The sequence below is a fragment of the Pseudoalteromonas sp. S2893 genome, assembly GCF_005887105.1.
In the GTDB taxonomy this organism is placed as follows: Bacteria; Pseudomonadota; Gammaproteobacteria; order Enterobacterales; family Alteromonadaceae; genus Pseudoalteromonas; species Pseudoalteromonas atlantica.
The window spans coordinates 1-57,671 of record NZ_PNCY01000005.1 but is presented as its reverse complement, the minus strand read 5'-3'; the positions used below and the strand labels follow the sequence as shown (position 1 = coordinate 57,671).

The following is a 57,671-nucleotide window of genomic DNA, read 5'->3' as shown; positions in this document are numbered from 1 at the left end:
TGTTTGGCGATGCTGCCGATATATTTATAGATAACGACGGCGACTACCGTATGGATGATATAAACAACGACGGCAAGCACTCTATTGGCGATGCACAAGCTATGGCTGGTATAGTGGAGTCGCTCGCTAAGCGAGAGTCATTTAAAGGCTTACTTGGCGGTTTAGGTGTTTACGGGCCAAAATCGCATCGCGGTGCATTTATACATGTTGATACGCGTGGTTTTAAAGCGCGCTGGGTGAGTAAATAACCACATAGCTTTTTTGTGTTGGTAAAAAATGATGCGAGTAAAAAGCCAAACTCTTTTCCACGTTAAATTTGGCTAGTGTTGCTCTTAACTTAAAATATTGATCACTTACATGTGATCAATATTTTCTCGCTCTGCTATAAGTTTAATAACTCGCTTCTCTTTCATCATAGCACTACTTTCTTCAAGTAATACATCGCTAAAGGCTGGGTCAAATATTTTAGGCTTGTTGAAGTTGCGTAGCATAGAGACAACCCAAGTAGATGATGTATCACAATAATTTTCTTCTGAAGCTTTTATCTCCAAATTTTTTAAAAGTTTATAAACTTCAATTGCACGCTCCGGATACGTGTAATCATCAACTGCTATCCAAGCTTCACGCAACTCTTGAAGTGAATAATTTAAATAATTAATTTCCATAATATATTCCATTAAATATAGAGAAACTCAGTACGTTTTCAGTCACGTAAAAGAAGACGACTTTTATACCGCTTTTATAATATATTATTGCAGCATAAAAGTTTCGTACTCAAGCTCTTCAAATTGTTTTGATAGCCAATACAGACCAATTACAGATGTAATTATGGTCGAGAGCGCAAAACCGTAACCATAAAACTGTGGCCCTAATGCAATTGAGGTAATCGTAAATACGATATTGATAAACAAAAACAGCCCAGATAAAAATAATACGGTGGCACGCTTATCTAAGTAAAATAAAATATTTAAAATAGACAAAAATATAACCTGTACACCTACACCCACCACATCAATAAACAGTAATGTTTTATAGTTAGGGTCTATGCCTATAAAGGTCAGTATTTGCTCGCCCCACAGTAATAAGCACGCAACGGTTATACCTTGGATTTTAAATATATCGTAAAGGCCGCCTTGCGCTGTTTGCACCATTTTATCTTTTAGGTAAAAAATTTCTTCAAGCGATGAGCCACCTCTAATAGCGGTATAAAAACGGTCGTATTGTTCTACAAAGTCGGTTTCCATTCTGACTAAAAATACCGCCATTCCTGGAATAATGGTTAAATAGGCTAAAAATATAGGCAAGTCGTAAATAGGGCTTGCTCTTAATGTGCCTATAATTTGAATAGAGGTAGCGGGGGAGTACCAAAAAATAATTTTATCGGCCCACACGCCTATGTTGTAAAAAAGCCCACAAAAAAATAGGCTGTAATACACTTTTTTGTTGTTTAAAAAATCAAAACTAATGAGTTTACCGCCAGGGTAGCGACGAATAATCATAAACAAAAAGCTAAAAAAGAGCAGCGCTTCACCGGCAAAAAAAGCAAAAAACAACCCGTCTATTTGCCAGTCGCGCAGTAAAAATGCCAGTAACACCATAAAGCTGTAACCGCTTAACATGGTCACTAAAATAAGCCGGTACTCCTTCATTCCCGACAAAAATATAGCGCCAAGCCATTGGTTACATAAGCTTACAAACGCCCCTAATATTATTATTTTAGTCACAACAGGTAGCGGTAGTATTGGCCATACAGCTAAGCCAATCAGTAATGCGGCAAGGGTGGTAACTAGCTGCGCGCCAAGTAAATTAGGCAGTACCTGCTCATCCTTTTTTTGAAAAAACAGATCGGCAACAAAACGCGTTAATAATAGCTGCAGACCGCCGGTTAATATAAGGGACGCTGCCATCATATACGTAATAAGCGTTAAAAACTGAATAATTAATACTTTTGGCAGCACGACACCTAGGCTTAAAATACCAATTAGCATGAGCGCAATGATAGAAAGCAGCCAAGGGCCTGAGCCTATTAATCCCGCATAACCGTATGCTTCAAAAACAGAGAGTAGGGTGTTTTTTTTGAGAATTTTACGTATCTCAAAACCTATTCCGGCCATGCGATTGTATCCTTGTAAAGTTTATCGTAGCGGGCAAACATATGGCTCTCGTCGTAGTATGTTTTAACACGGTTGAGGCCGTTTTGTTGGTACTGATACCATGTTTGCTCATTTTCCAATAGGGTGATTATTTGCTGTGCGGTTTCGCTGGGTGAGGCAATAGAAACTACTTCGCCAGCTTTACCAAGGGCCCTATCTTCCTCGCTTGCCCCTTCTATTATTTCTCGGCACGAGCCCACGTCACTTGCAAGTACAGGTACGCCTGCTGCCATTGCTTCAAGCAGCACTAATGGTTGAGCTTCAGAAATTGAAGTCAACGCAACAATACCTAGCTTTGGGAGTATTTCGACGATGTTTTTCATGCCGGTAAACGTAATGTTTTTGTCTAAATCTAGGCTGCTTACTAGTAGCTGGCACTCTTTGTAATACTGTGGGTCTTCCTCAAAAGGGCCTATGATCCAGCCTTCTATCTCTGGCAGTTCGGCTTGGACCTCTTTAATGGCACGAATAAAGGTTTTAATATCTTTAATTGGCACTACACGGCCAATTAACCCAACCACCATAGGGACCGATTTAGGTCTTGCGTTAAGCGCATCAACAAAGCGTTTTGTTTTTATACCATTAGGCACTACCGAGGCTTTACTTTCGCTGGCACCATCTTTAATTTGCCTTTGTCTATTCCCCTCATAAAGCGAGATGATTTTGTCGGCTTGGTTATAAGTAGTGCGGCCAATTTGCTCAAAAAAGCTGATCCACATTCGGCGAATAAAGCCCATTTCAGTATTTAGGTTTTTACCTAGGCTTTGTTCAGACTCTTTTATCCAGCTGGCCTGTATTAAATCTATTTTACGCTCTTTAGTATAAATACCGTGCTCGGTAAGCAAAAATGGCGTGTTGTGTATAACGCTTGCACCTGCGCCCAATATGCCAGCATAGCCTGTCGAAATAGAATGAATAAGTTTAACATCGGGGAGTGAACGGGCTATTTCGGCTATTTTAAACAGTGGTTTATACAAATTTCTGTACGACCAAAAAAAGTCGATAAATGACGATTCATCGCAATAGGTTAAATAATAGTTTGCCAGCACCTGCCACGACGACTCGCTGTATAAAAAATCGGCTTCGTTGATACCGTCTTTTTTAGCTAGATTTTCAAAGGCAAACTTTACCAACTCCGTCGGTATTGGGTCTTTACAGTCACGGAAATACCCTTGCAATTGCTGCCAAAAATCAAACAGTTCTTTTTTATATTTAACGCCATGTTTCGCTTTTATTTTTGTACTGTGTTGCGTAACTAAATAATGCACATGCAGCTTAGTCACATTACTCGGTAGCGTGTACTGAATGTCGCCGTAGTGTTCGGGTGCGCCACCGACAAACACTAATTCAAAGTTATAGTGAGGCAGGCCTTCTATAATTTGGTGTACCCAACTCGATACGCCGCCCCGTACATAGGGGTAAGTGCCTTCAAGTAAGAGTAAAATATCGGCTTTTTTTTCACTCATGCCAATACTCCTGTAAATGGCGTAACTCAGAGCCTTTAGGCTGTAGTGCTAGCTCTTCAAGATAGCGCTGACAGTCTGTGTAATTGTGTAATCCAAAGGCGACTTCGGCTTTATAAGGTAGTACGTGGCGTCTGGCCATGCCTAATTGCGTGGCTAAATTTAAGCTTTGCTGCGCCTCATTTAATTTACCGAGCGCAAGTTGAATTCGCCCTAAAAACACATAGCTAGCTGGCTGCGGGTTAAACTTTATACTTGTTAAGGTTAGTGCTTCTGCTTTTTCTAGTACGTACTTTTTTAGTGCGCCTTGTGCTAAGCCTAAGTAACTCAGCTCCCAATAAAGCTCGGCTTGTTGGCGTTGTAGATTGCTTAATTTAGGTTGTTGCGTGGTATTGGCTATAGCGTGCTGGCATTGGCTTATTTTTTCGTTCAGTTTAGTTTCTTTACTATCAAGAGTTGAATAGGCAAGTAAGCGAATATCATCTTCTAAGTCTTTTAATGCCAGTTTGAGTATAGGAATAGCTTGGGCATCGCTCATGTGCCGTGCAGCCATTACTGCACTTAGGCGTTTATTTGGCTCACTGGCGTGTTTTAAAATAGCTTTTAGTCCACCCATAGAGTAAATAGGCGTTGCTGAAACACTTCTTGCTTCAAAGGGCAGGGCAGGAACCTTGTGCTCTACAATATCAATGTCGTTGTTTTTAAGCGGTTTACTAAGGGCAAAAGTAATGGCAAATACCACCCCTAAAATACCAAATACAGGCAAGGTAAATAGCAGCAAAAATAACAGTGCTGAGCCACTTTTTAAGGTGGTTTTGTATTTGTTAGGAATAAAAGCATGGCTTACAAAGGTAAAGCACAGGCTAGCAATGCCATGTAATAAAACAATTAACAGCCAGTTAGGCGCATCTAAAATATGCGCAAAAGCAAAGTATTCACATAAACAGCCAATAAAAGTGGCAACGATAATTTTAATCATGGGATGCAACTAACTTAGCGATGTGTTCGCTGCTTATAGGCAATGCCATTTGTTCTTCTATTTTAATTTGCAGTTGCTCAACGGTTTTACCAAAGTGCTCGATACACCAAGTATTAATACGCGATATAAAGCCACTTTTGTCCAGTTCACTTGCCATTGGCATAAGCAGTAAAAGTGTGTGGTTTTGACTATCGTAAAGATAAATATCTAAACCTCTGCGAGCTTCACTTAAATACTCTAATAATTGGCGCGACTCTTCACTTGTTTGCATTGCTTTGAGTTTAAGCAGCTGCGAGGGAATATTATAGCGTTTAGCTTCTTTGTTCGCCCTGCGTAGTTGCCTTACAAAATAAGGGGTTTCTTGTGGGGTCATTACCGGGTTGGTAATTTCATGACGCAGCAAATCGCCAATGTTACCGGCCATAACAGCTAGCAAAGTAAGTGTGGTGTTTTTAAGGGCAAAAAATTGAATGCTTTGTACTAAAATCACCCCGTAAATAGTGTTATTAATATCAACCAGTGGGATAGCAATATGGTATTGGCTAAATTTATTTTTAACCTCTTTAACAGAAACCAGCTCGCGCTCTTCAAACATGGCTTTAATAAGGGGGTCTTCCCTATTTAGCTCACCCATAGCACCTATGCTTGCTAATGACTGCTCTATTATGGTGTGGTTTTCTACTTTATAAAGCGCTGCTTTTTCAAGTGAGCCATATTCAACAAATAAGTTTAAAATGCTATTTGCCGCACTGTCTAAGCGTCTTTGTGTTAGTTGCCCTATAACGGCCCGTACCGCTTGGAGCGATTCGCGCAGGCTAAGAGTATGACCTGCTAACATTTGCTCAATCCGGTCGTGGGATGAGTTTATTAAATGGTATTGGCGGGTAAAGGTTTCTAATCGGTTAGTTACATACTCAAGCTCAATACTTTGCTGCTGATTAGTGCGCTCCCATACATCTCTGAATTCGCCAGCAATCATAATTACAATTAAATAACCAATCATGGCGTTAATATTAAATTCGTTAGGTTGCGCTAATACTTCGCTTTTGCTTAACAGCAATTGCCCGGCTAATAAACATAATATGCTTATAAAGCCTTTTGAAAAACCATAGCGCAAAGCCACTAACAGCGGCCCAAGTACCGGCCACGAAAACCCATTTTCCGTCCAAAAGGGGTCTTCGGCTTTAAATATAACCGGCAGCACAATTGCAAGCGCGGTAAATACAATTACCTCAGCCCAAATTTGTAGCTCAGGGACCTCTCTTGGTCGAAAAAAATGTGTTTTCACTCACTAACCTCAATGTACGAAATTAAATCGGCGATGACATCTTGTGCCGTCGCGGCAATACTGTCGCGTCCCCAGCCACTTTTTGCGATAGTGCCCGTCCAAAGTGGTGTTGTTTGACCTTTGGCCGTTAAGCTAAGTGTAAGTGCGACTACCGGCTCGCCGTCTAGACCCGCTTTATAACGCCATTCTTCTATGCTACCTGATAACACATAGTCTGTTTGCTGTGTGCTTAACCACTGCATGGCGTTATCAAGACGGTATTGATCGTCAAGTGGCGGAAGGTCTTTAGTGTTACTGCGCGGTGCACGTAATAACGTAGGAAGCTTATTTTGCTGCCAAATACTTGCAAGTATATCTTCTGCACGTTCACCGGCTAAGGGGGTTTGCGCATGATTTACCAAAGGCATTAAAGCCACGGTAGTTGATGGTCCTAGCTCTACATCATCAGCCACACGGCTGGTGGTACATGCACTGAGCACTAATACCAAACACGGTATGATTAAACGAAACATATTCTCTCCTAACATTAAAAATGTACGTAATAGCCTAATTGTAATTGTGTATCTGAGTTACCCACTTTATTACTACTTTGATAACCCAGCTGTAATTTAAATAAATCATCCCCTAGCACTGACCAGCCCGCACCACTTGATACTGAAATGTCGAGGGTGTCGTTTAACGTTTGATAACCCGTACTTATGTCGAATAACCACGAGGGGCTTTCGCCTAAATATGGGGGGGCTAAGTTTGAGTTTGACGAAAGCGAAGTGCCCAGAGCAAAGCGCCTAAAAGGTTGTATATCAATAAGCAGCGGTCGGGCTCTTTGATCTATGCCTAAAGGGGCTAATGTGCGTTCAAAGTCTTGCCATTGAGCACTAAAATAAGTACTCCAAATAGGGCGGTCTTTTAAAATAGTGTATTGATAACGGGCGTTATATTCTTGCCCGCTGACAAGCGTTGAGCTATCACTGCGGCGCTTAAATGCCATGGCGGCTGCAGAGAACTGCACGTTTTGACGCCCATCAATAGCGTAATTTATATAAGCCGTGGTTTTATTTAATTTGGCAAAACTTAATAAGGTTTCTGATTGGCGGTTTTCAACGTTGTGCTCAAGTTTTACACCTACCTGCGTGCGCGAGTCCCACTGGTAACGCGCATCTAGGCTCAAGCCTTGGCGGCTCATTAAATTGCCCTGATGAGAGTCTACTTTTGCATCAAAGTACCAACGACCCCATGTCATTTTATCTTCTATGGCAAACAGTAACCCGTTGTTATTTAAGTTTTGTTGATTGCTAATGCTAAGTTTCCATTGCCCTTTAGCATACGGAAAATAAACATTTACATCGTACTGGCTGGTATTTAAACCGGCCTCAGGGGATAGGTTAATCTCTAATGCTCTAAAGTAGCTGGTGCGGGCATTACGTAATAAAGACGTTTCGGCTTGTGTTGGCTCTTGTGTTAACTCCTCATACCAACGCTGCATAGTTGCATAAGGCTGCCTTAAATAGAGCAAAGCACTTAGCTCATCTATTTTGCCTAGCGTTTGCGTATTTACCAGTGCCTTTACTTTATTAAACTCGCCGTTGCTCATAGCCAATTGTAGCTTTTGCCATGGCTCAAGCTTTTGTGCTGCGCGTCTGGCTAACCACCAGTTGGCGGTTGCGTTGTTTATAGCCTCAGGCGCTATGTCATCTAAGCTGCTAAATTGGCGTAAGTGGGGCACGGCCATTGCGCCGGCCCATTGGATCATTAAACCTCGGTATGCGTATTTGTCTTTTGGTAAATGGTTTAATAAATAATGTTTAAGTTCGCTGGCATTAGCGTAGTAGCCTAACTGGTTCATAACATCGGCTAAATTTACTAAAGTAGTTAAATCTCGAGGGTTACTAATGGCTAATTGGCGCAGATAAAAATAAGCACTATTAAAGGCTTTTTGATGAATAGATAAACTCGCCAATAATTGTGCCCACTCTCGGCTGGGTTCATTGCGTGAGTAGTTAGCTAAAATACGCTTAATCATAATGGTGTCGTGCATTTGCAATGCAAGCCAGCCTTGCGCTAGTACCACATCGGGATTGTATTCACTTAGTTTTGCTGCGCGGTTAAGTGTTGTGTATGCGTAATTTAAGTCACTTTGATTTTGGTACCAGTTTGATAATATTAGCCATGCAGGGTAAAGCGCTTTATTATAACGTTGTTTTTCAAGAGCCTGATGAGCACGAGTAACGTGTTCTTCATCGCCAATTTGCGTGCTTAATAAAGTAATTTGGATTAACTGTCTATCAGTGAGTGCTGTTTGTTGCCATAGGTAATTTAATAACCCTTGTGGGTTGTCGGCAAATTTTAGCTGCTGATAATGCAGCATATCACCTACACTCAGTGGGCTAATGTTTTTTAATTGCTCTAAAGCGTACAGCTCTTCTTTTTTATCATTTACACGCAAAGCCATATCAACGCGGGCACCCCAAAACTCATCATCGTTACTACGTGCTTTTTGCTTTAAAATGGCCAAAGCGGTTGTAAAGTCATCGTTTAACCAATGCGCTCTTGCAAGCCAGAGTAAGTCTTCTTCGTTTTTTGGCCCTGCGTAGTGAGGCCACAAGGCTCTCAGCCCAGCTAAATTACCGGTATCGTGTAACACCTTGGCTTTCCAATATTGTGAAAGAGGTGTTTTTCCGTTTATTTGCTCATAGCGCTCAATATGATTAAGCTCTTGTTTTGCATTACCAATAAATTCGTTGGTTTGCATCCAATTTGCAAATCCGTTGCCTTTAAGCTGTCGGTTTTGCGCTTTATATTCGTAAATGTCGTTGGCATCTTGATATAAGTACAAGGCATTCGCATCATTAATGCTGTCGGTCAGCATAGCTACATCAACGGCTTTATGGGCCATTAACCATTTAAATTCTTTAAGCGCCTGTTTAGGCTTATTTTGCCAGCGCATAATTTTCCAATTTAAAAGCCTCAGGGCTTTATCATTGGGTGTTTTAAGTAATAACTTTGCGATTAATTGTTCAGCTGCGTTTGCATTGCCATTGGCTAAGTTTAAATGCATGGCTTTGGTTAAATATTCGCTGTTATTAGGCTGAGTTTTTAATAATGTTTCTACTGCTTTTAAAGCTTCTTTATTATCACCCGCTAAGCTTGCAAAATATAATGTACGCTCGGTATTAGCGGTATCACCGTATTTTTTCCACCATGTGTAAGCTTGTTTTGGATTGTTAGCACCCAGTGCGGTTTCAATGGCTTTTTGGGCTACATCGGCATTAATGTGGGTTTTATAAATAGCGAGCGCTTTGCCAGGCTCACCTGCGCCTAACCAAAAATCAGCGGCTAATAATGGCTGCGCGTGTTGCTCATAATATTGTGCTACGTTTGCATTGAGCCCCGTGGCTTTAGCTATATTTAATAACTGGCTATCCCAGTGTTTAAATGCCGCAAGTTTAAGTGTTAGTTCTTCAAAACGGTCATCTTTATTTGCGCCGCTATCAACCCACAATGCGTATAAAAGTTTTATTTCTAATTCAGTTTTTGTATCGCTTTTAGGGAGTTTTTCAAGCTCGTTAGTCGCTTGCGAATACTCATTTAAGCTCAGGTGAATGGCTATTTTTTTGGCGCGTAGTTTTTCATTATTAGGGTCGCTACTTAATGCGGCATTTAAGTAGGTTTTTTCAAAGGTATAATCTTGCGATAGCGAGTCATCTTCAAAAAATAAGGTGTGCGGAAACAGCGCGTAAAGTGAAAAGCAACTTACCGCTAATATAATTAAAATGGTTTTAACTGATACTAAGTGAGGGCGCTTTTTGTTATTCATTATTGAGCCCTTCTAGCGCAGTTTAAATAGCCATAAAATTCGCCAGCAGGTAATGAAAACTGCGTTGTATTGCCAAAAGTTTTTCCGCTAAAGCGCTTTCCCATATGCGAAATGAAATGACAACTGCGAGCATTTTTAAGCTCAATTTTAGCTTCAATCCACGCTTTAAAGCTGACAGGGCCGTTTATCTGCCAATTACTAAACGCGACATTAGCGGAGAGCAAATAAGGTTGGTTATCTGGCGTTGTATGATCAAAGTTAATTGTGGCTATTTCATCGCCCACGTGAATATAGTTTCCTTGCGCGGTTACCCCTAAAATACCGTGGCTGTTAGTCATATTGGGCACATCAAAAATAACAGGCAAGCGCAGCGTTTTTATATATTTAGAACTAAATAGCCATTCGCCGCGCGTATTTTTAGCAAGCGCAGAAAAATAAAAGTCTTTGGCAATGCGTGCATATTGACTTAAATGCACCGGGGTATTTTCTCTGGCTAATACGTAATCAATATTGTAATGCAGCGCATCAAGCCCTGCTGGCACTTCGCCAGAGTAAAAATGAAAGTAAATTGTGTAAGGCTTTAATCTGTATGGTTTCTCGGTTATTTCAAATGTTTCTACTAAGCGTTTAAAACCATAGTAAGGGCCGTGCCATAAATTGGTGTAAACATTTTCGTTTAAAATGGGGGCGTATATTTGATACAGCAAATCTCGCTCAGGACGGCCAATAGGTGATATATGCGACAAGCTTGGATTGTCGGCATTTACGTCGGTATTTCCTCCATTAACGTTAATTACACCGGCATCGCGCGCAAGTTCTAGGGCTTTTGGGCCTGGGGTTGCATCACCCGACCATAGCATCATCACTGTTTTTTTATTTTTTGGTGCGAGCCGCTCATTAATGTAATTTATTGAGCCGGTTATTTCTTTATTTAAATCGATGGCGTCATATCCGGGTACATCTAAATGAAACCCGTAGTCGGTGTCGTCTTTATTTATTTCTTTTCTACCTGATAAGGCTGTCCAAAAATAGGGGTGGCTGTATGTGTGTGATGCCACTTCGACATAAGGAAGCGCAAAAATTTCTTTGGCTATTTTTTCAAGCTTTGGGCTGTCAGCGCCATGCAATCCGTTAGGCTCAATATCGGCTTGGATAATTGAGGAGGTAAGTGGTAGCTTGTATTTTTTTATAACTTCATCGCGCACAACTTCTGCTGCGTAAGGTTTACCTGCAAAGTGTGCAATGCTCGTAAAGCCGTCGCCATCAATATGAAGGGTTAGCATACGCCGCCCGCTTAATGTAGTTGTATCTGGGGCTAGTATAGGCGCAAGCCCCATTGCCTTAGTTAACACGGCTTTGGGGTCTACAACCCAGTTACTGCCCTCCATAGGCAATGTATCTATAAGCCAAGGTGCAGCGATAAGTGCGCCGTACTTAGTTTTACTTCCTTGGGTTAGGGTGGTGCCATCTTCAGCGTGTATTGATATTAATGATTGCGCATTCTCTGCAAGTGTTAATAAATAGGGCTTTACAATAGCGGGCGCAGTAGTTGACTCACCCTTGAGCCAAGGTGCCATAGCCGCGAGTTTATAAGGCCCATTTGAAGGCAAATTAAAAGGCTCTACTCCTAAGCTTTCAAGTAACTTATTAGAAGGAGGGAGCTCGCCAAGTACCAGTTGCGGTACCACGCCTAAGTTACTTTCGAGCCACTTAATAACCTGTGCATTATAAAATTGATCGCTCGTCGTCCAAGAGATAATGCCAGCATGGAGGCTGGTATCTACTTTAGGTAAAGGCGTGTTAGCCATGTCTATGTAATCAGGTATGTAGCCTAAATACTCAATCATTGTGGCAAGCTTTAAGTGAACCGTGGTGTATATAAGTGGCTTTACATTACTGTTGTATGGAATAAGTATGCGCCTAGGCACTGGCTGTATATTTGATGTCCCCCAAGTTTGAAGGTGCCCATCAGTAACCCAAGGAGCATAACCTTGGGCAATAATTTGTTTAGCCATCGCAAGGCGCTGCTGTGGTTTAGCGTAATCAATTACCTGTACGTTAAAGCCCAGTGATTGTGCTTTATGGAGCTTTTCATTTAACCAAGCTTGATCGTTCTCAGTAGTAAGTTTGTAGCTGTTATCTACTGGATTAAAGTGGCTAAATAGCCCCTCTGCAACTAAATCAGAGGCGTAATCGTTAAGCTGTGGCAGTAGCTCAAACCCTCTGTTTAAAATTAAATGTTTATTAAATGTACTCGACAAACCTTTAATTATATTCACAAGCCCCACTTGTTGAGCCGCTTTATCGTAATCGGGTTTTAATAATTGGTAGCTGTCGAGCGTATCTAAAAATAAACCGTTAAAGCCTCGTTGTTGTAATTCACGTGCTTGTTTTTGCAGGTGTTGTTGCCAATGCTCAGCGGTTAAATCAGCAATATGGCTATTCCAGTGTGGATTTTTTGCTACTGAGGATTCATTTTCAGTAAACGATTCTCCCACACTTAAATAAGCGTATACGCTAATGTTGCGCTCTTTAAGCCAATTAAGTTCGTGTGGAGTGATGCTTTGCGGCTGCACAACAACCCGTGAATAAAAGGTCATTTCGGCCAATGGCATGGGGGATGAGTAATAAAAGGCGATGCTCTTGTTAGCAGGTTGAGCGCACACGTTTAAACAAATCAACAACGTTAGATATAAGAAGTACTTCATTATTATTTTTAAAAACCACAGCCTAAGTTAACGTTGAACATTGTCCCGCTTTTTGTGTAAGTATTTATTATTAGAATTGTGGTGATTATATGTTAAATAAAAATGCCTGGCTACCTTAATGTGAGATGAATCGTGGTGGGATTGCTTGAGGGTTAACTAAGTAAAAGGTAATGAAAACGCCTTACTGCACAGTGTTTTCGATAAAAAATTGCGACTAATGTCGAGTGATAATGTATATCTAAAGCGCTGTAATCTAATTATAATGCGCCCACCTTGCCAGCCCTTGGCAACCCCCTGCGCTATTTATAAATTGATATAAATAGTGACATATTAAATGCTTACTTTATTGCGTTAATTACTGCAAAGCAGACAGTGATAACGTGCATACCCTATTTGTGGAGATTTAATGAGTAACTTAAGCTTGAGAAATAAACTTTTATTACTGGCTATTTTACCGTTGAGCTTGTTATTAATTAGCTTAATGGCCAGCTCGTACTATTTAGAATCGCAAAACCAGCAACAAAATTTTGAAACAATTAAATCTAAACTTATTAAAGACAAACACACGCTACTTGCCACTGAAGTGGAAATAGCAAGCAAGTTGGTACGCCATCAGTTGGATAACGGATCAACACAAAGTGTTAAAAATGTCCTTAGGGAGCTTACTTTTGGTGACGACGGTTACTTTTTTATTTACGACACACGTGGCGTTAGCGTGTTTCATGCCCTGTTAGGAAGTGCTATTGAAGGGCAAAATAAAATTGGGATGACAGACCCAAATGGTAAAAAAATAATTGTTGGATTATTAGAGCAAGCACGTAAAGGTGGCGGGGCATTTAATTACCATTTTCAAAAGCCAAATACCAACGGGTTAGTAGAGAAAATAGGGTATGCCGTAATGATACCAGGTACCGATTGGATGATTGGTACGGGTGCCTATATGGATGATATACAAACAGAGCTTGCAAATTATAAACAGACTATGCAATCACATACTCGCGAAAAAATAACCACCTTGTTATTAATTGCCTTATTTTGGGTTGTGGTTAGCGTAGTGGGCGCACTTTTAGCGTCTAACGCTATGGTTAAACCTATCCAAATAATGGGCCAAAGCTTAGATGATATTGCTAAAGGTGAAGGCGACTTAACAAAACGCCTAGCTATACATACACACGATGAAATAGGGCAGTTGGGCGAATCGTTTAATGTGTTTGTTAGCAAGCTGCAAAGCATTATAAGTAATGTGGCTGATGTTACTAATGATGTAAAAAATGCCTCAAGCGATATTAATTCGCAAACAAAACTGTTTGAAAATAAACTGCTCAATCATAACCACGAAACAGACCTAGTTGCCACAGCGATTACCGAAATGTCGGCCACCTCTCACGAAGTGGCTAAAAATACCACGCAAGTTGCTGAGTCTACTCATACGGCAACGCTAGAAGTGGCAAAAGCGCAAGAGTGCGTAGATATATCACTAAGTGAAGTTTCCAACCTTATGGGCGAGATTAACCTAGCTGCTGATCAGGTAAATTCTTTAAGTGAGCAATCTAAAAAAATAGACAGTGTACTTAGTGTAATAGGTGGCATTGCCGAGCAAACTAATTTGCTTGCACTTAACGCCGCTATAGAAGCCGCACGTGCGGGCGAGCAGGGTAGGGGTTTTGCCGTGGTGGCTGATGAAGTAAGAAGCTTAGCGAGTCGTACGCAACTTAGTACCCATGAAATTAGTGAAATGCTAAGTGAATTGCATAACTTAGTGGGCGCCGCGGTAAATGCCATGCAGGCGAGCCAAGCAAGTTGTAATCGCTCAGTTGAGTCATCGCGCGATATATCGCAAAGTTTAGGTGCTGTGACTACGTCGGTTACCACCATTAACGACATGAGTACGCAAATTGCAACCGCTGCAACAGAGCAAAGTTCAGTGACAGAAGAGATAAACCGTAATGTGTTTGCCATTCAAGAAATTGTTAATGAACTAACCCAAGCAAGTAAGGCCACCTCTGAGGTTAGCCAGCATTTAGCAGGGCGCGGTGAAAACCTAGGACAATTAATAGGGCAGTTTAAGGTTTAAAACGTCATTGCATAAATCACTACTAGCCGCAACTTATGTTGCGGCTTTTTATTTTAAATACAAAATGGTTTAGAGGCTGTTTACTTTTTGAGGTGAATTTTTAGCAAGGTACTTTTATTTGGTAAAGCTGTGCTTATATTTTAAGGTTGCTGCAAAGGCATAGGCGTATTAACGCCCAACATGTCAGACCCTAGGTAGAACAAATTTTTATTTTTGAAAGTTCGCTAACCCTAGGGAATTTTATTAATTATGTGTAGTCTATTACACGCATTTTGAATAAACAGAGTAACCCTTATATGCAACAAAGTATGCCTTCAGTACAAAACGCCGACCCCGAAACGCTCGTAGCAGAGCAAGACCTAGGCCGGTTGATATCGTTTTTACGTTCAAAAATTGCTACACACATTGATGCCCAACTCGATTGTATGGACTTAACCTCTGCGCAATATATTGTGGTAGTGCTATTAGCGCGTGGCTCAGTAAACACATTAGCCGGACTGAGCGATCATATGGTGTACGATAAAGGCGCGATGAGCCGTTTGTTAAAGCGTTTAGAAGAAAAAGATTTAATTGAAAAAACACAATGTGAGTTTGATAAGCGCTCTACACTTTTAAGTTTAAGTGATAAAGGCAAAGCGCTTTATCCTCAAATAATGCCCTTAGTAAATCAAGTGTACGAAAAAGCACTTAGCGGCTTTTCTGAAAATGAAAAACACAGCGTTATGGACTTACTAAACCGAGCAATAAACAACCTAGATACACCTTCATAAATCTCTAAAAAAGATTATCAACATTTTAGCGATACTGTTTCAATAAAAACTTAGCCTGCTAAGTACTAGATCTAATTGTGCGGCAAATCTAACTTTGCTAATATAGTTGCCTAGGCAATTAAAGTTATCATCTTGTTAGGTTTGTTATGATTGAAAATAAGTTGTTATCACAATTACAGCAGCAGTTTCCTGAACATGTATTTATGCAACAGTATTTAAGTGTTGTTCATAAAGGGCGTTTTGCGAACGCAATTGTATACAGGTACAAAGATGATACGTTTGACTTAATAGTAAAAGACTTTAGCCAAAGCCCGTGGTTTATTCGTAAAACCTTTGCCAAGCTTTCTGTAAATCAAGAATTTAAAGGATTGAGCCGCTTAGCACAGCTTGATGCAGTTGCTAATCGGTTTAGCCGTTTATCGCCGATAGCGGTGGCGTATGACTACATAGAAGGCACGCCGCTTAGAAGCTTAATACACCAGGGGGAGACGTTGCCTGTTGAATTTTTTATTGAGCTTGAACGCCAAGTTGCAAAAATGCACCGCCTAGGCATTGTGCATTTAGATTTACGTAATATGGGCAATATATTATGTGGTAGCGATGGCAAGCCTTATATCATTGATTTTCAGTCAACCATTAGCTTTTCACGCTTTTCGCGTTGGTTGCAACGTTTTATGCGCGGTTCTGACATGTCGGGCGTATATAAAGCGTGGGATAAGCTAAGTAGTACACCTTTGCCGCGTGCTAAGCAGCAGTATTTGCAGCGTTTTAACCATGTTCGTAAACGCTGGATATTTAAAGGCTACCCAATACAACGTGCATATGCATGGGGTGCAGCAATGGTCACGCAGTTTGTGGACTCTGACCTAATACGAAACTTAACCGATAGATTTTAATTCCCCTTTTTCATTGTGTGACTTTGCCCATAACAGCTTAGCGTTATGGGCTTTTTTTTGGTTAAAAATAAGGCCAATAATTTCTTTTTTAATTTTTAAAATAAACAGTAGTATCGCTGGTGTTTTTACCCCTACAATGCGCAAAAATAATGAGCGCAGTTTCAACCATCAAAGCTTAAAACGTCTTAATAAGTTTAGGTTTTTTCTGCAATTTTTTATTGTTCAAGTAAACTATAAGCAATGTGCATTTTTAAATTTAAGGTTTCAAGATGATTGAGTATCCAGGCGACCAACTACCGCAGCTAATAAACGATTTATTACAATGCGAAACACACACGCAAAAAAGTCAGCTTTTAGCCGATGCACAGCTTAATTTATCTACTGAGCACCTATCGCTACTTTTTGAAGCCATCCCAAAAGAACAGCGTCTAGAAATTTGGCAGCTATTAGATAAAGACACGCAGCATGAAATATTCGTCACCCTGAGCGATGACAGCTGCTTATGGTTACTACAAACCTTAGATGATAGCGAGGCATACGCACTATTAGATGAAGTGAATGTTGAAGAATTACTTGAGCTTGAAGAGGTTATTCCTGAGCGCTTTGTTGATTATGCTAAAAAGCAACTCGATGAAGCACAAACGAAACAATACGATCTTGCTCAGCAGTATCCGCCTGAGCAATTAGGTCACTGGGTTGGTTTCGACTTTCTAAAAATAACTGAAAAAGCAACAATTGCAGGCGTTAAAAAATTACTGCACAAAGGTTTGCCGCAATACAGCGAAGTTGTGTATTTAGTTAGCCGCCAAGGCAGCCTAATAGGTGAACTTGCAGTAAATGATTTAATAAAAGCCGATGAAGGCGATAACCTATTGGCGCTGGCAAACTATGATTTTTCATCATTGCATGCTGATGATGATTTATACGAAGCGGCAGAAGTGGTTATTCACAGTGAAAAAATGGCCATGCCGGTGGTTAATACTGATAACAAATTAGTCGGGCGTTTAACCATTAGCTCGGCATACGAACTACGCCAAGAAATTGCCGACGAAGCTGCGGCCAAAGCTGGTGGTTTACGCGAAGATGAAGACCTGTTTGCCAGTGTAAGAAAAAGTGCTAAAAACCGGGGGATTTGGCTGGGTATAAATTTAGCCACTGCGTTTTTAGCATCTTGGTTTATTGGCTTATTTGGCGCAACAATAGAGCAGGTTGTAGCACTGGCGGTACTTATGCCTGTGGTGGCCTCTATGGGCGGAATCGCCGGGAGTCAAACTTTAACGGTAATAGTGCGCGGTTTAGCGCTTGGTCAGGTAACCGACTCTAACCGCAATGCACTTTTAAAAAAGGAGTTACGGGTAGGGGCGGTGAACGGCTTAGTGTGGGCATTAGTGATTGGCGCGCTCACCTTTGTTTGGTATAGCGACATAATGCTAAGCATTACAATTACCGTTGCTATATTGCTTAACTTAGTGGCTGCGTCGTTAGCTGGGGTTGTTATACCGTCTATTTTAGACAAAATGAAAATAGACCCTGCGCTTTCTGGCTCGGTAATATTAACCACGGTTACTGATATAGTTGGGTTTGTGACCTTTTTAGGGTTAGGCAGTTTATTACTGCTTTAAGCTAAAAAATAATAAAGCCGCATTAAGCGGCTTTGTTTTTTATTAAGAAAGGTCGCGTTCTTTAATAGTAACCACCCGCTGCGGAAAGGGTATTTCTATCTCAGCGCTATTAATGGCTTTATAAACGCCTGCGTTAATAGCAAGCTTGGTTTCTATTATTTTGGTTGTAGGCACCCAATAGCGATAACTAATGGTTACGCCGCTATCGGCAAAGCGCTCTATGCCTACTTGAGAAATAGGGTTTTGAGCCACCTGGTCATGAGCCTTTAACACTTCTTCAATAAGGCTAACAGCGGTATCAGCGCATGCAGTATAGGCTATATCTATTTCTCCTTTAACTAACGAGTAGCTAAACGAGTTGTGAATTATTTCACCCACTATGTGCTTGTTAGGAATAGTGATTTCTACTTTTTCTTCATCAATTAAAATGGTGTAACCCAGCTCAATTGTTTTTACTTGACCGCTGACCCCTTTTACTTCAATGGTATCGCCTACCACAAAAGGGCGCGTGGCAATAATAGCAAGGCCAGCGCCATAGTTTGAAAGCATTCCTTGTAAGGCTAAACCCGCACCTAGAGAGGCAGCACCTATAGCCGCTACAAAGGGGGTAACACTAATGCCTATTTTGCCAAGTGCTATCACGACAACCATCACAATAAGCAATACTTTTACCACGTTACTGACAAAGCTGGTAAGCGTAATATCGACATTATGACGAGCCATCAATTTAGCGACTAAATTTGAGAGTTTTTTAGCCACCCACAAACCCAGTATAAGAATAAAAACGGCACCCACAATTTGCATGCTGTAGGTAACTAAATACTCAGTGAGCATGGTGTAGTATTTTTCAAATTGTTCTATTTCAGAACTGATCATAGTGGGCTCTTTATATTGCGTAATTATTTTTTGCTAACTATAGCAAAGTGTTGACTAAAAAAGGATATAGCACAGGGACTATTATGGCGGTTAATAATGCGCTTAAAGCCATCGCAACCGAGGAAAACGCGCCTATTTTTGGGTGCTCGTCCAGTGCTGCTGCGGTGCCTATAGCATGGCACGCAGTTCCCATTGCTATTCCTTGAGCTTGGTGGTTATTAACACCTATCCACTTAATGAGCATTAACCCAAAGAGCGCACCTAGTAAGCCAATAAATATAACTAATGCTGCGGCAAGAGAGCTAATCCCCCCTAAAGACTCAGTAACTATTAATGAAATAGGCGTAGTTACACTTAATGCAGCTACGGAGGCGCTTAAATTGGCGGGTACATCAAATAAAATACTTAAAATAAAAGCCACCACTGTGGCGTTAATAATGCCTAAGCTACAGGTGCTTACTATTAACAGTAGATTTTTTCTGACATGTATAAACTGCTGATACAAAGGTAAGGCCAGTGCCACTATAGCAGGCTCTAATAGCCAACTAAGTAGTTGGCTATGCGTGGAAAAATCAGCATAAGGTAATTTTAAATTAACAAGTACTAAGGCAATAATCGCAATACTTAAAAACACTGGGTTGGTGAGCGATTTTACTATGCTGTGCTGCCAGTGTTTATTAAACGCTCTTAATAATAAAAACAGCAAAATAATAGCGGGAGTTGTTAAGTACCATAGCGTAAGGTGCAGCTCAGTCATTGCTATTTTTACCTTTAACATAGCCAACAACGCTGCTTACCAGTAAAAGCGTACTGGCAGGGACGAGCAAAATAACCAAAACCAAATAGGGCCAATGCAGCTTAATAAGTGCAATGTGCTCGATAAATCCTACCCCCGCGGGTATAAAAAATATTGGCATAATATTTAAAATAGGGGAGGCCGAGGGTTTAATATGGTGCTCTTTCACTACACCTAACAGTAATAAACTCAGTAAAATAACCATGCCAAGGAGCGGTGCAGGGAAGCTGCCATCAATTAAGTGCATTATTAATTTAGCACACCCTAAGCACAGTAAAATAATTGCACTGCTAAGTAAGTACTTCATGATAATGGCTCATTAATATAGAAAGAAATTAACGTTAGCAAATACGCACTATTATTAAATGCTAATTTAGTCTTACCAGCGTTTTGAATTTGCATAGCTTATATCTGTTTTCCCTTTTGCTTTGGCAATTGCTTTTTTAGTATTAGGATTGAGTAATAAGCGAATTTGGCTAAACGTTTCTTTAGCTAAAATTTGTCGTTGGTTTGTTGTGTAGCTTTGTTGAGTAACGCGCTTTATCGCTGCCAGTGTATCGGGGGAGCGTTCACGTAATATATTTAACATGCGCTGTGTGGCCTGTTCGGTATTGTCTGTAAGCTCTGTGACTAACCCCAGCTCGTAGGCCGTGTGTGCACTAATCGGGTTGGCGTGGCTTGCCAGCCACAGCGCTTGGTCGCGCTTTAATAAACCAGCAAGCACTACATTAGCGCCCATATCGGGGCATAGCCCCCAACGCGCTTCCATAATGGCTAGTTTTGCGTGGGTATCAACAATTCTATAGTCGGCGCCCAATGCTATTTGTAGCCCACCCCCTAAACAATTTCCGTTTATTTGCGCAATCACAGGTACGCTTAACGACTGCCAGCCCAGTACCACTTTTTGCGCTAGGTTTTGATTGCCAGGTAGCCATTTTAGCAACAGCCTAACAATGTTTAATGGTGAGGCCATCACTGCAGCCACATCAAGCCCAGAGCAAAAATGCTCACCATCACCTTTTATCACTACGGCGCGAACACTTTTATCTTTTTTTATACGTTTAATAGTACTGTTTAATTGCAAGAACATATCAAAGCTAAGTGCATTTTGTTTTTCTGCGCGGCTTAAAATAACGTTAGCAATGCCTTGTTGTATTTCTAGTTTTATCATTGCGCTCTCCTATTATTATGTGTTTGAGCTTATGATGTACGCCGTACTAAGTAAAGTAACGGTTTGTTTTATAATAAAAAATAAATTGAATTATTTTTAACTTTTTTAGTCAAAGCACTTTGAATCTTATTTAAGCTTAACTGCGCATGAGCTGGTAACAAAAAAGTCATTATTTTTAGCTGTTTTTTCTCAAAACACAGATGAGTTTTGATATTATGTGCGCACTTAAAATGCATTGAGGTTTTACCCATGTCAGGCCCACGTTTATATAGCGAAGAAGAAGTTACCCATCAAGCGTACGATATTTTTTTAGAGCTGGCGCCAAATAATCTTAGCGAACAAGATGTTGAAGACTTTAACGAATACCGAGAAGAGCTTGGGTTTATTGAAGAGGGCGAGCCTGATGAGCAATGGCAAGACTTTGTAGCACTTGAAATAGAGCCGGAGTTATTTGTGCAAGTGCTAGTGGGGTTAGAGTTTGAAAACGAAGATGTGTTATTTGCAAAAATTTTAATTAGCCGTGATAAAGACGCGCCGTTTTGTCATATTTTGTGGAAAGAAACAGAGCACGCTGAGTAAGCAGTTTTGTTTGTATGTGCAAGAGAGTTTACCGTGCATAAGTATTTACTATTCGTGTTTTTAATAATGAGCAGCCGCTGTTGGGCTGTTGATCCATTTGAAGACTTTCATGAATATGGACAACTCTCTGATGAAGAAATACACGAGCTACATAAAGGCGAAATGCTCTATGGCGATACTGAATTTGGCTTAATTTTAAGTAAGGGTAATACTAACTCTACCAGCTTTAAGTTTAGAGGAAATTTATACCAAGACTTCGAAAATTGGCGTAACCAATTTAAATTAGACACCTTGTATAAACGAGATCAAAACGAAGATACAGGGCAAACCGATGTAACGGCAGACCGTATTTTTGTCTCTGCACAGGGTAACTACAAAGTGGGCGTTAAAAACTCTTCATTTTTTATTTACGGTGACTACGAAGAAGATAAATTTAGTGGCCTAGATTACAAAAGTACGGTAGCTACCGGCTATGGTGCCAGAGTTTATCAAGGTGTAAAAAATAAAGTAGATATTGATATTGGCCCAGGCTTATATCGCTCTGTCGCTGATGATGAATCAGAGGTAAGCGAAGAAGATGAAAACAAAACTGGTTATTTAGTACGTATTGCAATGCAGTGGGAGCGCTTGGTATCAAAGCGCACGCGCTTTAATCAAGATGTGAGTATTGAGCAGTCTTTGTCGGGGTTAAATTCGCGTTTGAAGTCAGAAACCGCTTTGATTAGTCAAGTTATAGGTGCGGTATCGTTAAAGTTTGCCTATATGTATCGTTATAATTCAAAACCTGAAGACGATAACCTTAAATACGACTCAGAATTAAGCGCCACGTTGGTGTACAGTTTTTAATAATAAAGAGAGCGTTATGTATCAGCATAAACAATATGCGGTGTTTATATTTTTTGTTTTAGCATGGATAGGCGGCTTTGTAGCCTTAGCCTGGAACTTAATGGGCGCCGATGTGCCATTAATGGTATTTGCCGGTGTATTGGTTTTAGTCGGGTTTTTGTTTCATGGTTTAACCGTAAAAGTTGATGAGCACACAATTAGTTGGGCTTTTGGCCCTGGCGTTGCGGGGCAACGATTAGCACTAGCGGACATAGTAGAGGCTAAAGCGGTGCAAAACTCTTACCGCCATGGTATTGGTATTCGTATTACGCATGATGGGTGGGTGTATTCTGTATCCGGGTTTAGTGCGCTACAGTTAACCTTAAAAGACGGTACTAAGTACCGAGTGGGAACAAACGATCAGCAAGGCTTATTACGTGCGCTTGAGGGTAAAATAACACCCAGTGAAACTCCTTTAGAGGAACCGGCGCCAATAAAAACCGCGACCTACAACAATATGTTATAAAAAAAGCGCCTTAGGCGCTTTTTTTATAAACGGCGGTATGATTAGTGATCGTGACCACAACCGCCTTCACCGTGCACGTGGCCGTGCGCAAGCTCTTCTTCGGTTGCTTCGCGCACCTCTAAAATTTCTACATCAAAATTAAGGGTAATACCCGAAAGCGGGTGGTTGCCATCAACTATAACGTCTTCATCTTGAATCTCGATAATCATCACAGATTGATCACCATCATCAGTTGACGCTCTAAATTGCATACCCACTTCAATCTCCATGCCATCAAACATCGACTTAGGCACCGCTTGCATTAGGTTATCGTGACGTTCGCCGTAGCCTTCTTCAGGTTCTACTTTTACATTTAATGTATCACCGGCTTGCTTGCCTTGGAGTGCATTTTCAAGCCCTGGGATTAAGTAGCCTGTGCCAATAATAAAAACCAGTGGCTCGCCATCAAAAGAGTTATCAATGGTATTGCCATCGTTATCCAGTACTGAATAATGCATTTTTACTACTGTGTTTGGTGCAACGATCATAGTCATTCCTATTTATTCATCTTCAAGAGAGTAAGGTAGAGGCAGAATGCTTAGCTCTACCTGAGGGGTGTGCTTTGCACGAAGTACGTGTGTACTTGGTGTATCGTTTGGCAGCACAACAAGGCCAAATAAGGTTTGGCTATTTTCGTTATAGCTTTGGGCAATTAGTTTACCAGCGCGGCGCCAATTTTCGCCCACTTGGGTTTCAAGCTCAGGCTCTTCAAGTAGGCCATCGCTTTTACCTGTAACAATATACATAGCGCGTTTGTTTTTACCTAGGTACTTCATACGGGCAACCGTTTCTTGGCCGGTGTAACAGCCTTTTTTAAAACTAATGCCGTTAATCGCTTGAAGGTTTACCATTTGTGGTACGTATTCGCCAATGGCGTCACTATTTAATTGTGGCTCGCCCGCTTTTATAGCGGCTTCTTGCCATAGTGCGCAGTTATCTAATGTAGAGACATCATCTGGCATACTAAATTGGCTATCAACCATTAGTAAAACGCGATTTGGCGCTAACTTAAGGGCTTTACCACTTGGGAAGTCACAGGCCGTTTGGTCATCAGAAAAACGAATATCAAGTTTTTCTAGTACAGGGGTTAAATCGTCACTGATCAACCCGATTAATCTGTTCGTAGAAACATCAATATCTACTTTGGCAAACACAGCGTATTTTTTTAGCTCACTGAGCGACTTCTCTACCTCAGGCTGTGAACCTGCTAAGTAGTAGCTATCTTGGTGAGAAAATAATTTAAACACACCCCACAACTTGCCTTTGGCACTGCAGTGACCAGCCCATAAATAATTGCTGTTAGATAGTTTATTGAGATCTTGAGTGATTTGTCCGTGAAGATAAGACAATTTATCCGCACCGGTTAGGCTAATAAGTTGGTGAGATAACGGACATGCATAAACGCTCGACATAAAAACCTTCTGTGCAATACAAATGAGTAGACATAATAACGCAGTTATAACCTAGGGTACAGCAACGAAGGCGGGCAGTTTTTTATTATTTGAACACAGATTAATAGCTGCTAATTAGGCGGGTATTTGTTAAACTCGGGACAATTAAGTATGAGGTTTAAAATGACTGAAATTCATAGTAAAGCACGTATACGCTGGGCTTGTCGCCGCGGCATGTTAGAGTTAGATGTTTTGTTTATGCCATTTGTAGAGCAGGCGTATGATTCGTTAAATGCACAGCAACAGGCTGTATTTCAGCGTTTGCTAACCCAAGAAGACCCTGATTTATTTGCATGGTTTATGGGCCATGAAGAGTGTAAAGATGCTGAGCTTAATACCATGGTATCGCTAATTTTAGACCGAGTTCGTGTATAGGTTTACGGTAGTAAATAACAAAGCAGAACAGCGGCCTGTGGTGCTGTTTTTCTGCTTATTAAGTGTGGTATTGGGGCTTTATTTAAGCTCTTTTTTTAGCATTGTTGTTTGTATAACTGTAAATGCAATTGCGCTTTGCTGGGTATGGCAAAAAATAGTGGCCATTCACCCTGAAAGTGGCGTTATTATTTTAGAGCCTAAGCAAATACGCTTTGAAAACGAAAATTTAAAGGTTCAGGGGCAAATAACCCCTAAAACAAAAATATTAAATACCAGTGTGTGGCTACACATTAAAGGTTTTAATAAACGCCAATGGCTTATTATTTCAGCTAATGGCGTAAATAAGCAAAGCTACGCACGTTTAAAGCGCGCAGCATTGATTGCCATTAATGGCGAGGTGGAATCAAAATAGTGGGTGTTGGGTTTTCATTTTGCTCAGGGTAGTCAATCGTATAGTGAAGGCCACGGCTTTCTTTACGCTGCATTGCACTTCTAATTATAAGCTCGGCTACTTGCACTAAATTACGAAGCTCCAATAAGTTATTACTTACTCTAAAGTTTGCGTAATAATCATGTATTTCTTGTTGTAATAACTCAACACGGTGCAGTGCTCGTTCTAGGCGTTTAGTTGAGCGCACAATGCCTACATAATCCCACATAAATAACCGCAGTTCGTGCCAGTTATGGGTAATAACAATTTCTTCATCAGAATTACTTACTCGGCTTTCATCCCAGCTTGGCAGCGCAAGTGGTGCTGGCGCATGCTCAAGTTTACTTAAAATATCTTTAGCTGCAGCGTGTGCAAATACAATGCACTCTAATAATGAATTGCTCGCCATACGGTTAGCGCCGTGCAAACCTGTGTAGGCTACTTCGCCTACAGCGTATAAGTTATCTAAATCGGTTTTACCGTTAAAGTCGCTCATTACACCGCCACACGTATAATGCGCGGCAGGAACAACCGGGATGGCTTCTTTGGTTATATCCAGCCCTACACTTAAACACTTTGCGTAAATAGTAGGGAAGTGCTCAATAATAAAGTCTTTATTTTTGTGGCTAATATCTAGGTATACACAATTTGCACCTAAACGCTTCATTTCAAAGTCGATAGCACGGGCTACTATGTCGCGCGGTGCCAGCTCTTCTCTATCGTCAAAGTCTTTCATAAAGCGAGTGCCGTCGGGGCGCTTTAAATACGCTCCTTCACCGCGCATAGCTTCGGTAATTAAGAAGTTTTGTAGCTCTGGATGATAAAGGCTTGTGGGGTGAAACTGGTTAAATTCCATATTGGCTACCCTACAGCCTGCACGCCACGCCATGGCAATACCGTCACCGCTAGATACATCAGGGTTTGAAGTGTACAAATATACCTTGCTTGCACCCCCTGTTGCGAGCGCTACAAATTTAGCGGAAATAGTTTCTACTTTTTTTGCTTTTTTATTCCACACGTACATGCCATGAATATGCGAACCCGGCTTACCTAAGCTCTTATCGCTAATCAAATCGATGGCGTTGTATTGCTCGAGCAGGGTAATGTTTTTATGCGCTTTAACTTGGCTAATTAACGTGGTTTGTACGGCCTTACCTGTGGCATCGGCTGCATGTAAAATACGGCGATGGCTGTGTCCGCCTTCGCGGGTTAAATGAAAGCGCTCTTTTCCTTTGCTATCAAACTCCATATCAAAAGGAACGCCTTGCTCAATGAGCCATTGTAAACACTGATGCGCATTACTTGCAGTATAATGCACAGCTTCTCGGTCACATAAACCACCGCCGGCATCAAGGGTATCTTCAACATGTGATTCTATGCTGTCGTTTTTTTTATCAAATACTGCGGCAATCCCGCCTTGTGCATACAGTGTAGAGCCTTCGGTGAGGGCACCTTTACTGATCACAGTAACATTACAATAGTTAGCTAAAGACAATGCAAGAGATAAGCCCGCCGCGCCGCTACCGATAATAGCGACATCAGCAATATGATGTTTATTTTGGTTCATGTCAGAGGTACTTTGCGGTTACAATGCTCAAATTAGAGCAATATTTGTTTTTAATAATGTAGTTGTATCATATTTGTCATATTACTACGTAGTGATTTTAATGGCTTAGCGCCGTTATTTACGACTATTTTATAAAAAAATAATATTAAGCAGAACTTTTTATTCATAAAGAGGTCAGAGTATTTGTGAACAATGGCGACACTATGAATAACCAGCAAGAATCAAACAGAGGAGTACCGGCTCGAATGAGCGAGCAGGAATTAGATTTAGCGCTTGTAAAAAGGGTCCAGCAAGGAGATAAAAACGCCTTCAACCTATTAGTAAAGAAGTATCAGAACAAAATTGCAGGGTTAATTTCACGTTATGTGTCTAACCAAGGCGATATTGCAGATGTAGCACAAGAGGCATTTATTAAGGCCTACCGTGCACTTCCAAACTTTAGAGGTGATAGTGCCTTTTATACGTGGTTATACCGTATTGCCGTTAATTGTGCTAAAAATTATTTAGTAGCTCAGGGCCGTAAACCGCCAGCAAACGATATAGACGCTGAAGATGCCGAGTTTTATGACGGTGCGGATTCGATGCGTTCAAACGCATCGCCTGAAAACTTACTGTTAAGCGACGAAGTACGCGCTGTTATTTTTAATACGATTGATAGTTTGCCTGAAGACCTTAAAACCGCGATTACCCTAAGAGAAATCGAAGGGATGAGCTATGAAGAAATAGCCGTGGTAATGGATTGCCCTGTTGGGACAGTACGTTCGCGTATTTTTAGAGCCCGAGAAGCAATAGATAATAAATTAAACCCATTAATAGGCGAGTCTTAGTATGACAAAAGCACACGTTAACAAGTTGGATAGCGAAACGTTATCAGCATTACTTGACGGCGAACAACACCTTGCAGAGGGTAAAATTTCTGATCAGGATGTTGCTACGTTTGGTCGATATGCGCTAATTGGTGATGCGATGCGTGCTCAAAAAAATAACAACGACATACACATCGATATAAGCGATAACATCGCCTTAGCACTTGAAAGTGAGCCTGTGTATGCCGATTTCACTCAATCGACAGCAAACAAAACACCTGATACCGAGCACAGTGAAGCGCAGCAAGATAACAAAGTAGTGGCGTTTAATTGGCGCAAGCCGGTTGCACAACTTGCTATTGCTGCAAGCGTAGCTATGTTTGCCATTGTTGGCGTAAATACCTTGCCGCAAGGTGCGGGCGAGCAAGAAAGCGAAATTCCGCTTTTACAAACTACCCCATTAACAGGTATGGCATCGCCGGTGAGTTATTCTTCAGAACCTGCTCTTGAAAACGCTGAGCAAGGTTTACGCGAATTACAGCAACAACGCATTGGCGCGTTAGTTTTAGAGCATCAACGTCAAGCACGTGTTGCACACTCTTTGCAAACAGCGCAAAATAGTGACAAAGCGCAAGAGGAAAAAAACTAATTAAATGAAAGTAATCACTTTTGTTCTGTCGTTAGTATTAAGCTTTAATGTTTTTGCTAACGACACAAATCCCGCCAAAGATTTATTACTAAACATGGCGAACGCAGTGCATACCCGTAATTTTGACGCCTCTTTTGTGGTGGTAAAGGGTAAAGCCATGGAACCTTACCGTTGGGTGCATGCAAAGCAAGGTGAAACAGAGCTTGAGCATTTAAGTTTACTTAATGGCGCGGGCTTAGAAATGGTGAGAATTAACGACCAAGTAACCTACTTTGAACCGCAATCGCAGCCATATTCTATAAATACAGACTCCATTGCTGGGCCAATACCTGAAGTATTATTTAAAGATATTGAAGCGCTAAGCAGCCAATATGATTTTGTGCTAGGTGGTAAAGGCCGTATTGCAGGGCGAGCGGCGCAACTGGTGAGAATAGAATCAAAAGATGAATACAAATATAACTATTGGATTTGGCTTGATACAGAATCATCGCTGTTATTAAAAGCCGCTTATGTTAACCACCAAGGTGAAGCATTAGAGCAGCTACAGTTAACCCATATTAGCGTAACAGAGCAACCAGCACCGATGATTTTAGAAGTGCTCAATCGTAATTTTCCAACGCCGTTACCAGGTAACGCACTGGAAGGTGAAAAAAGTAATGCCACAAACTGGCGCATTGGTTGGTTACCTAATGGCTTTAAATTACTAAAATCAGACCGCCATAAACTTGATTTAAACAACGAACTTACTGACTATTATTTATATTCTGACGGGTTTGTTGAAATTTCTGTTTTTGTACAGCGCCCCTTACCAGGTCGCCGCTTAAGCGGATCATTAACTTCTGGCGCAACGACAATTTATGTGCATAATGGCGGAAACTTTGATGTATCTGTTGTTGGTAATGTGCCAAGCCAAACCGCAAAGGCAATTGCTGAGTCAGTGACTCGCGCATTATAAACAATTCGTAAGGGTTGTTATGATTGAACAAACACTTACAGTGGTTGCCCTAGAAGGCACCACTGCCCACTTAGAAGCCCAGCAAAAAAAAGCCTGCGAAGGGTGTAATGGTCGCTGTGGCTCGCAAGTCTTTGCCAAACTCTTTGGTAGCGATAAAAAAACCTTTCCATATCAATTTGATACTCCTGTAGAAGTGGGCCAAAAAGTAATGCTCTCATTAGATGATTCGCATTTAGTCAAACATGCTTTTGCTGTATACATGCTGCCTTTATTTTTAGGATTAACGCTTGCATTTATTAGTGCCGAATTACTACTTTTAGCGCAGGGATGGCAAATATTATTCGCCGCTTTGGGCGGTGTAGGAGGTTACTTTTTAGCTAAAAGCAAAGTAAAAACACTCAGGCATGATGTAAAAGTGATAAAAATTCATCCAATTAGCCTTCCTTTAACGCAAATAGATGGTGATTAAGGCCAATTAAATGTAAAATTGCTGTTTTATACCAGAGTAACTTGGAAATACAGGGTAAAAAGGCAATCAAAATTTGATTATCTAAAGCGTATTTAGCCACTTATATAGCACTTATACCCAATAAGTATTTTCAAGTCACTCAGGTGTTCGTACTTAGCCTATTAAAATAGAAGTTTAGAATCCAGTTTATGAAGCATATCCGTAATTTTTCGATCATCGCCCATATTGACCATGGTAAATCGACCCTTTCAGATCGTTTGATCCAGGTTTGTGGTGGCTTAACAGACCGCGAAATGCAAAAGCAAGTGTTAGATTCAATGGACATCGAGCGTGAGCGCGGTATTACCATTAAAGCGCAAAGTGTAACGCTTAACTACACTGCTAACGATGGCGAAACCTACCAACTTAACTTTATCGATACACCGGGGCACGTTGACTTTACTTATGAAGTTTCTCGCTCTTTAGCGGCATGTGAAGGTGCGCTTTTAGTTGTTGATGCCGGACAAGGTGTTGAAGCACAAACGCTGGCAAACTGTTATACCGCCATTGAAATGGATTTAGAAGTAATCCCTGTTTTAAATAAAATAGATTTACCGCAAGCCGATCCGCTTCGTGTAGCAGAAGAAATTGAAGACATTATTGGTATTGATGCCCTAGACGCTGTGCAATGTAGTGCTAAAACAGGTGTTGGTATTGCTGAAGTACTTGAAATGATTGTAAAGGATATTCCACCACCGGTAGGTGAAAAAGATCAACCTTTGCAGGCGCTTATTATTGACTCGTGGTTTGACCCATACCAAGGTGTTGTATCACTAGTGCGTATTAAGCACGGCGAACTACGTGCCGGCGACAAAATAAAAATAATGTCGAACGAGCAAGTACATACAGCTGATCACGTGGGTATTTTTACTCCTAAGCAAACCAACACGGGTATTTTACGTACCGGCGAAGTAGGGTTTGTTATTGCCGGTATTAAAGAAATACACGGCGCCCCAGTTGGCGATACGATTACGCATCAAAAAAATGCGGCACCAGCGCGTTTACCAGGCTTTCAAAAAATTAAGCCGCAAGTATATGCAGGTATGTTCCCAATTGCCTCTGATGATTATGAATCGTTCCGCGATGCACTTAATAAACTAAGCTTAAATGATGCGTCGTTATTTTTTGAACCTGAAAATTCAACAGCACTGGGTTTTGGTTTCCGCTGTGGCTTTTTAGGTATGCTACACATGGAAATTATCCAAGAGCGTTTAGAGCGTGAATACGATATTGATTTAATTACCACGGCACCTACTGTAATCTACGAAGTAGTAACCAAAGAAGGTACGAGTCAAATTGATAACCCGTCTGACTTACCGGCGGTAAATGATATTGTTGAAATACGCGAACCAGTAGTAGAGGCAAACATACTTGTACCGCAAGAGTTTTTAGGTAGCGTTATTACTCTGTGTGTAGAAAAACGTGGTATGCAAACTAAAATGAGTTATCACGGCAAGCAAGTCGCTGTAACTTATGAGCTACCTATGGCTGAAGTGGTTATGGACTTTTTTGATAAATTAAAGTCAACCAGTCGTGGTTTTGCATCGCTTGATTACAACTTTAAGCACTTTCAAACATCAGACATGGTACGTGTTGATATACTTATTAATGGTGAACGTGTTGATGCGCTCGCTATAATTGTTCACCGCGACAGTGCACAATCACGCGGCCGCCAACTTGCTGATGCGTTAAAAGAGCTTATTCCGCGTCAAATGTTTGATATTGCGATTCAAGCTGCAATAGGACAACATGTTATTGCCCGTACTACGGTTAAGCAATTACGTAAAAATGTAATCGCTAAGTGTTACGGTGGTGACGTGAGCCGTAAGAAAAAGCTACTGCAAAAGCAAAAAGATGGTAAAAAACGAATGAAGCAATTGGGTAACGTAGAAGTACCGCAAGAAGCGTTTCTAGCTATTTTGAAAGTTGGTAAATAAAAACAAAGGATTATAGATGGCTGGTTATTTCTCAGTTTTATTGGTGTTATTAACGTTAGGCTCAGGTTTAATATGGTTAATTGACCACCTAATGTATGCGCCAAAAAGGCAAGAGCGTTTGGCGCTTGCCCAAACATCTGCCGGTGGCCAGCTTGATGAAGAAACAGCGGCGTTAATTGCACCTGAGCCGGCAATTACAGAAACTGCAAAATCGATTTTTCCGATGATTGCAGCTATTACTATTTTTAGGTCGTTTATTTTTGAGCCTTTTCAAATACCGTCAGGTTCAATGATGCCAACCCTGTTGGTAGGCGACTTTATTTTAGTACAAAAGTACTCGTACGGGATTAAAGACCCAGTATGGCGTAGCCAGCTTGTAGATGTAGGCGAGCCTGAACGCGGCGATATTGTTGTTTTTAAATACCCGTTAGATGAGCGAGTAGATTATATAAAACGTGCTATTGGTTTACCGGGCGATAAAATTGTTTATCGTGATAAGCGTTTATATATTCAACCTAATTGTAAAGAAGGCGAGACCCAGCAGGGTGACCTACTTTGTAATGAGTTTAATAAAATTGATTTTAAATTAATTAACGATAATGAGTTTAAACAAGGCCAAATGTCGCTTGCCCGAGTAAATGAAGATTTGACGACACTCAAGCACGACATTTTAATCAACCCACGCGCACCTGAACGTAAAGGGCGTTACTATCAGCAACCAGGGACTCCTTCGGATGAATGGACTGTACCAGCTGATCATTATTTTATGATGGGTGATAACCGCGACAACAGCCAAGATAGTCGCTTTTGGGGCTTTGTACCAAAAGAAAACTTGGTGGGTAAAGCTGTCTTTATATGGATGAGTTTTGAATTTGAGAATGGCCCAGATGATGTTTTACCAGGATGGGTTCCAACTGGTGTTCGTTTTGAACGCCTAGGTAATATTCAGTAACAATGAAAAAAAATGTAACAGAATTATATAAACGAATTGGCTACGAATTTGCTGATCAAGGTTTACTTGAACAGGCAATGACGCACCGCAGTCATAAAGGTCAACACAACGAACGCTTAGAGTTTTTAGGCGATTCAATTTTGAGCTTTGTTATTGCCAATGCTTTGTACGACAAATTTCCAAAAGCGCGTGAAGGCGATTTAAGCCGTATGCGCTCTACGCTTGTGCGTGGCCAAACACTTGCTGAATTTGGGCTAGAATTTGGTTTAGGTGACTACTTGCGCCTTGGGCCGGGTGAGTTAAAAAGCGGTGGTTTTCGTCGTGAATCAACATTAGCTGATGCTGTAGAAGCCATTATAGGGGCTGTGTTTTTAGACTCAAACATAGACCGCTGTGGCGAGCTGATTTTAGCGTGGTATGAATCTCGACTTGATGCTATTTCACCAGGGCTTAATCAAAAAGATCCTAAGACCTTGCTGCAAGAGTATCTACAAGCGCGTAAGTTATCTTTACCGGGCTACACCGTTGTTGATACCAAAGGTCAAGCGCACAATCAAACGTTCACGGTTGAATGTATAGTTGAAGGTATGGATAGCATTATTTCTGTTGGTAGCTCGCGCCGTAAAGCCGAACAAAAAGCTGCCGAAAAAGCATTGAAGATACTAAAAAATGAATCTTGATACCTTAATACAGCCTCATGAAGGTGATATTGATACGTTTTGTGGCATGGTTGCCATTGTTGGCCGCCCTAATGTAGGTAAATCAACATTGCTTAATGAAATCATTGAGCAAAAAGTAAGTATTACCTCGCGCAAGCCACAAACAACTCGCCACCGTATTATGGGTATTCATACAGAAGGGCAACACCAAGCTGTTTATATTGACACGCCGGGCTTACACGTTGAAGAAAAGCGGGCTATTAACCGCTTAATGAACCGTGCTGCATCGAGTTCAATTGGTGATGTAGAGCTTATTATTTTTGTTGTTGAGGGCACTCACTGGAATGCCGATGACGAAATGGTACTTAATAAAGTATCGCAAAGTGGTAAGCCTGTTTTACTTGTTATTAATAAAATAGACCAAGTAAAAGACCGCGATTTAGTATTACCGCATATGAAGATGCTTGGCGACAAATTTGATTTTGTGGGCATAATGCCGGTATCGGCAACGCAAGCTAAAAACGTTGATTTAATTAAAGCCGAAGTAACTAAACGCTTACCACCGTGCGAATTTTACTTTCCTGATGACTATGTAACCGACCGCTCAATGCGTTTTATGGCGGCAGAAGTTATTCGTGAAAAGCTAATGCGCTTTATGGGTGAAGAGCTGCCGTATTCTGTCACTGTAGAAATTGAGCAGTTTAAATGGCAAGAAAACGGTGTTTGGCATATCAACGGGTTAATTCTTGTTGAGCGTGAAACCCAAAAACGCATGGTAATAGGTAACAAAGGCGAAAAGCTTAAAGTGATTGGCCGTGAAGCCCGTAAAGACCTTGAAGAAATGCTCGATAACAAAGTGTTTTTAGAGCTTTGGGTTAAAGTTAAATCGGGTTGGGCAGATGATGAACGTGCCTTAAGAAGTTTAGGCTATGGCGAAGATTAACCAGCATTTAGCCAACTAATATGGATAGCGACTTCTACACAGCGTACCTATTACATCGGCGTCCTTATAGCGACTCCCAAGTAATGCTCGATATGCTGGTAGAAGGCGTAGGCCAGCTTAGAATGCTAGCCAGAGTGAGTGGTCGCCAGGCCACTAAACACAAAGCACAATTACAGCCTTTTCAGGCACTGCTTGTTCATTACAGTGGCAAGTACGATTTAAAATACATTAATAAATTTGAGCTACATGGTAATCCTTTATATTTAACAAAGGATAAGCTTTACTGTGGCTTTTATTTAAATGAGCTGACTAACCGCATTGTGCCGGTAAACGAGCCACTTGAACAAGTGTTTGAGCTCTACAAAACTCACCTAGAGAACTTAAATAGCGATGTCAATTTACAGTCGGTGCTGCGCTCATACGAATTTCAATTATTAGAGTTGTTGGGTTATGGCGTTGACTTTAGCTTTGATGCCAGTGGTGAGCCAATTGATGAAAGACAAACGTATAGTTACTTTCCTGAGTTGGGTTTTTTGATGCAACAAGATACGCGTTCAGGGTTTAGCGGCGCGCAGCTCAAAGCGATTGCTAATCATGATTTTAGCCAAAGCGATGTACTCTATATGGCAAAACAATTAAGCCGTTATTTACTAAAACCTTTACTGGGTAATAAACCATTAAAAAGCCGTGAATTATTTATGGCCTCTCAATAAACATATTTTACAGGTAACAAAATGAAAGACATTCTTTTAGGCGTAAACGTTGATCATATCGCAACGCTTCGCCAAGCGCGTGGTACATCATACCCAGACCCAGCACATGCAGCCAGTGTGGCAGAGCACGCCGGTGCAGATGGTATTACTATTCATTTGCGTGAAGACCGCCGCCATATTCAAGACCGCGATGTATACGTAATGGCTAAAACGATTCAAACGCGTATGAATCTTGAAACAGCGGTTACAGATGAAATGATTAACATTGCCCTAGAAGTAAAGCCTGAGTACGTATGTTTAGTACCTGAAAAACGTGAAGAGCTTACGACCGAAGGCGGCCTAGATGTGGCTGGTAACGTAGATAAAATTAAAGCGGCCACTAAAACACTGACTGATGCGGGTATTAAAGTGTCATTATTTATTGATGCCGATAAAGCACAGTTAGATGCAGCTAAAGCGTGTGGTGCCCCGTATGTAGAAATTCATACCGGCGCGTATGCAGATGCCACTAATGATGAAGATTTACATAAAGAGCTTGAGCACATACGAGAGGGTGTAAAATACGCGGCGAGCTTAGGCTTGATTGTAAATGCAGGACATGGCCTTCATTATCATAACGTAAAACCAATTGCTGCAATGCCTGAAATTTATGAGCTTAACATTGGCCACGCTATTATTGCGCGCGCAGCTATTGATGGCCTTGAAAAAGCAGTACGCGACATGAAACGGCTCATGATTGAGGCAAGGTTATAAATTTAACCCCATGGTGGCACCATTTCATATAAATACTTAATTAAGTAAAATGGTACTAAAATCTGTAAAAAGCGCATTATCAGCGCTTTTTTATTACGTGTTTTTTAGCGTTGGTGCTCGGTAACACTTGCATCTGCCATAAGGTTTTCCAGCTCATCCTGAAGCTCAAATAGTTCAGGCTCAACGTTATCTAGCACGCAATCACTTTTAAGTGAGGTTTCTATGGTTTCTGCCAGTGATTTAAGCTTAGGCACACCGGTATAACAGCACGCGCCATGGAATTTGTGAATAACACTTAATACCGTTTGGCAATCGTTTTGCTCAATAGCCTCGTTGAGCTGCGAGAGCGTCTCTGGCACACTTTGTAATAGCATATTGAGCATTTCCAGCGCCAGCTCACCTTTGCCCCCCGCACGTTGTAGCGCAAGCGACCAATCTAAGCAGTTACTTTCAAATGGAGCAGGGCTTTGCGACGTTACACTTTTAATTTTGTCGCGGCTTACGGGCGATTGCGGACTATGATCGCAAATAATTTGGCTCAGCATGTCCTCATCAATAGGCTTAGTTAAATAGCCTTTAAAGCCATCTTTTAATAGCTGCTCTTTTTCACTGTGCAGTGCATGCGCGGTTACCGCAATAATAGGTGTGTCTTCGTTTAAAGAAGACTCCTTAATAAGTTTACACGCGGTAATGCCATCCATAATCGGCATTTGTATGTCCATAAAAATAACATCGTACTTATGGCTTTTACTTAAACTGTAGGCTTGCGAGCCATTATAAGCGGTGTCTATAAATTCAACTTGCTCTTTTAACAAGGTGCAAATAAGTTTTAAGTTTGCATCATTGTCATCTACCACCAGTACTTTTAATGGCAATAATGTTTGGTCGCTTGGCTCAATATTTAAGGTTGGATGATCAAGGCGATAAGGCGCAGCCAGTACTTCACATAATTTACGATGATTAAGCGGCTTACTTAAGCACGCATCGGCGCCGCTGCCAATAAACGCTTCGCGCATATTATGCGATACCGTATTGAGCATAAGGTATAAATAATCGCACGACTCGCGAACCATATTCACATAGCTCTTAAGTCGCTGCATATCATCTACCGATGCCATATCACCAATAATACAAATATCGTACTTAAACATTTTATGTTTGATGGCGTCTAAAAACGCTGCTTCATTAAAACAGGCGGTTACAACCGCTTCCCACTCGTTTAATACAGAAAGCACTGAGTGGTGCGTATGCTCGTGTGGCTCTAGGTATAATATGCGTTTACCAATAAGTGATTTAGAAGGTAAGTCGTTACTAAAGGTATGATCAGGCAACCTAAACACACCATTAAAGGTAAAACAGGTGCCGCTTCCCGGGGCTGAATTTAGCGTTATCCGGCCATTCATAGCCTCTACAATATGTTTAGTAATAATGAGACCTAAACCAGTGCCGCCAAATTTTCGGGTGATGGATGAATCTGCTTGGCCAAATGCAGTAAATAACGCATCTTGCTTATCCATTGGAATACCCACACCGGTATCGGTTACTGATACTAAAATAGAGGCGCGGTCTTCATCTAATAAGCGGTAGCTTATATCAACTTTTATAGAGCCTTTTTCAGTAAACTTAATGGCATTACTTAACAAGTTAATGAGTACTTGTTTAAGGCGAGTGGGGTCACCGGTTAAATCATCAGGCACTTGTGGGTTGATATAAATAGATAGCTCAAGTTGTTTTTCATGCGCCGAGGGAGCTAATAATGTCATAACCTCGTTTACGCTATCGCGCAGTTGAAACTGGATTGATTCAAGCTCCATTGCGCCTGCTTCAAGTTTAGAAAAATCCAAAATATCGCTAATAATTGTCAATAAACTATTGGCAGAAAGCTCTATGGTATCGAGGTAATCTTTTTGATGTTTATTTAAAGGTGTTTTATACAATTGGCGCGTAAAGCCAATAACCCCATTTAGCGGGGTACGTAACTCGTGACTCATTTTAGCTAAAAAGTCAGACTTAACGCGGTTAGCATCTTGTGCCTCTTTTTTGGCCATGGTTAGCTGAATATTTGAGGTTTCGTATTGCTCTAGGGTTTCGCGGTAATCACTCGTGGCCTGATCAATATTTTTCTGCATTTCGTCTTTTTGCATAACCATAGTGTGGGCAATGGTATTAAGCCCTTCACGCAAAAGTTCAAATTCGCCCATCATGGTGTCGTTTAAACCCGTGTCTCTTTTACCTTCAACTAGTTTGTCGGTGGCAAGTACTAACTTATTAAGCGGGTTCATAAACATACGGCTAAGCTTAAGCGCTAAAATAGATGCCAATATTATTGAAAATAAAATAACAATGCCGCTAATTAAAACCGCTCGCTGTTGGCCTATAATCGCTTGGTCTTTATTAAGTTGTAAAATAACGGTGCCAAGCGGGGTTTGAAAATCATTAATATCCCATTTTGATACCGGCGCAGAGTGATTAAAAATAGGGGTGTAGAACGTGATTAACTCTTCTGATTTATTAATTTTTGTTGTGTGAAGATTTTCAATTTGTTCTTTTTGAGTTAGTTCATCAAACGAGCGATGATAGTTACTGGTCATAATAAGCTGATTGCTGGTATCAAAAATAGCAATCGATTTAATGGTTGGGGAGTGCTTATTGTGTGTGTAACTAATCAGACGGTTGAGCAGCTTTTTATTTTTTTCAAGTAAAGGCTGCTCTAAAGCAATTGCTAAAGGTTCAGATATTGAGCTGCCTTGTTGATATAAAATTTCATCAAGCTCAATGTAACGATTTATTGTAAAATAGCCGCCAAGTAACAAGCCAATGATCACTGTGGGGATCAAGGTTAAGGTTAAAACAGAATCACGTAAGCCTAATTTGGTCATAATGGAAGCGTTATTATCATTATTAGTATGGATCGAGTATATACGGTTCATCGGCTATTCTCAAAGCATCTGATTTGCTTATACGTAATACAAAATTTAAGGTAATGCCGCATGGCGCAAATTTTTAAAGCAAAGAAAAAACCACTTAAACAGCAAACACTCACACTTAATATTACGGCCATGGATCATCAAGGGCGGGGCGTTGCCAAACACAATAATAAAGTGTGCTTTGTAAGCGGCGCTTTAATGAATGAAAAAGTAACGGCAAGCCTAATAGAAGATAAAGCCAAGTACAGTAGTGCAAAGCTGGTTAAGGTTATTAATCCAAGCGATGCGCGCACGCAGCCTTTTTGTCAGCATTATAATCACTGTGGTGGTTGCCAGTTGCAGCACCTAGAAATAAATCAGCAAGTGGTTGAAAAGCAAAATGCAGTGACGCAACTGTTTCAAAAATTTGCCAAATTAAGCGACTTAAATTGGCAAGCGCCTCTTTTAAGTAAGCCCACTCATTACAGACGCAGTGCGCGTATTGCCGTAATGTATGATAAAGCCGCTAAAAAAATGCGAGTTGGGTATCGTGCGCCTAGCTCTAAAAATGTGATTAGTATTGAGCAATGTGATGTGCTTAGTAAGGCATTTACTAACGTATTTAGTTTTTTTGAAACGCTTATTAATCAATATAAAGCGCTACACAGTATAAGTCATTTACAGTTGTGCCAAAATGAGGCTGGGAACTTTATTGTTATTCGCCATACTAAAGCGATACCAGATGAAGCCAAAAGCTATATACAAGAAGCAGCAAACGCACAGCAGTGGTTAATTACTTGGCAAGACAACAGTGATGTTATAGAGCAGGCTCATTTGCCTACGCCGTATTATTTTTTAGAAAAGTTTAATTTAAAGTTTGAATTTGGCCTTGGTAATTTTATTCAAGTAAATGATGAAGTTAACCAAGCTATGTTAGCTCAGTCGGTAAATTGGCTTAACTTGCAAGGAAACGAGCAAGTATTGGATTTATTTTGTGGTATTGGTAACTTTTCATTAGTGCTAGCCCAGCATGCTAAATCGGTTATTGGAGTAGAAGGGGTTGCATCGGCGGTTGCAATGGCGACGCAAAATGCGCAAACTAACTCTATCACTAATGCGCACTTTCATTGTTTTGATTTAACGCAAAAAATTGAAGCAGCACAATGGTTTAATAAGGCGCTAGACGTATTAGTATTAGACCCTTCTCGCACAGGTGCTATGGCTGTTTTAGAGCAACTACCTTTAAAGCAGTTTAAAACCATTTTATACGTCTCTTGCGATCCTGTTACTTTAGCCCGTGACAGTGCAATTATTTCGCAAGCAGGCTTTGAAGTTACTAAAATTGGGCTAATGAATATGTTTCCACATACAGGACACATAGAAACAATGGCGTTATTTCAACGGAGGTAAAGCGTTTTATGGTCGCTACACGTCAATCACATCAGCAGGACGACACAGGTGACTTTGCTACTAGCCTAAAACAGTTAGCGTTATCGCAAGAGAAAATAACGCTGCTAAACAAAGCGCAAGCATTGTGTGTTACATGTGACAACCAAGCACGGCAAAACACGGCCATAGAAATGGTCGAGATTTTAGCCGAGCTAAATTTAGATGCAGAATCTCTCGCAACCGCGTATCTCACGCATTACTACTTAAACGACTTAGTAGACCTTGAAACCGTAGAAGCACAACTTGGCAAAAATGTAGCCATGCTTTTAACTGGGGTTGCTCAAATGGCTGCTATTAGTACTTTATCGCACCAAGGTAAAGGCACTATGCAGGTAGATAACATTCGTAAAATGTTACTTACCATGGTTGAAGATGTGCGCGCTGTGGTGATTAAACTTGCTGAGCAAGTGTGCCATTTACGCAATGTAAAAAATGGCGATGAAGAAGAGCGTGTTATTGCCGCTAAAGAAACCGCCGATATTTTTGCCCCGTTAGCAAACAGGTTAGGTATAGGCCAGCTTAAGTGGGAACTAGAAGATTTATCGTTTAGGTATTTACACCCCGACACCTATAAAAGTATTGCTAAACAACTTGATGACAAACGCCTTGCCCGTGAAGCCTATATGGAAGATATGGTTGCGCAAGTAAAAGCTCGCCTAAGCGAAGCCGGTATTGAAGCGCAAGTGTATGGCCGCCCTAAGCACATTTACAGCATTTATAAAAAAATGCAGCAAAAAAACTACGAGTTTGATCAGCTGTTTGATATTAGAGCAATGCGAATTGTTGTAGAGCGCCTGCAAGATTGTTACGGCGCGCTAGGTATTGTGCACACTAATTGGCGCCACCTTAATAAAGAGTTTGACGACTACGTTGCTACACCTAAGCAAAATGGCTATCAATCAATTCATACCGTGGTATTTGGCCCTGAAGGGAAAACCGTTGAAATACAAATACGCACCAGCGAAATGCACCAAGATGCAGAGCTAGGCGTAGCCGCGCACTGGATGTACAAAGAAGGCGCTTTACCTGGGCGTGGCTCAGGCTATGAGCAAAAAATTAGCTGGTTGCGCAAATTACTGCAATGGCAAGAAGAAGTGGTTGATGGGGGCGATTTAGCCGAAGAGCTTAAAAACCAAGTTGTAGAAGACCGCGTTTATATATTTACCCCAAGTGGCGATATTATCGATTTACCTGTTGGCGCTACACCGCTTGATTTTGCTTACTACATTCACTCAAATGTAGGGCACCGCTGTATAGGAGCTAAAGTATTTGGCAAAATAGTGCCGTTTACACATCAGCTATCAACGGGCGATCAGGTAGAAATTCTCACGCAAAAGCAGCCTAATCCAAGCCGCGATTGGCTAAATCCATCGCTTGGTTATATTAAATCGTCGCGTGCAAGGGCTAAAATCCATCATTGGTTTAAACAGCTCGACCGCGATAAAAACTTAAGCGCCGGTAAAGAGATTCTAGATAACGAACTGCAAAAGCTAGATTTAACCTACAAAGATTTAGACCCAGCTATTAAGCGCTTTAATTTTAAAGAACTAGATGACTTAATGGTTGCCATAGGTGCCGGCGATGTTCGCTTAAACCAAATGCTTAACTTTGTCAGTGATCGTACCGAAGAAGAGCCCGTTATTCGTTTTAAAGCGCCAAGTAAAGTAACTGGCGATAAAAACGGCATTGTGGTGGATGGTGTAGGCAGCTTAATGAGCCACGTTGCTAAGTGTTGTCGCCCAGTACCTGGCGATAAAATAATTGGCTATATTACACAAGGCCGTGGCATTGGGGTACACCGCGAAGATTGCGATTCATTTAACAACTTAAAAGAGCAACACCCAGAGCGTGTTATATCGGTTAGTTGGTCAGACGAAATAAACGGCTCTTATGCGCTAAGTATAAAAATAGAAGCAAGCGATCGCTCAGGTTTAATTCGCGATATTAGCTCTGTACTGGCTAACGAAAAAGTAAATGTGATCAACATGAACGTCAATACTGTTGGGGCCGATCAGTTAGCGGTATTTACTATGCAAATAGAAGTGCATGACCTATCGGGCACAAACCGGGTTTTGTCTAAACTGCATCAAATTGAAGGTGTGCACAGTGCCAAGCGAAACCAATAAAATGGCAAACGTTAACGCACTTGAGCAACTACTCGATATTATGGCGTTGCTTCGCGATCCTACCGACGGTTGCCCGTGGGATCGCAAGCAAAACTTTAAATCGATTGTTCCGCACACGCTAGAAGAAGCCTTTGAAGTGGCCGATTGCATAGAGTCGGGTAATTTAAACGAGCTTAAAAATGAGCTGGGTGATTTACTGTTTCAAATCGTTTTTTACGCACAACTTGCCAAAGAGCAGGAGCTATTTGATTTTAACGACGTGGTTAGTGAGCTAAATAGTAAACTTACCCGCCGTCACCCTCATGTTTTTAACACCAAGCAAGCATTAACCGACGAGCAATTAGCAAAGCAATGGCAAGCAATTAAAGCACAAGAGCGTGCAGCAAAAGTACAGCCAAGCAAAGCCTCACTTTGGCAAGATATACCCACCAATATGCCAAGCCTAACTAAAGCTAAAAAAATTCAGCAGCGTGTTGCCGCACTTGGTTTTGATTGGCCAAGCTACCACGGGGCACTTGATAAAGTAAGTGAAGAAGTACTTGAAGTAAAAGAAGCGCTTGAGCACGACCCTTCATCCGATCATACAGCAGAAGAAATAGGCGACTTATTATTTGCCACGGTAAATGTGGCTCGCCATGTTAAACGCGACCCAGAGCAACTACTCAGACAAGCCAACGATAAGTTCTCGGCGCGCTTTGAAAAAGTGCAAGGTTATTTAATTGCAAAAGGTAAAAGTTTAGAGCGCGCAACGCTTGACGAAATGGAAGAAGCATGGGAAGCCATTAAAAAAGCGAAATAAGATTAGCTCAGTACAACCTAATGTTAATCAACGAACATTTTTTGTGCGCGTAAACGCTATTTTTAGCTGGATTGCTCAACGCTGTTTTGGTACAATTTCGCCCCGTCTTGATGATATACCCAGAGTCTCTTTCTCGGGTGTTATATTCCTTTTAATTCCTGATATTCTAGGGTTCGCATGAGTACAAAATTTATCTTCGTTACTGGCGGGGTTGTTTCTTCGTTGGGTAAAGGTATTGCAGCAGCGTCATTGGCAGCTATTTTAGAGGCCCGCGGTTTAGATGTTACCATTTTAAAGCTGGATCCTTACATAAACGTTGACCCAGGCACAATGAGCCCAATTCAACATGGTGAAGTATACGTTACAGAAGACGGCGCCGAAACGGATCTTGATTTAGGTCACTACGAGCGTTTTATTCGCACCAAAATGACCAGCCGCAACAACTTCACACAAGGGCGAGTGTACGAAGATGTACTACGTCGTGAGCGCCGTGGTGAATACCTAGGTGCAACCATTCAGGTTATTCCACACATCACAAATGACATTAAGCAACGTGTATACGACGGTGCTGAAGGTCATGATATTGCGATTGTAGAAATTGGTGGCACAGTAGGAGATATTGAATCACAACCATTTATTGAAGCAATTCGTCAGTTAGGTACAGAAATTGGCCGCGAACGCGCGCTATTTATTCACCTAACGCTAGTGCCATTCTTAGGGCCTGCAGGCGAAGTAAAAACCAAACCAACACAGCACTCAGTTAAAGAGTTACGCTCTGTAGGTATTCAGCCAGATATTCTTATTTGTCGCTCAGACCGTAAATTGCCTAACAACGAACGTGCAAAAATTGCATTGTTCACAAACGTTGAAGAAAAAGCGGTTATTTCGCTTCCTGACGTAGACAGCATTTACAAAATTCCTGCGCTATTAAAATCACAAGAGCTAGATAACTTTGTGTGTCGTCGTTTCCACCTTGACGCACCAGAAGCTGATTTAGTTGAATGGGAACAAGTACTTTATCAAGAGTCTAACCCGACTGGCGAAGTAACGATTGGTATGGTTGGTAAGTACATTGAACTACCAGATGCATACAAATCAGTTAACGAAGCATTAAAGCATGCAGGTCTTAAAAACCGTTTAACCATTAATATTGAATACGTTGACTCGCAAGACTTAGAAAGCAAAGGGGTAGAACTGCTTTCTCATCTAGACGCTATTTTAGTACCAGGTGGTTTTGGCGGCCGTGGTGTTGAAGGTAAAATTTTAGCGGCTAAGTATGCCCGTGAAAACAAAGTACCTTACCTAGGCATTTGTTTAGGTATGCAAGTAGCGCTTATTGAATACGCACGTAATGTTGCAGGTTTAACCGACGCTAACTCAACTGAGTTTAATATTCACTCAAAAGCGCCAGTAGTGGGCTTAATTACCGAGTGGTTAGATGCTGAGGGTAACATTGAAATACGTGATGAAAAATCTGATTTAGGTGGCACGATGCGTTTAGGCGCACAAAAATGTCACTTAACGCCGGGTTCTAAGGTGCACGAAGTGTACGGCAATACAGAAATTATTGAACGTCACCGTCATCGCTACGAAGTAAACAACAACTTTGTAGAGCAATTAGAGCAAGCAGGCTTAAGCTTTACCGGTTTATCAGAAGATAAAAAACTAGTAGAGATCATCGAAAACAAAGATCACCCATGGTTTATTGCCGCGCAATTCCACCCGGAATTTACGTCAACACCACGTGATGGTCACCCGTTATTTGAAGGGTTTGTAGCAGCTGCTCATACTCATCAAAAAACGTCTTCGTAATTAAAAAAAGCCGTGCATATTGCACGGCTTTTTTGTCTAAAGGGCTGACTAAAAGATATAAAACGTAGTAAAGTTAGCTGAACTCACCATTTTGGGAATATAGAGGAATCAAGATGTCAGAAATCGTAAAAGTAATTGGTCGCGAAATTATGGACTCGCGTGGTAACCCTACTGTTGAAGCTGATGTATATTTAGCTGATGGTTCTTGGGGCCGCGCTGCCGCTCCTTCAGGTGCATCAACAGGTACTCGCGAAGCACTAGAGCTACGTGATGGTGACAAAGCCCGTTACTTAGGTAAAGGCGTATTAAACGCAGTTGGTTTTATTAACAACGAAATTGCGGATGCGCTAAAAGGCCAAAATGCATTAGAGCAAAGTGCTGTAGATAAAGTAATGCTAGATTTAGATGGCACCGAAAATAAAGAAAAACTAGGTGCAAATGCTATCTTAGCGGTATCACTAGCGACTGCAAAAGCCGCTGCACAATTTAAAAAAGTTGAGCTTTACGAGCACATCGCAGACTTAAACGGTACACCAGGTGTTTACTCAATGCCGTTACCTATGATGAACATCATCAACGGTGGTGAGCACGCCGATAACTCTGTAGATATTCAAGAATTTATGATCCAACCTGTTGGCGCTGAAAACTTCCGCGAAGGCCTACGTATGGGCGCTGAAGTATTCCACAGCCTTGCTAAAGTATTAAAAGCAGATGGCCACTCTACAGCGGTAGGTGATGAAGGTGGTTTTGCACCAAACCTTGCATCAAACGAAGCGGCACTTGCTGCTATTAAAACAGCTGTAGCAAACGCAGGTTACGAGCTAGGTAAAGATATTACACTGGCTATGGACTGTGCAGCCTCTGAGTTTTACGACAAAGAAGCAAACATTTACGATCTGAAAGGTGAAGGCAAAAAGTTCACTTCAGAAGAGTTTAACTACTTCTTAAAAGATTTAACTGAGCAATACCCAATTGTATCTATTGAAGATGGCTTAGATGAGTCAGATTGGGATGGCTTTGCACACCAAACTAAATTAATGGGCGATAAAATCCAATTAGTAGGCGATGATTTATTCGTAACTAACACAAAGATTTTAAAACGCGGTATTGATAACGGTATTGCTAACTCAATCCTAATTAAATTTAACCAAATTGGTTCACTAACTGAAACGTTAGCAGCAATCAAAATGGCTAAAGATGCAGGCTTTACAGTTGTTATTTCGCACCGTTCTGGCGAAACAGAAGATGCAACTATTGCTGATTTAGCGGTAGGTACTGCTGCTGGTCAAATTAAAACAGGTTCATTGAGCCGTTCTGACCGTGTTGCTAAGTACAACCAACTTCTTCGCATTGAAGAAGCGCTAGGTTCTAAAGCACCTTACAACGGTCTTAAAGAAGTTAAAGGTCAGTAATTCTATTTTATATAGAATCTTATTTTTAATTTTAGATAATAAAATCCTCGCTAATGCGGGGATTTTTTATGCCTGATACTTTTTTAAAGAGATGAGAATGCTTTGTAGGCGTTAAGCTTGCTGACGCGCGCACGCAGTGCGAAAAGAGGGTACAAGAAAAGCGAAAACTCTTTATTTAAACCACAAATTGTTTTATTAAAAAGGTGAAATATCTTGTAGGCGTTAAGCTCGCTGACTCGCGCAAGTAATGCGAAACAGGGTTTGCTTAACTCATAATATTTTCTGCACAGCTCAGAGCTGAAACTGCTGCTTTAAAATAGCCCCTGTAAAACTGGTTTTTAAATAAAAACCACGCGGTAAGGTTTTTATTGTTTGCCCATTTGGACCAATAGCATCGGTAACTACTTTGCTATTAGCGGCTTTAGGTCTAATTTGTATAGCATCCCCTAAATGGCCTGATATTTCATCAACGCGCCCAAGCGCTATTAACTCCATTTGTTCTTCCCAATCACGTTGTAGCAACGCATCTTGCTCAGGCGTAGGCTGCCATAAAAAACCACTGCCTATGGTTCTATCAAAAGGCGCAATATCGCGCTCACTCAATATAGGCAGCCATAAAACATGATTGAGTTTTTTACGCACAGCGCTTGTATGCCACGTCATGCCGGTTACGTTTATAAGGGGGGTAACCGACACAAAAGTGGTTTCTAAGGGTTTTCCTTTATACGAAATAGGCAGTGTTTTTAATTCAATGCCTAAATCTTCAAAGTCGGGGAGGGGTTTTGAGCCTGCAGTAGCGCCTAACACGTATTCAATAAGTTGCCCGGTCCAGCCTTTTTCGCGTAATAGGTCGTCAGGGGTTTTAAAGCTGTATTGAGAGGCTAATTGCCCTAATGTTAAACCGGCAATAGCGTTTACGCGTTGCATTAAGTCATTAATTGAATGGGGTTTTGTTGGTCGCATGCTACTCATTTACCTTGAATAATTAACAGCGCCATGATAGCAAAACCCCCGTAAGGTGGATATCTTTGCTTTTGGTTGTTTTTTATACGCACTGTGTTTGGCGTAATTTTGCTCACCCCAAAAAGTAACAGTTTAACTGTAAGTGACTGACTAGCTTTAATATTTTCAATTAACTCATTCAGCTTTAATTAAGTTAGCAAATTCTATATGGGATAAATACAACTATATAAACATGTTTATCCACAGAATCTGTGGAGAAAGCGAGTTTTTAGATCTGCTATTGTGGACTTGTTTGCAAAATAGCCTTGTTTATCAAAAGTTATACACAAGCTGTGAGTAAATAGCACTAAACATAATAATCAAGGCATAGCTTAGCTTTTTTTGCTAAAAGTTGCGTGAATTAAGGGTTATTTTATCCTTGTAATTACTCAGTGCTCATTTAAGGTTAAGTCGTTATGCACAGCGTAAATAGTAAACGTGCGATTAGGGCGTGATGACTTTGGGGATAATAGTGTTTGCCGAATTGCAGCTAATGTGGAACAATCATTAAAAATCGACTTACAAATGAGGCACTAAGGTGATTGATGCCGAAGGTTTTCGTGCCAATGTCGGAATTGTAATTTGCAATAATCAGGGGCAGGTTTTTTGGGCTAGACGTTACGGTCAACATTCTTGGCAATTTCCCCAAGGCGGTGTTGATGACGGAGAAACACCCGAACAAACCATGTACCGTGAATTACACGAAGAAGTAGGTTTGCGACCAGAAGATGTAGAAATAGTTGCAAGCTCAAAACATTGGTTACGCTATAAATTACCCAAGCGATTAATTCGCCGCGACTCTAGTCCGGTGTGTATTGGGCAAAAACAAAAATGGTTTTTATTAAAACTGCGTTGCAAAGATGAAGATGTAAACTTGCTTAAAACACATCATCCCGAGTTTGATGATTGGCGCTGGGTGAGTTATTGGTACCCAGTAAGGCAAGTGGTATCGTTTAAACGCGATGTATACAGACGGGTGATGAAAGAGTTTGCACCGTTTGCAATGCCTTTTAATAAAAGAGAACATCATAAAGAACAGTGGCGACACAAAAGGTAGTAGCATAATTATAAAATAAGGAGCAGGTAATGCTGGCAACACTTAGAACTATTGCTGAGTCTGTTTCGCAACAAGCGAATTTAGACAGTGCCTTAGTGTGCTTTGTGAAAATGGTTAAAGAGGCCATGAAAACCCAGTGCTGCTCTATTTATTTTGCCGACTACAGTCAAGATAACTTTGTACTTATGGCAACCGAAGGCCTTAACCCCGACGCCGTAGGTAAGTTTAGAATTGGCTTTACCGAAGGGCTTGTAGGTTTAGTAGCCCAGCGTGAAGAGCCCATTAATATAGCTTTTGCAAAATCTCATCCGCGTTTTAAGCTCTCCCCCGAAGTAAACGAAGAAGGTTACAATGCCTTTTTGTCTGTGCCTGTGGTACATCAAAAAAAGGTATTGGGCGTTATTGTTGTACAACAAAAAATGGCGCGGGTTTTTAGCCAAGACGAAGAGTCGTTTTTAATTACCCTTTCAGCACAGCTAGCCTCACAACTTGCGCATGCTGAAATAAAAGAGCTTTTACGCCAAGACGAATCATCACACCAAACCTCAGTGCTCAAAGGGGTGTCGAGTGCACCAGGTATTGGGATTGGCCAAGCCTTTGTGGTACTGCCCAAGCTCGACTTTAAATCTATAGAGCTAAAAAAAGATCCCGATAGCGCCGAGCAACGCCGTTTGTTTTCACAAGCCGTTGCTGCCACCCGCAAAGAATTTAATACCCTGTCTATGACCTTGAGTGACTCAATACCGCGTGAAGCACTCGCGGTATTTGATGTATACCAACAATTACTTGATGCCAAAAGTTTAGGCCACAATGTTGAGGTACAGTTACAAGAGGGCTGGTGCGCAAAAAGCGCCTTAAAAATTGTTATTGAGCGGCTTATTTCGCAGTTTAATGCCATGCAAGACCCCTACATTAAAGAGCGCGCAGTTGATGTAAAAGACATTGGTTTAAGGGTATTACACCACCTAGTAAACACAGAACACGCAGTAAAAGATTACCCACCCAATACCATATTAATTGCGAATACCTTAACGCCCGCCATGCTGGCTGAAGTACCCAACGGGCATTTAGCGGGTGTAGTGAGTGTGAATGGCTCAGCCAATAGCCATGCCTCTATATTAACCCGAGCAATGGGAATACCGGCTATTTGGGGGATTGAAGATTTACCCTTATTGCAATTTGATGCCAAACCAATGATTTTAGATGCCTTTGCTGGGCGTTTATATATTTCTCCTTCGCAAGTGTTACTCGATGAATACGCACAGTTAAAGCACCAAGATAAACTACTCAATAACCGCTTTTTAGCAGAGCAAAGTGCGCAGTCGGTTACCTTAGATGGTGAGCAAATAAATTTAATGCTAAATGCAGGGCTTGAGCTTAATACCGAGCAAAGCAGTGCGCATATTTGCGATGGAGTAGGGCTTTATCGTACCGAAGCATGGTTTATGCAAAAGGGGCAATTTCCATCGCAAGCTGAGCAAGAAAACTGGTATAGGGAGGTACTAAAAAGTTACCACCCGGCGCCAGTGGTTATGCGAACCCTAGATATTGGTGGCGATAAAGTTTTAGATTACTTTAATATCACCGAAGAAAATCCCTTTTTAGGGTGGCGCGGCATACGCATAAGCCTTGACCATCCAGAGCTATTTTTAGATCAGCTCAAAGCTATGTTAAAAGCAAATATGGGCTTAGGTAATTTAAAAATAATGCTGCCTATGATCAGCGGTACAGAAGAGGTAGACGAAGCGCTCGCGTTATTTGAACAAGCTTATTTTGAACTGGCAGAAAAACACCCAGAGCAAAACTTGGAGCGCCCAGAAGTAGGCATTATGCTTGAAGTACCCTCAAGTATATTTATGCTCGACGAGTGGGCTAAAAAAGTAGATTTTTGCTCAGTAGGCAGTAACGATTTAACGCAATACTTACTTGCTGTCGATAGAGCAAATGCGCGGGTGGCTCAGTTATTTAACCCATATCACCCCGGCGTGTTAAGGGTATTAAATAAAGTAGCGAATGAATGTAATAAACACTGTTTACCCTTTAGTTTATGTGGCGAGCTAGGCGGCGAGCCAGAGGGCGCTATTTTACTCATTGCCATGGGCTATAGGCATTTAAGTATGAACATGTCGTCGTTAATTAAAGTAAAGTGGATTTTAAGGCGCTTAAATATTAACGATATGCAGCAATTACTCGCAGAGTGCTTAGTGCAATCGAACGCTAAACAGGTACTGCGCTTAACGCGCAATTTTATGATTGAACACCAATTAGGCGATCTATTCTACACCGCCAAATAATGCAGCGCTTAAAGATGCTATTAACTTTATAATCCTTTAATATAGGCGCACGAAAAGGTATTTGAGAACACTATGTATGACTTAGCTTTACTCGTGGCCAGTTGTGCGCTACTTGGCTGTGTAGTTGGCTTTTTAGCTGGGCTATTAGGGATAGGCGGCGGTTTAATTATTGTGCCTGTTTTAAGTAGCTTATTACTGATGTTTGACGTTACTTCACCTGATCACATATTAGTTATTTCTATTGCAACATCGCTTGCCTCTATTTTATTCACTTCTACTTCTTCAGTCTTGGCTCATCATAAAAATGATAATGTGCCATGGCAAATTGCACCGTGGGTTATGTCGGGTGTAGGCTTAGGCGCGTTAATAAGTGGCTTTGCCGCAAGTTTAATACCCGAACAAGCATTACGCAGCGTGTTTGCAATTAGTGTTGTGTTTATTGCAGGCAGAATGGTGTTGGCATCACGTAGTAAATCGCTTAAAGAAAAACCGCTACCAAAAGGGGTTATTTTAGGGAGCATTTCTGCCCTTATGGGCGCGCTTTCTGGTTTAATAGGTATTGGTGGCGGCGCACTTATTGCCCCTATGCTTAATTACTTTTCAGTTGATATGAAAAAAGCGATAGGCTGTGCATCAGCGAGCGGCATTGTTATCGCGCTATTTGGCTCTATTGGTTATATAAGCGCAGGCTGGCAGGTAACCGATTTAGCCCATGGGTTCGCAGGGTTTGTATACTTACCTGCATTATTTGGTATTGTAATAACATCGTGGTTTGTGGCGCCTTTAGGGGCTAAAGCAACTCATTATTTACCTGTTAATATAATAAAGAAAATTTTCGCGGTGTTGCTTGTGCTCATCGCACTTAAAATGGTTTTTAGCTAAAGGTTTATTTATGGCACTTGAGTTTCCTCAAATCGATCCAATAATTTTTTCTGTTGGACCGCTAAGCGTACGTTGGTACGGTTTAATGTATTTAATTGGTTTTGCATTTGCGATGTGGTTTGCTAATCGTCAAGCCGAAAAACCAAACTCTGGTTGGACTAAAGAGCAAGTTAGCGACTTGCTTTTTTACGGCATGCTAGGGGTTATTTTAGGCGGCAGAATTGGCTATGTATTGTTTTATCAGTTTAGTTACTTTTTAGAAAATCCATTGTATTTATTTAGAATTGACCAAGGCGGTATGTCGTTCCACGGCGGAACATTAGGGGTTATTACCGCTATTATACTATTTGCAAAATCTCGCAAAAAATCACTATTCGCAGTGGGAGATTTTGTGGTGCCGCTGGTTCCGGTAGGCTTATTAGCAGGGCGTATTGGTAACTTTATAAATGGCGAGTTATGGGGCCGCGTAAGCGATGTGCCATGGGCAATGGTATTTCCAACGGGTGGGCCGCTTGCGCGTCACCCATCGCAGTTATACGAAGCCTTTTTTGAAGGGCTAGTCCTGTTTTTAATTTTATTATGGTTTATCAAAAAGCCTCGCCCTGCAGGCAGTGTAGCCGGTGTATTTTTATTAGGGTACGGCGTATTTAGATTTTGTATTGAATATTTCCGCCAACCAGATGCGCAGCTTGGCCTATTTGCCGATTTTATCTCAATGGGCCAAATACTCTCGTTACCTATGATAATTGGTGGCCTAGGGCTATTAATTTGGGCGTACAAAAAACCGCAACCTGTAACCGCAGCAAAGGCATAGTAAGAACAGATCATGAAACAATATTTAAAATTATGTCAGCGCATCGTTGACGAAGGTGTATGGGTAGAAAACAAACGCACAGGCACGCGCTGCTTAACCGTTATTAATGCCGACTTAGAATACGATGTAGGTAATAATAAATTTCCTATGATCACTACTCGTAAAAGTTACTACAAAGCCGCTATAGCAGAGCTTTTAGGTTACTTACGAGGGTACGATAGCGCAGCGCAATTTCGCGATATAGGCTGTAAAACCTGGGATGCAAACGCAAACGATAATAACGCATGGCTAAATAACCCTAACCGCAAAGGCGAGGACGACATGGGCCGCGTTTATGGCGTGCAAGGGCGTAATTGGCAGCGCCCAGATGGCTCAACGCTCGATCAGCTTGCTAAAGTAATAAATAACTTAAAAAACGGGATTGATGACAGAGGTGAAATAATTACCTTTTATAATCCTGGTGAGTTTGAGCTTGGTTGCTTGCGCCCATGTATGCACACGCATACGTTTTCGCTGCTTGGCGACACGCTGTATTTAACATCGTATCAACGCAGTTGCGATGTGCCGCTGGGCCTTAATTTTAATCAAATTCAGTGTTTTGTATTACTGGCATTGGTGGCGCAAATTACCGGCCATAAAGCAGGTAAGGCGTATCATAAAATTGCTAATGCGCATATTTACGAAAACCAGTTACCGTTAATGCGCGATGTACAGCTAACACGTGAGCCGTTTGACTCACCGCAATTAAATATTAACCCAAACATAAAATCACTAGAAGATATAGAAACATGGGTAACACGAGACGATTTTGAAGTAGTAGGCTATCAATGCCACGAACCAATCCAATATCCGTTTTCAGTATAATAAGATTAAGGAGAACAAGATGAAAGCAGTGATCCCAGTAGCAGGCCTTGGAACGCGTATGTTACCTGCCACAAAAGCTATTCCTAAAGAGATGCTCCCTGTGGTAGACCGCCCGCTTATTCAATATGTAGTAAATGAAGCGGTAGCAGCAGGCATTAAAGAGATTGTACTTGTAACGCACTCAAGTAAAAACTCTATCGAAAACCATTTTGATACCAGCTTTGAGCTAGAAGCCACGCTTGAAAAACGTGTAAAGCGGCAATTACTTGCCGAAGTACAGGCAATTTGCCCTAAAGATGTGACCATTATTCACGTACGCCAAGGCGAAGCCAAAGGCTTAGGCCACGCAATTAACTGTGCAGCGCCAATTATTGGCAACGAACCTTTTGTGGTTATTTTGCCAGATGTAATTGTTGATGACGTAGAGAGCGACCTTAAAAAAGACAACCTAGCAGAGATGATCGCCCGTTTTGAAGAAACTAAGCACAGCCAAATTATGGTTGAGCCAGTACCAATGGACGAAGTAGACAAATTTGGTGTTGTTGATTTAGGTGACGTAGAGCTTCACCAAGGTGAAAGCTCGCCAATTATAAACATGGTAGAAAAACCGCCAGTAGATGAAGCACCTTCAAACCTATCGGTAGTAGGGCGTTATGTATTAAGCGAAAACATCTGGCCACTGCTTGCTAAAACGCCGCAAGGGGCTGGCAACGAAATTCAACTTACAGATGCAATTGCCATGCTAATGCAGCAAGAAAAAGTAGACGCGTACGCAATGAAAGGCCGCAGTCACGATTGCGGTAGCAAAATAGGCTACTTAAAAGCAACGATAGAGTTTGCTCTGCGCCGCGACGAGTTTGCAGATGATTTAAAAACATTTATTAAATCGTTAATTTAGGTTTTATTAAACTACCCACCAAGGCGCCTGTTTAGGCGCCTTTTTTAGTGCTAAATTATTAATACCAAAATAGGTAAGGCTTTACTTAATTTTAACGCCGCCAGTAATAAAGATGGTCTACGCTTAATTATGTTCTGAATTTGACTTGCGTTATATAGCAACATAACGTAATTTATATTGTAAAGTTTATGTTAATTGGCATCAAAGTTGTATTAAAAGCCAAACTCACGGAAGGGCCATGTTAATTTTATCTATGCAGGTAAATTAGCGTGCGGGAGCAAAAATCGCTCATTGTTTAAATTGCTAAGTTAAACGCTTTCTTGTGAGAATGTTTAACTGAAATGTAAGTGCACAGGCACTGCTTTCAGGATAACGGGTACATGCTTAAATTAAAAAAATACTATAAACACTTTTTTGTATGCCTTTTTACGCTTACGTTTGGCACGGCGTGCTCTATTACGCCTACCGCTAAACCTGCTGTTGATAATGAAATACCTAACACCACGCCCGATTACGTATCGATAACTGCACTAGAGCTTGCGCAATTAAAAGATGCCGCAATGCAATGGCAGCAAGCACGCGCCGGTATAGAGCGTATTTTAAAGCTTGAAAAAGAAATTACTTATCTGGTTAATCACATAGATATAATAAACTCTAAAGCTATTGCACAATCTAATGCAAGCCCTGCCTACAGCAGCCGTTACACTCGCATGCCTTCGCGTACAACCAGTAATAAGCCACGTCGTCAGCAAACTTACAAAGCCGCTAACAATAACCAAAAGCAAACTCTTAAGCTTAATACCCCTAAACATGTATTTGCATTACAAGTTGCCTCGGTTGATTCTAAGCAGGATGTAGCCAAAGCTTGGCAAGAACTAAATACCAAAGCAGCGCCACTATTTAGAGATAAAATATTAACCAACGTAGAAACCGCAAAAATAAATGATAAAACCTTTTATCGCTTAAAGCTTGGCTCTTATAAAAACTTTAAAAATGCCAAAGCCGACTGTGAAGTATTTAAAATGTATAAGCTCGACTGCATTGTAAGTAACTACACCGATAAGCCAATTAAACTTTAATAGTAATACCAACCCGCAATAATAAATAATCATTTTATGGGCCTAATCGTGTTGCGTTCTGCGTTAATAAATCTCGTTTAGAACAACTAAATAGCAAATTTTTTGTCTAGCTATCAATACGTTTTACTATCCTCTAAATAGATTACTTAATTAAGCTAATTGGTATAAAAGCGCAATAGGCCGTAGCACGCGTGACTTGCTTAGCGTTGATTGGCTGTTAAAATAGCGCTCACTCTTACCCAAATTAACAACATACTTATGCTGCACTACAAGGATTTTTTAGCCTCATTAGTTTTAGGCTTTGCATTAGCAAACAGTGCTCACGCACTAGCAACGGCCCAAAAGCAGGCGATGCTCATTAAAAAAGATGACTTAGCCGTACTCAAAGAGTCAGCGCAGCAGTGGCAACAAACCAAGCCTCAACTAGAAAGACTGTTAAAGCTAGAAAGTGAATTACAGCGCACAGTAGATAAATTAAAACAACTTAACGCGCAGCCAAAACCACAGCAAACTAACCACTTAGCTGTTGTGGATACAAATGCGCTGTTTGCTGTGCAAGTGGGGGCGTATAAAAATAAAGCGGTACTTGAAGCGGCTATAAAGCAATTTCAATCGGCCTCAAATAAGCTTGAAGTAAATACCGAGCAAGTACTGATTGACCAGCATACCTTTTATAGATTAAAGCTTGGTGCGTTTAAAACAAAAGAAGCAGCAAAGGATGCATGTAAGTCATTAATAAACAATAATACCTGCTTTGTAACCTACTACGTCAAAACGCCTCAAAGTTAATTAACCTGAACTCTGGTTAAGAGCCTTACTAGCATATTGAACTATCTTGATACTTAAATTTATTATCTCTGGCTAGAGATAGGTTTATTATCCAGAGTTTAGGTTAATTAGGCATAATAATTGCTTTATCCTCGGTATGTTTTAAAGAGGACGGCAACTATGCGCCTTTTACTGCCTTTAGTATTGTTAAATTTAACTGCTTGCAACTTGGTTCCGCCCCCAGAGCCGAGTGTGCCTACTGACGCGCCAAAAGCAGCAATGGCACCCTATACCGTTAACGAGTATGTAGCAAATCTAACCTCGCAGCTTAACCATGTAAATGGCGCTTTAAATGCCAATGCGCGTATTGGTGTGAGTAGCTTTTTTTATGCCGATGCTTTAGATACTAAGCTAGTAGCAGGGCAGGCCTCGGGTTTGAGCTTACAAATTCAAGAAAGCTTATTAACGCAATTTACCCAGCTTGGCTATCATACCGTTGAGTACCGCCTTGGCAATAACCTTATATTAGCGCAAAACGCAGACAGTATATTAAGCCGCGACTTAAGTAAATTACGCAATCGCCAAAATATTGACTTAGTCATCACCGGCACTGTAACGCGCCAACAGCATGCTTACATAGTTAATGCACGACTCGTTAATATTGAAAACAAGCAAGTACTGTCGGCAGGCAGCACAGAGATCCCTATAAATGTAATGTGGGGAAACGAAAAAATTCAGCAGCGTGACGGCTCTTTGTACCGCAGCGAATATTAATCAGGAGCACACCATGAGAAACCTATTAATTACCCTATGTTTGCCATTAGGCTTTGGCTGTTCGCAAATGTTAAATTCGCTACATTCAGAGCCGGAGCAGGTTGAGCAAGACAATGCAGCCCAGCTTGTTTCAGAGCAACGTGCGGTAAAAGCACCTGCACCAAATGAAGCGTTATTTCAGTCTAACTTAAACAAGCAAAGTAACTACACCAAAAGTGCCCCTGCAAAGCGCAAAAATATAAACCATTATGTGCGCGGTATAATGCAAGACATGGTCGAAAACCTGCAATACGTAAACGACAAAACGCCACTTGCCGTTTCTAGCTTTGTATTTTTAGATGATGACTACAGCGATGGAAGCCTGTTAGGTAACCAAATAGCCGAAAGCTTTATGCACGAACTGCATAGTTTTGGAGTACCGGTTATCGATTTTAAAACCACCGATTATATGCGAGTAACCCCCGCAGGCGACTTTGTATTTAGCCGCGACTACCTAGAGCTAAACCAAGATCAAAACTTTAATTACGTATTAGCAGGAACACTTGTGAGCCACCAAGGCGGCGTACTGGTAAATGCACGAATAGTGGGCATTAAAAGTAAAGCGGTAGTGGGCAGTGCGCAAGGGTTTATTCCTCAATCAGTGGTGGATGCGCTAAACAGTAGCTATCGCACCGACGGAATTATGCTTAAACAAGCCAGCGAGTGAGGTTGACCATGTTTTACAAACTATCTGCTATAGCGGGGCTAACGGCAACGTTAGTATTAACTGGCTGTTCAATAACGCAAAATAATGAGCATAACGAAAGCATAAACACGCGCTCAGATTACACCGTGGTAACGCAAAGTAGCCAACCCACGCCTATGTATGCCAACCAATCTGTGCAGCAGCAAAGTGAGTACGACACAGCAAGGCAGTTTACACCGCTTAAACACCACAAAACGCTGGCAAACTATGTAGAGCAAATGGCGCTGGATTTAGTCGATACGCTTGAAGCCGAAGCGCCCGATAACAACAGCATCAACATAGCGGTTACCACCATTGTAGATTTAGACGCATCGCTTAATAAAAGTAATCAGTTGGGTAATCAATTAGCAGAGACGTTTATTCATCAGCTGCAAAAATTTGGCTACGGCGTGGTAGATTTTAAAACCATGGACAACATTGATGTATCAAACAGAGGCGACTTTGTGTTATCTCGCGATATAGAAAAGCTAAGCGAAAGCAGCATGGCTAACTATGTATTAGCAGGTACGTTAATTTACCGCCCAAATGGCGTAGCAGTAAACACCCGCGTTATAAATGTTCACAGCAAACATATTGTAGCAAGCAGCCGCAAACTCATACCACTGTACGTGTTAAACAAAGAAGATATATATTTATCAAGCAATTAAGTTAATTTTAGCTTGATATGAAAAACAAGATGCCGTTATAATTTTTGTAAGCTGTAAGCTGTAAGC

At 41.1% G+C, this 57,671-nt stretch carries 53 protein-coding genes (1 of these 53 running past the window's edge); 36 read left to right on the top strand and 17 right to left on the bottom strand.

Translation table 11 applies throughout. The features are described from left to right. Positions 1-248, top strand: the 3' end of a protein-coding gene (locus tag CWC04_RS01640) for a D-Ala-D-Ala carboxypeptidase family metallohydrolase (RefSeq protein ID WP_138684450.1). Its footprint begins 754 nt before the window's first position; only the last 248 of its 1,002 coding nucleotides appear in the window; the start codon falls outside the window, past its left edge; the stop codon is at positions 246-248. A 105-nt stretch (positions 249-353) separates the two neighbouring features. Here CWC04_RS01640 and CWC04_RS01635 read toward each other — a convergent pair whose 3' ends face one another. The 8 genes from CWC04_RS01635 to CWC04_RS01600 form a co-directional block, all read right to left on the bottom strand. Further along, entirely contained in the window at positions 354-665 is a 312-nt protein-coding gene (locus tag CWC04_RS01635) for a hypothetical protein (RefSeq protein WP_029774557.1), read from the bottom strand. Positions 666-749: 84 nt separating this feature from the next. Then, positions 750-2,114, bottom strand: a complete 1,365-nt coding sequence (gene pelG / locus CWC04_RS01630; protein WP_138684449.1) for an exopolysaccharide Pel transporter PelG — start codon at positions 2,112-2,114, stop codon at positions 750-752. After that, the gene (pelF, locus tag CWC04_RS01625) at positions 2,102-3,619 is read right to left on the bottom strand and encodes a GT4 family glycosyltransferase PelF (RefSeq protein WP_138684448.1); all 1,518 of its coding nucleotides are present in this window, start codon (positions 3,617-3,619) and stop codon (positions 2,102-2,104) included. The genes pelG and pelF overlap by 13 nt, the downstream gene beginning before the upstream one ends. Next, the gene (locus tag CWC04_RS01620; RefSeq protein ID WP_138684447.1) at positions 3,612-4,595 is read right to left on the bottom strand and encodes a tetratricopeptide repeat protein; all 984 of its coding nucleotides are present in this window, start codon (positions 4,593-4,595) and stop codon (positions 3,612-3,614) included. The genes pelF and CWC04_RS01620 overlap by 8 nt, the downstream gene beginning before the upstream one ends. Continuing rightward, positions 4,588-5,883, bottom strand: a complete 1,296-nt coding sequence (locus tag CWC04_RS01615; protein WP_138684446.1) for a PelD GGDEF domain-containing protein — start codon at positions 5,881-5,883, stop codon at positions 4,588-4,590. Before CWC04_RS01615 ends, CWC04_RS01620 begins: the two co-directional genes overlap by 8 nt. After that, positions 5,880-6,395, bottom strand: coding sequence for a hypothetical protein (locus tag CWC04_RS01610; protein WP_055252862.1), 516 nt, complete (start codon positions 6,393-6,395; stop codon positions 5,880-5,882). The genes CWC04_RS01615 and CWC04_RS01610 overlap by 4 nt, the downstream gene beginning before the upstream one ends. Before the next feature lie 14 nt (positions 6,396-6,409). Then, complete coding sequence (locus tag CWC04_RS01605; RefSeq protein ID WP_138684445.1) at positions 6,410-9,697, bottom strand: tetratricopeptide repeat protein; 3,288 nt, start codon at positions 9,695-9,697, stop codon at positions 6,410-6,412. Next, on the bottom strand, positions 9,697-12,405 hold the full coding sequence (locus CWC04_RS01600) for a bifunctional glycoside hydrolase/polysaccharide deacetylase family protein (protein ID WP_138684444.1): 2,709 nt from the start codon (positions 12,403-12,405) through the stop codon (positions 9,697-9,699). Before CWC04_RS01600 ends, CWC04_RS01605 begins: the two co-directional genes overlap by 1 nt. Before the next feature lie 406 nt (positions 12,406-12,811). Here CWC04_RS01600 and CWC04_RS01595 point away from each other — a divergent pair, with 406 nt between their 5' ends. From CWC04_RS01595 to CWC04_RS01580, 4 genes are all read left to right on the top strand, one after another. Further along, positions 12,812-14,479 (top strand): methyl-accepting chemotaxis protein, encoded by a 1,668-nt coding sequence (locus CWC04_RS01595; RefSeq protein ID WP_029774564.1) that lies wholly within the window; start codon positions 12,812-12,814, stop codon positions 14,477-14,479. A 296-nt stretch (positions 14,480-14,775) separates the two neighbouring features. Then, a complete protein-coding gene (locus CWC04_RS01590; protein WP_052026274.1) occupies positions 14,776-15,249 on the top strand; it encodes a MarR family winged helix-turn-helix transcriptional regulator in 474 nt (157 codons plus the stop codon). Between the two features lie 146 nt (positions 15,250-15,395). Then, complete coding sequence (locus CWC04_RS01585; protein WP_004586207.1) at positions 15,396-16,145, top strand: serine/threonine-protein kinase; 750 nt, start codon at positions 15,396-15,398, stop codon at positions 16,143-16,145. Between the two features lie 269 nt (positions 16,146-16,414). Beyond that, a complete protein-coding gene (locus tag CWC04_RS01580) occupies positions 16,415-17,767 on the top strand; it encodes a magnesium transporter (RefSeq protein WP_138684443.1) in 1,353 nt (450 codons plus the stop codon). 42 nt (positions 17,768-17,809) lie between these two features. Here CWC04_RS01580 and CWC04_RS01575 read toward each other — a convergent pair whose 3' ends face one another. The 4 genes from CWC04_RS01575 to CWC04_RS01560 all read right to left on the bottom strand — a co-directional run bounded on the left by CWC04_RS01575 (position 17,810) and on the right by CWC04_RS01560 (position 20,610). Beyond that, positions 17,810-18,643, bottom strand: coding sequence for a mechanosensitive ion channel family protein (locus CWC04_RS01575; RefSeq protein WP_029774567.1), 834 nt, complete (start codon positions 18,641-18,643; stop codon positions 17,810-17,812). A 37-nt stretch (positions 18,644-18,680) separates the two neighbouring features. Continuing rightward, the gene (locus tag CWC04_RS01570) at positions 18,681-19,400 is read right to left on the bottom strand and encodes an LrgB family protein (RefSeq protein ID WP_138684442.1); all 720 of its coding nucleotides are present in this window, start codon (positions 19,398-19,400) and stop codon (positions 18,681-18,683) included. Then, complete coding sequence (locus CWC04_RS01565; protein ID WP_138684441.1) at positions 19,393-19,746, bottom strand: CidA/LrgA family protein; 354 nt, start codon at positions 19,744-19,746, stop codon at positions 19,393-19,395. Before CWC04_RS01565 ends, CWC04_RS01570 begins: the two co-directional genes overlap by 8 nt. Positions 19,747-19,818: 72 nt before the next feature. Further along, positions 19,819-20,610 (bottom strand): crotonase/enoyl-CoA hydratase family protein, encoded by a 792-nt coding sequence (locus CWC04_RS01560; RefSeq protein WP_126007934.1) that lies wholly within the window; start codon positions 20,608-20,610, stop codon positions 19,819-19,821. Between the two features lie 249 nt (positions 20,611-20,859). Between CWC04_RS01560 and CWC04_RS01555 the strand changes: the two genes are divergently transcribed. From CWC04_RS01555 to CWC04_RS01545, 3 genes are all read left to right on the top strand, one after another. Beyond that, positions 20,860-21,189, top strand: coding sequence for an HI1450 family dsDNA-mimic protein (locus CWC04_RS01555; protein ID WP_004586214.1), 330 nt, complete (start codon positions 20,860-20,862; stop codon positions 21,187-21,189). Between the two features lie 66 nt (positions 21,190-21,255). Continuing rightward, the gene (locus CWC04_RS01550; RefSeq protein WP_276537847.1) at positions 21,256-22,035 is read left to right on the top strand and encodes a DUF481 domain-containing protein; all 780 of its coding nucleotides are present in this window, start codon (positions 21,256-21,258) and stop codon (positions 22,033-22,035) included. Positions 22,036-22,051: 16 nt separating this feature from the next. Next, entirely contained in the window at positions 22,052-22,540 is a 489-nt protein-coding gene (locus tag CWC04_RS01545) for a hypothetical protein (protein ID WP_138684440.1), read from the top strand. Positions 22,541-22,581: 41 nt separating this feature from the next. On the opposite strand, the gene CWC04_RS01540 is transcribed toward CWC04_RS01545, so the two are convergent. Both CWC04_RS01540 and ygfZ read right to left on the bottom strand, forming a co-directional pair. Beyond that, positions 22,582-23,067, bottom strand: coding sequence for an FKBP-type peptidyl-prolyl cis-trans isomerase (locus tag CWC04_RS01540; RefSeq protein WP_004586217.1), 486 nt, complete (start codon positions 23,065-23,067; stop codon positions 22,582-22,584). A gap of 12 nt (positions 23,068-23,079) precedes the next feature. After that, the gene (ygfZ, locus tag CWC04_RS01535; RefSeq protein WP_004586218.1) at positions 23,080-23,991 is read right to left on the bottom strand and encodes a CAF17-like 4Fe-4S cluster assembly/insertion protein YgfZ; all 912 of its coding nucleotides are present in this window, start codon (positions 23,989-23,991) and stop codon (positions 23,080-23,082) included. 162 nt (positions 23,992-24,153) lie between these two features. Here ygfZ and CWC04_RS01530 point away from each other — a divergent pair, with 162 nt between their 5' ends. Together CWC04_RS01530 and CWC04_RS01525 are read left to right on the top strand one after the other, a co-directional pair. Next, on the top strand, positions 24,154-24,405 hold the full coding sequence (locus CWC04_RS01530; protein WP_004586219.1) for an FAD assembly factor SdhE: 252 nt from the start codon (positions 24,154-24,156) through the stop codon (positions 24,403-24,405). Continuing rightward, the gene (locus CWC04_RS01525) at positions 24,398-24,817 is read left to right on the top strand and encodes a hypothetical protein (RefSeq protein ID WP_138684439.1); all 420 of its coding nucleotides are present in this window, start codon (positions 24,398-24,400) and stop codon (positions 24,815-24,817) included. The genes CWC04_RS01530 and CWC04_RS01525 overlap by 8 nt, the downstream gene beginning before the upstream one ends. Here CWC04_RS01525 and nadB read toward each other — a convergent pair. After that, positions 24,792-26,402, bottom strand: a complete 1,611-nt coding sequence (gene nadB, locus CWC04_RS01520; RefSeq protein ID WP_138684438.1) for an L-aspartate oxidase — start codon at positions 26,400-26,402, stop codon at positions 24,792-24,794. The genes CWC04_RS01525 and nadB overlap by 26 nt on opposite strands. 245 nt (positions 26,403-26,647) lie before the next feature. Between nadB and rpoE the strand changes: the two genes are divergently transcribed. The 10 genes from rpoE to pdxJ all read left to right on the top strand — a co-directional run bounded on the left by rpoE (position 26,648) and on the right by pdxJ (position 35,277). Continuing rightward, positions 26,648-27,229 carry an RNA polymerase sigma factor RpoE gene (gene rpoE / locus CWC04_RS01515; RefSeq protein WP_004586222.1) on the top strand — a complete coding sequence of 194 codons (582 nt, stop codon included), beginning with the start codon at positions 26,648-26,650 and terminating at the stop codon, positions 27,227-27,229. Between the two features lies 1 nt (position 27,230). Beyond that, positions 27,231-27,857: a sigma-E factor negative regulatory protein gene (locus tag CWC04_RS01510; protein ID WP_055015366.1), complete on the top strand. Its 627-nt coding sequence runs from the start codon at positions 27,231-27,233 to the stop codon at positions 27,855-27,857. Positions 27,858-27,861: 4 nt separating this feature from the next. Beyond that, on the top strand, positions 27,862-28,812 hold the full coding sequence (locus tag CWC04_RS01505; RefSeq protein WP_054982697.1) for a MucB/RseB C-terminal domain-containing protein: 951 nt from the start codon (positions 27,862-27,864) through the stop codon (positions 28,810-28,812). Positions 28,813-28,831: 19 nt separating this feature from the next. Then, a complete protein-coding gene (locus tag CWC04_RS01500; RefSeq protein ID WP_138684437.1) occupies positions 28,832-29,281 on the top strand; it encodes a SoxR reducing system RseC family protein in 450 nt (149 codons plus the stop codon). A 188-nt stretch (positions 29,282-29,469) separates the two neighbouring features. Beyond that, positions 29,470-31,257 (top strand): translation elongation factor 4, encoded by a 1,788-nt coding sequence (gene lepA / locus CWC04_RS01495; protein WP_004586226.1) that lies wholly within the window; start codon positions 29,470-29,472, stop codon positions 31,255-31,257. A 16-nt stretch (positions 31,258-31,273) separates the two neighbouring features. Further along, entirely contained in the window at positions 31,274-32,209 is a 936-nt protein-coding gene (gene lepB, locus CWC04_RS01490; protein WP_004586227.1) for a signal peptidase I, read from the top strand. A 2-nt stretch (positions 32,210-32,211) separates the two neighbouring features. Beyond that, on the top strand, positions 32,212-32,889 hold the full coding sequence (rnc, locus tag CWC04_RS01485) for a ribonuclease III (RefSeq protein WP_004586228.1): 678 nt from the start codon (positions 32,212-32,214) through the stop codon (positions 32,887-32,889). After that, positions 32,879-33,811, top strand: a complete 933-nt coding sequence (gene era, locus CWC04_RS01480) for a GTPase Era (RefSeq protein WP_138684436.1) — start codon at positions 32,879-32,881, stop codon at positions 33,809-33,811. The genes rnc and era overlap by 11 nt, the downstream gene beginning before the upstream one ends. 20 nt (positions 33,812-33,831) lie before the next feature. Next, a complete protein-coding gene (recO, locus tag CWC04_RS01475) occupies positions 33,832-34,524 on the top strand; it encodes a DNA repair protein RecO (protein WP_126007919.1) in 693 nt (230 codons plus the stop codon). A gap of 21 nt (positions 34,525-34,545) precedes the next feature. Further along, the gene (gene pdxJ, locus CWC04_RS01470; RefSeq protein WP_004586231.1) at positions 34,546-35,277 is read left to right on the top strand and encodes a pyridoxine 5'-phosphate synthase; all 732 of its coding nucleotides are present in this window, start codon (positions 34,546-34,548) and stop codon (positions 35,275-35,277) included. Positions 35,278-35,381: 104 nt separating this feature from the next. Here the strand turns inward: pdxJ and barA are convergent, their stop codons facing one another. Beyond that, positions 35,382-38,156, bottom strand: coding sequence for a two-component sensor histidine kinase BarA (barA, locus tag CWC04_RS01465; RefSeq protein WP_138684435.1), 2,775 nt, complete (start codon positions 38,154-38,156; stop codon positions 35,382-35,384). Between the two features lie 111 nt (positions 38,157-38,267). Between barA and rlmD the strand changes: the two genes are divergently transcribed. The 5 genes from rlmD to eno all read left to right on the top strand — a co-directional run bounded on the left by rlmD (position 38,268) and on the right by eno (position 45,781). Beyond that, positions 38,268-39,593, top strand: a complete 1,326-nt coding sequence (gene rlmD / locus CWC04_RS01460; RefSeq protein ID WP_138684434.1) for a 23S rRNA (uracil(1939)-C(5))-methyltransferase RlmD — start codon at positions 38,268-38,270, stop codon at positions 39,591-39,593. An 8-nt stretch (positions 39,594-39,601) separates the two neighbouring features. Beyond that, positions 39,602-41,758, top strand: coding sequence for a GTP diphosphokinase (relA, locus tag CWC04_RS01455; protein ID WP_024033076.1), 2,157 nt, complete (start codon positions 39,602-39,604; stop codon positions 41,756-41,758). A 1-nt stretch (position 41,759) separates the two neighbouring features. Next, positions 41,760-42,557, top strand: coding sequence for a nucleoside triphosphate pyrophosphohydrolase (gene mazG, locus CWC04_RS01450; RefSeq protein WP_138684504.1), 798 nt, complete (start codon positions 41,760-41,762; stop codon positions 42,555-42,557). Positions 42,558-42,734: 177 nt separating this feature from the next. Continuing rightward, on the top strand, positions 42,735-44,369 hold the full coding sequence (gene pyrG, locus CWC04_RS01445; protein ID WP_004586236.1) for a CTP synthase: 1,635 nt from the start codon (positions 42,735-42,737) through the stop codon (positions 44,367-44,369). Positions 44,370-44,482: 113 nt separating this feature from the next. Further along, entirely contained in the window at positions 44,483-45,781 is a 1,299-nt protein-coding gene (eno, locus tag CWC04_RS01440) for a phosphopyruvate hydratase (RefSeq protein ID WP_029771921.1), read from the top strand. Positions 45,782-46,072: 291 nt separating this feature from the next. Here the strand turns inward: eno and mutH are convergent, their stop codons facing one another. Then, positions 46,073-46,744: a DNA mismatch repair endonuclease MutH gene (mutH, locus tag CWC04_RS01435; protein ID WP_004586238.1), complete on the bottom strand. Its 672-nt coding sequence runs from the start codon at positions 46,742-46,744 to the stop codon at positions 46,073-46,075. A gap of 577 nt (positions 46,745-47,321) precedes the next feature. On the opposite strand from mutH, the gene rppH reads away from it, so the two are divergent. From rppH to CWC04_RS01380, 11 genes are all read left to right on the top strand, one after another. Then, positions 47,322-47,840, top strand: coding sequence for an RNA pyrophosphohydrolase (rppH, locus tag CWC04_RS01430; protein WP_004586239.1), 519 nt, complete (start codon positions 47,322-47,324; stop codon positions 47,838-47,840). A gap of 29 nt (positions 47,841-47,869) precedes the next feature. Beyond that, a complete protein-coding gene (ptsP, locus tag CWC04_RS01425; protein WP_138684433.1) occupies positions 47,870-50,134 on the top strand; it encodes a phosphoenolpyruvate--protein phosphotransferase in 2,265 nt (754 codons plus the stop codon). A gap of 72 nt (positions 50,135-50,206) precedes the next feature. Beyond that, entirely contained in the window at positions 50,207-51,016 is an 810-nt protein-coding gene (locus CWC04_RS01420; RefSeq protein WP_138684432.1) for a sulfite exporter TauE/SafE family protein, read from the top strand. Between the two features lie 10 nt (positions 51,017-51,026). Next, entirely contained in the window at positions 51,027-51,830 is an 804-nt protein-coding gene (lgt, locus tag CWC04_RS01415) for a prolipoprotein diacylglyceryl transferase (RefSeq protein ID WP_138684431.1), read from the top strand. 12 nt (positions 51,831-51,842) lie between these two features. Next, complete coding sequence (locus tag CWC04_RS01410) at positions 51,843-52,694, top strand: thymidylate synthase (RefSeq protein ID WP_004586243.1); 852 nt, start codon at positions 51,843-51,845, stop codon at positions 52,692-52,694. 19 nt (positions 52,695-52,713) lie between these two features. After that, entirely contained in the window at positions 52,714-53,592 is an 879-nt protein-coding gene (galU, locus tag CWC04_RS01405) for a UTP--glucose-1-phosphate uridylyltransferase GalU (protein ID WP_138684430.1), read from the top strand. A gap of 380 nt (positions 53,593-53,972) precedes the next feature. After that, positions 53,973-54,671, top strand: coding sequence for an SPOR domain-containing protein (locus CWC04_RS01400; RefSeq protein ID WP_138684429.1), 699 nt, complete (start codon positions 53,973-53,975; stop codon positions 54,669-54,671). 258 nt (positions 54,672-54,929) lie between these two features. Next, positions 54,930-55,460: an SPOR domain-containing protein gene (locus CWC04_RS01395; RefSeq protein ID WP_138684428.1), complete on the top strand. Its 531-nt coding sequence runs from the start codon at positions 54,930-54,932 to the stop codon at positions 55,458-55,460. Between the two features lie 159 nt (positions 55,461-55,619). Next, positions 55,620-56,213: a FlgO family outer membrane protein gene (locus CWC04_RS01390; RefSeq protein WP_004586247.1), complete on the top strand. Its 594-nt coding sequence runs from the start codon at positions 55,620-55,622 to the stop codon at positions 56,211-56,213. 13 nt (positions 56,214-56,226) lie between these two features. Continuing rightward, positions 56,227-56,919: a FlgO family outer membrane protein gene (locus CWC04_RS01385; RefSeq protein ID WP_004586248.1), complete on the top strand. Its 693-nt coding sequence runs from the start codon at positions 56,227-56,229 to the stop codon at positions 56,917-56,919. An 8-nt stretch (positions 56,920-56,927) separates the two neighbouring features. After that, entirely contained in the window at positions 56,928-57,605 is a 678-nt protein-coding gene (locus CWC04_RS01380) for a FlgO family outer membrane protein (RefSeq protein WP_138684427.1), read from the top strand. Positions 57,606-57,671: the final 66 nt, after the last annotated feature.

Bases quoted from the DNA above. Each gene is read 5' to 3' on its own strand.
- CWC04_RS01555 (WP_004586214.1), top strand. From the start codon at position 20,860: ATGTCAGGCCCACGTTTATATAGCGAAGAAGAAGTTACCCATCAAGCG.
- galU (WP_138684430.1), top strand. From the start codon at position 52,714: ATGAAAGCAGTGATCCCAGTAGCAGGCCTTGGAACGCGTATGTTACCT.
- CWC04_RS01400 (WP_138684429.1), top strand. From the start codon at position 53,973: ATGCTTAAATTAAAAAAATACTATAAACACTTTTTTGTATGCCTTTTT.
- pelG (WP_138684449.1), bottom strand. From the start codon at position 2,114: ATGGCCGGAATAGGTTTTGAGATACGTAAAATTCTCAAAAAAAACACC.
- recO (WP_126007919.1), top strand. From the start codon at position 33,832: ATGGATAGCGACTTCTACACAGCGTACCTATTACATCGGCGTCCTTAT.
- mutH (WP_004586238.1), bottom strand. From the start codon at position 46,744: ATGCGACCAACAAAACCCCATTCAATTAATGACTTAATGCAACGCGTA.
- CWC04_RS01575 (WP_029774567.1), bottom strand. From the start codon at position 18,643: ATGATCAGTTCTGAAATAGAACAATTTGAAAAATACTACACCATGCTC.
- lepA (WP_004586226.1), top strand. From the start codon at position 29,470: ATGAAGCATATCCGTAATTTTTCGATCATCGCCCATATTGACCATGGT.
- ptsP (WP_138684433.1), top strand. From the start codon at position 47,870: ATGCTGGCAACACTTAGAACTATTGCTGAGTCTGTTTCGCAACAAGCG.
- CWC04_RS01500 (WP_138684437.1), top strand. From the start codon at position 28,832: ATGATTGAACAAACACTTACAGTGGTTGCCCTAGAAGGCACCACTGCC.
- pdxJ (WP_004586231.1), top strand. From the start codon at position 34,546: ATGAAAGACATTCTTTTAGGCGTAAACGTTGATCATATCGCAACGCTT.
- CWC04_RS01595 (WP_029774564.1), top strand. From the start codon at position 12,812: ATGAGTAACTTAAGCTTGAGAAATAAACTTTTATTACTGGCTATTTTA.
- CWC04_RS01605 (WP_138684445.1), bottom strand. From the start codon at position 9,697: ATGAATAACAAAAAGCGCCCTCACTTAGTATCAGTTAAAACCATTTTA.
- CWC04_RS01635 (WP_029774557.1), bottom strand. From the start codon at position 665: ATGGAAATTAATTATTTAAATTATTCACTTCAAGAGTTGCGTGAAGCT.
- CWC04_RS01565 (WP_138684441.1), bottom strand. From the start codon at position 19,746: ATGAAGTACTTACTTAGCAGTGCAATTATTTTACTGTGCTTAGGGTGT.
- lepB (WP_004586227.1), top strand. From the start codon at position 31,274: ATGGCTGGTTATTTCTCAGTTTTATTGGTGTTATTAACGTTAGGCTCA.
- rnc (WP_004586228.1), top strand. From the start codon at position 32,212: ATGAAAAAAAATGTAACAGAATTATATAAACGAATTGGCTACGAATTT.
- lgt (WP_138684431.1), top strand. From the start codon at position 51,027: ATGGCACTTGAGTTTCCTCAAATCGATCCAATAATTTTTTCTGTTGGA.
- CWC04_RS01540 (WP_004586217.1), bottom strand. From the start codon at position 23,067: ATGATCGTTGCACCAAACACAGTAGTAAAAATGCATTATTCAGTACTG.
- CWC04_RS01550 (WP_276537847.1), top strand. From the start codon at position 21,256: ATGAGCAGCCGCTGTTGGGCTGTTGATCCATTTGAAGACTTTCATGAA.
- CWC04_RS01620 (WP_138684447.1), bottom strand. From the start codon at position 4,595: ATGATTAAAATTATCGTTGCCACTTTTATTGGCTGTTTATGTGAATAC.
- mazG (WP_138684504.1), top strand. From the start codon at position 41,760: ATGGCAAACGTTAACGCACTTGAGCAACTACTCGATATTATGGCGTTG.
- CWC04_RS01545 (WP_138684440.1), top strand. From the start codon at position 22,052: ATGTATCAGCATAAACAATATGCGGTGTTTATATTTTTTGTTTTAGCA.
- CWC04_RS01395 (WP_138684428.1), top strand. From the start codon at position 54,930: ATGCTGCACTACAAGGATTTTTTAGCCTCATTAGTTTTAGGCTTTGCA.
- era (WP_138684436.1), top strand. From the start codon at position 32,879: ATGAATCTTGATACCTTAATACAGCCTCATGAAGGTGATATTGATACG.
- CWC04_RS01530 (WP_004586219.1), top strand. From the start codon at position 24,154: ATGACTGAAATTCATAGTAAAGCACGTATACGCTGGGCTTGTCGCCGC.
- CWC04_RS01580 (WP_138684443.1), top strand. From the start codon at position 16,415: ATGATTGAGTATCCAGGCGACCAACTACCGCAGCTAATAAACGATTTA.
- nadB (WP_138684438.1), bottom strand. From the start codon at position 26,402: ATGAACCAAAATAAACATCATATTGCTGATGTCGCTATTATCGGTAGC.
- pelF (WP_138684448.1), bottom strand. From the start codon at position 3,619: ATGAGTGAAAAAAAAGCCGATATTTTACTCTTACTTGAAGGCACTTAC.
- eno (WP_029771921.1), top strand. From the start codon at position 44,483: ATGTCAGAAATCGTAAAAGTAATTGGTCGCGAAATTATGGACTCGCGT.
- CWC04_RS01600 (WP_138684444.1), bottom strand. From the start codon at position 12,405: ATGAAGTACTTCTTATATCTAACGTTGTTGATTTGTTTAAACGTGTGC.
- relA (WP_024033076.1), top strand. From the start codon at position 39,602: ATGGTCGCTACACGTCAATCACATCAGCAGGACGACACAGGTGACTTT.
- CWC04_RS01380 (WP_138684427.1), top strand. From the start codon at position 56,928: ATGTTTTACAAACTATCTGCTATAGCGGGGCTAACGGCAACGTTAGTA.
- CWC04_RS01590 (WP_052026274.1), top strand. From the start codon at position 14,776: ATGCAACAAAGTATGCCTTCAGTACAAAACGCCGACCCCGAAACGCTC.
- ygfZ (WP_004586218.1), bottom strand. From the start codon at position 23,991: ATGTCGAGCGTTTATGCATGTCCGTTATCTCACCAACTTATTAGCCTA.
- CWC04_RS01560 (WP_126007934.1), bottom strand. From the start codon at position 20,610: ATGATAAAACTAGAAATACAACAAGGCATTGCTAACGTTATTTTAAGC.
- rlmD (WP_138684434.1), top strand. From the start codon at position 38,268: ATGGCGCAAATTTTTAAAGCAAAGAAAAAACCACTTAAACAGCAAACA.
- CWC04_RS01570 (WP_138684442.1), bottom strand. From the start codon at position 19,400: ATGACTGAGCTGCACCTTACGCTATGGTACTTAACAACTCCCGCTATT.
- CWC04_RS01585 (WP_004586207.1), top strand. From the start codon at position 15,396: ATGATTGAAAATAAGTTGTTATCACAATTACAGCAGCAGTTTCCTGAA.
- barA (WP_138684435.1), bottom strand. From the start codon at position 38,156: ATGACCAAATTAGGCTTACGTGATTCTGTTTTAACCTTAACCTTGATC.
- pyrG (WP_004586236.1), top strand. From the start codon at position 42,735: ATGAGTACAAAATTTATCTTCGTTACTGGCGGGGTTGTTTCTTCGTTG.
- rpoE (WP_004586222.1), top strand. From the start codon at position 26,648: ATGAGCGAGCAGGAATTAGATTTAGCGCTTGTAAAAAGGGTCCAGCAA.
- CWC04_RS01510 (WP_055015366.1), top strand. From the start codon at position 27,231: ATGACAAAAGCACACGTTAACAAGTTGGATAGCGAAACGTTATCAGCA.
- CWC04_RS01390 (WP_004586247.1), top strand. From the start codon at position 55,620: ATGCGCCTTTTACTGCCTTTAGTATTGTTAAATTTAACTGCTTGCAAC.
- CWC04_RS01420 (WP_138684432.1), top strand. From the start codon at position 50,207: ATGTATGACTTAGCTTTACTCGTGGCCAGTTGTGCGCTACTTGGCTGT.
- CWC04_RS01410 (WP_004586243.1), top strand. From the start codon at position 51,843: ATGAAACAATATTTAAAATTATGTCAGCGCATCGTTGACGAAGGTGTA.
- CWC04_RS01505 (WP_054982697.1), top strand. From the start codon at position 27,862: ATGAAAGTAATCACTTTTGTTCTGTCGTTAGTATTAAGCTTTAATGTT.
- CWC04_RS01610 (WP_055252862.1), bottom strand. From the start codon at position 6,395: ATGTTTCGTTTAATCATACCGTGTTTGGTATTAGTGCTCAGTGCATGT.
- CWC04_RS01385 (WP_004586248.1), top strand. From the start codon at position 56,227: ATGAGAAACCTATTAATTACCCTATGTTTGCCATTAGGCTTTGGCTGT.